This is a genomic window from Micromonospora sp. WMMD710 (assembly GCF_029626045.1).
Classification (GTDB): domain Bacteria; phylum Actinomycetota; class Actinomycetes; order Mycobacteriales; family Micromonosporaceae; genus Micromonospora.
Genome location: NZ_JARUBD010000001.1, coordinates 2,433,916 through 2,491,586 on the forward strand (window position 1 = coordinate 2,433,916; position 57,671 = coordinate 2,491,586).

Annotated in this window: 45 protein-coding genes, 1 pseudogene and 1 riboswitch (1 of these 47 running past the window's edge); of the genes and pseudogenes, 21 read left to right on the top strand and 25 right to left on the bottom strand. The window is 70.9% G+C overall.

Annotated features, from left to right (window positions below):
* Positions 1-677 precede the first annotated feature (677 nt).
* A riboswitch (cobalamin riboswitch) is annotated at positions 678-832 on the top strand.
* Between the two features lie 34 nt (positions 833-866).
* The 7 genes from O7620_RS11255 (at position 867) to O7620_RS11285 (ending at position 7,184) form a co-directional block, all read left to right on the top strand.
* A complete protein-coding gene (locus O7620_RS11255; protein ID WP_151487855.1) occupies positions 867-1,070 on the top strand; it encodes a CbtB domain-containing protein in 204 nt (67 codons plus the stop codon).
* Positions 1,061-1,825 (top strand): CbtA family protein, encoded by a 765-nt coding sequence (locus O7620_RS11260; RefSeq protein ID WP_151487854.1) that lies wholly within the window; start codon positions 1,061-1,063, stop codon positions 1,823-1,825. Before O7620_RS11255 ends, O7620_RS11260 begins: the two co-directional genes overlap by 10 nt.
* Positions 1,822-2,430, top strand: coding sequence for a histidine phosphatase family protein (locus O7620_RS11265; RefSeq protein ID WP_151487853.1), 609 nt, complete (start codon positions 1,822-1,824; stop codon positions 2,428-2,430). Before O7620_RS11260 ends, O7620_RS11265 begins: the two co-directional genes overlap by 4 nt.
* A 605-nt stretch (positions 2,431-3,035) precedes the next feature.
* Positions 3,036-3,632 carry a hypothetical protein gene (locus O7620_RS11270; RefSeq protein ID WP_278122998.1) on the top strand — a complete coding sequence of 199 codons (597 nt, stop codon included), beginning with the start codon at positions 3,036-3,038 and terminating at the stop codon, positions 3,630-3,632.
* A gap of 380 nt (positions 3,633-4,012) precedes the next feature.
* Positions 4,013-5,032 (top strand): polysaccharide deacetylase family protein, encoded by a 1,020-nt coding sequence (locus tag O7620_RS11275; protein WP_278122999.1) that lies wholly within the window; start codon positions 4,013-4,015, stop codon positions 5,030-5,032.
* A gap of 181 nt (positions 5,033-5,213) precedes the next feature.
* Positions 5,214-6,674, top strand: coding sequence for an SDR family oxidoreductase (locus tag O7620_RS11280; protein WP_151487850.1), 1,461 nt, complete (start codon positions 5,214-5,216; stop codon positions 6,672-6,674).
* A gap of 33 nt (positions 6,675-6,707) precedes the next feature.
* Positions 6,708-7,184: a heme-degrading domain-containing protein gene (locus O7620_RS11285; RefSeq protein WP_278123000.1), complete on the top strand. Its 477-nt coding sequence runs from the start codon at positions 6,708-6,710 to the stop codon at positions 7,182-7,184.
* Between the two features lie 122 nt (positions 7,185-7,306).
* Here the strand turns inward: O7620_RS11285 and O7620_RS11290 are convergent, their stop codons facing one another.
* Positions 7,307-8,680, bottom strand: coding sequence for an FAD-dependent oxidoreductase (locus tag O7620_RS11290; RefSeq protein ID WP_278123001.1), 1,374 nt, complete (start codon positions 8,678-8,680; stop codon positions 7,307-7,309).
* 525 nt (positions 8,681-9,205) lie between these two features.
* On the opposite strand from O7620_RS11290, the gene O7620_RS11295 reads away from it, so the two are divergent.
* On the top strand, positions 9,206-9,400 hold the full coding sequence (locus O7620_RS11295; protein ID WP_278123002.1) for an SHOCT domain-containing protein: 195 nt from the start codon (positions 9,206-9,208) through the stop codon (positions 9,398-9,400).
* Between the two features lie 22 nt (positions 9,401-9,422).
* Here the strand turns inward: O7620_RS11295 and O7620_RS11300 are convergent, their stop codons facing one another.
* On the bottom strand, positions 9,423-9,809 hold the full coding sequence (locus O7620_RS11300) for a MerR family transcriptional regulator (protein ID WP_278123003.1): 387 nt from the start codon (positions 9,807-9,809) through the stop codon (positions 9,423-9,425).
* Between the two features lie 103 nt (positions 9,810-9,912).
* On the opposite strand from O7620_RS11300, the pseudogene O7620_RS11305 reads away from it, so the two are divergent.
* Positions 9,913-10,633, top strand: a pseudogene (locus O7620_RS11305) (SDR family oxidoreductase).
* A gap of 430 nt (positions 10,634-11,063) precedes the next feature.
* On the opposite strand, the gene O7620_RS11310 reads toward O7620_RS11305, so the two are convergent.
* The 3 genes from O7620_RS11310 to glsA form a co-directional block, all read right to left on the bottom strand.
* Positions 11,064-12,383 carry an ammonium transporter gene (locus tag O7620_RS11310; RefSeq protein WP_278123004.1) on the bottom strand — a complete coding sequence of 440 codons (1,320 nt, stop codon included), beginning with the start codon at positions 12,381-12,383 and terminating at the stop codon, positions 11,064-11,066.
* Between the two features lie 81 nt (positions 12,384-12,464).
* Positions 12,465-13,484 (bottom strand): glutamine synthetase, encoded by a 1,020-nt coding sequence (gene glnII / locus O7620_RS11315; RefSeq protein ID WP_278123005.1) that lies wholly within the window; start codon positions 13,482-13,484, stop codon positions 12,465-12,467.
* A 63-nt stretch (positions 13,485-13,547) separates the two neighbouring features.
* On the bottom strand, positions 13,548-15,206 hold the full coding sequence (glsA, locus tag O7620_RS11320) for a glutaminase A (RefSeq protein ID WP_225854105.1): 1,659 nt from the start codon (positions 15,204-15,206) through the stop codon (positions 13,548-13,550).
* Positions 15,207-15,516: 310 nt separating this feature from the next.
* Here glsA and O7620_RS11325 point away from each other — a divergent pair, with 310 nt between their 5' ends.
* On the top strand, positions 15,517-16,197 hold the full coding sequence (locus O7620_RS11325) for an SDR family oxidoreductase (RefSeq protein ID WP_255473632.1): 681 nt from the start codon (positions 15,517-15,519) through the stop codon (positions 16,195-16,197).
* Positions 16,198-16,243: 46 nt separating this feature from the next.
* Here the strand turns inward: O7620_RS11325 and O7620_RS11330 are convergent, their stop codons facing one another.
* Positions 16,244-16,684, bottom strand: coding sequence for a DUF4395 domain-containing protein (locus O7620_RS11330; protein WP_278123006.1), 441 nt, complete (start codon positions 16,682-16,684; stop codon positions 16,244-16,246).
* A 143-nt stretch (positions 16,685-16,827) separates the two neighbouring features.
* Complete coding sequence (locus O7620_RS11335; RefSeq protein WP_278123007.1) at positions 16,828-17,289, bottom strand: thioredoxin family protein; 462 nt, start codon at positions 17,287-17,289, stop codon at positions 16,828-16,830.
* Between the two features lie 322 nt (positions 17,290-17,611).
* Between O7620_RS11335 and O7620_RS11340 the strand changes: the two genes are divergently transcribed.
* Positions 17,612-18,694, top strand: a complete 1,083-nt coding sequence (locus O7620_RS11340) for a DUF1996 domain-containing protein (RefSeq protein ID WP_278123008.1) — start codon at positions 17,612-17,614, stop codon at positions 18,692-18,694.
* Between the two features lie 145 nt (positions 18,695-18,839).
* Here O7620_RS11340 and O7620_RS11345 read toward each other — a convergent pair whose 3' ends face one another.
* From O7620_RS11345 to O7620_RS11375, 7 genes are all read right to left on the bottom strand, one after another.
* Positions 18,840-19,817: a hypothetical protein gene (locus tag O7620_RS11345; protein ID WP_278123009.1), complete on the bottom strand. Its 978-nt coding sequence runs from the start codon at positions 19,815-19,817 to the stop codon at positions 18,840-18,842.
* A 32-nt stretch (positions 19,818-19,849) separates the two neighbouring features.
* Positions 19,850-21,379: a plastocyanin/azurin family copper-binding protein gene (locus O7620_RS11350; RefSeq protein ID WP_278123010.1), complete on the bottom strand. Its 1,530-nt coding sequence runs from the start codon at positions 21,377-21,379 to the stop codon at positions 19,850-19,852.
* A gap of 8 nt (positions 21,380-21,387) precedes the next feature.
* Positions 21,388-25,320, bottom strand: coding sequence for a ThuA domain-containing protein (locus O7620_RS11355; RefSeq protein WP_278123011.1), 3,933 nt, complete (start codon positions 25,318-25,320; stop codon positions 21,388-21,390).
* Between the two features lie 18 nt (positions 25,321-25,338).
* Complete coding sequence (locus O7620_RS11360; RefSeq protein ID WP_278123012.1) at positions 25,339-26,343, bottom strand: multicopper oxidase domain-containing protein; 1,005 nt, start codon at positions 26,341-26,343, stop codon at positions 25,339-25,341.
* Positions 26,344-26,666: 323 nt separating this feature from the next.
* The gene (locus O7620_RS11365; protein ID WP_278123013.1) at positions 26,667-27,506 is read right to left on the bottom strand and encodes an amino acid ABC transporter ATP-binding protein; all 840 of its coding nucleotides are present in this window, start codon (positions 27,504-27,506) and stop codon (positions 26,667-26,669) included.
* A gap of 5 nt (positions 27,507-27,511) precedes the next feature.
* Complete coding sequence (locus O7620_RS11370; RefSeq protein ID WP_151487836.1) at positions 27,512-28,306, bottom strand: amino acid ABC transporter permease; 795 nt, start codon at positions 28,304-28,306, stop codon at positions 27,512-27,514.
* Between the two features lie 76 nt (positions 28,307-28,382).
* On the bottom strand, positions 28,383-29,201 hold the full coding sequence (locus tag O7620_RS11375; protein ID WP_278123014.1) for a basic amino acid ABC transporter substrate-binding protein: 819 nt from the start codon (positions 29,199-29,201) through the stop codon (positions 28,383-28,385).
* 243 nt (positions 29,202-29,444) lie between these two features.
* Between O7620_RS11375 and O7620_RS11380 the strand changes: the two genes are divergently transcribed.
* Positions 29,445-29,795 carry an MmcQ/YjbR family DNA-binding protein gene (locus O7620_RS11380; RefSeq protein WP_192580103.1) on the top strand — a complete coding sequence of 117 codons (351 nt, stop codon included), beginning with the start codon at positions 29,445-29,447 and terminating at the stop codon, positions 29,793-29,795.
* 197 nt (positions 29,796-29,992) lie between these two features.
* Positions 29,993-35,449 carry a carboxyl transferase domain-containing protein gene (locus O7620_RS11385; protein ID WP_278123015.1) on the top strand — a complete coding sequence of 1,819 codons (5,457 nt, stop codon included), beginning with the start codon at positions 29,993-29,995 and terminating at the stop codon, positions 35,447-35,449.
* Positions 35,450-35,507: 58 nt separating this feature from the next.
* Here the strand turns inward: O7620_RS11385 and O7620_RS11390 are convergent, their stop codons facing one another.
* The 3 genes from O7620_RS11390 to O7620_RS11400 form a co-directional block, all read right to left on the bottom strand.
* Complete coding sequence (locus O7620_RS11390; RefSeq protein WP_278123016.1) at positions 35,508-35,978, bottom strand: hypothetical protein; 471 nt, start codon at positions 35,976-35,978, stop codon at positions 35,508-35,510.
* Positions 35,979-36,027: 49 nt separating this feature from the next.
* A complete protein-coding gene (locus O7620_RS11395) occupies positions 36,028-36,603 on the bottom strand; it encodes a sigma-70 family RNA polymerase sigma factor (protein ID WP_278126956.1) in 576 nt (191 codons plus the stop codon).
* A gap of 192 nt (positions 36,604-36,795) precedes the next feature.
* Positions 36,796-37,107 carry a hypothetical protein gene (locus tag O7620_RS11400; RefSeq protein WP_151487831.1) on the bottom strand — a complete coding sequence of 104 codons (312 nt, stop codon included), beginning with the start codon at positions 37,105-37,107 and terminating at the stop codon, positions 36,796-36,798.
* A gap of 280 nt (positions 37,108-37,387) precedes the next feature.
* On the opposite strand from O7620_RS11400, the gene O7620_RS11405 reads away from it, so the two are divergent.
* Positions 37,388-37,978 carry a hypothetical protein gene (locus tag O7620_RS11405; RefSeq protein ID WP_278123017.1) on the top strand — a complete coding sequence of 197 codons (591 nt, stop codon included), beginning with the start codon at positions 37,388-37,390 and terminating at the stop codon, positions 37,976-37,978.
* Positions 37,979-38,018: 40 nt separating this feature from the next.
* Positions 38,019-38,558, top strand: coding sequence for a copper resistance CopC family protein (locus O7620_RS11410; protein WP_278123018.1), 540 nt, complete (start codon positions 38,019-38,021; stop codon positions 38,556-38,558).
* A 248-nt stretch (positions 38,559-38,806) separates the two neighbouring features.
* On the opposite strand, the gene O7620_RS11415 is transcribed toward O7620_RS11410, so the two are convergent.
* Entirely contained in the window at positions 38,807-40,978 is a 2,172-nt protein-coding gene (locus tag O7620_RS11415) for a peroxidase family protein (RefSeq protein WP_278123019.1), read from the bottom strand.
* Positions 40,979-41,152: 174 nt separating this feature from the next.
* On the bottom strand, positions 41,153-42,007 hold the full coding sequence (locus O7620_RS11420) for an AfsR/SARP family transcriptional regulator (protein WP_278123020.1): 855 nt from the start codon (positions 42,005-42,007) through the stop codon (positions 41,153-41,155).
* 272 nt (positions 42,008-42,279) lie between these two features.
* On the opposite strand from O7620_RS11420, the gene O7620_RS11425 reads away from it, so the two are divergent.
* A complete protein-coding gene (locus O7620_RS11425; protein ID WP_151487828.1) occupies positions 42,280-43,203 on the top strand; it encodes an NAD-dependent epimerase/dehydratase family protein in 924 nt (307 codons plus the stop codon).
* 3 nt (positions 43,204-43,206) lie between these two features.
* Here the strand turns inward: O7620_RS11425 and rfbH are convergent, their stop codons facing one another.
* The 4 genes from rfbH to O7620_RS11445 form a co-directional block, all read right to left on the bottom strand.
* Positions 43,207-44,508 carry a lipopolysaccharide biosynthesis protein RfbH gene (gene rfbH / locus O7620_RS11430; RefSeq protein ID WP_151487827.1) on the bottom strand — a complete coding sequence of 434 codons (1,302 nt, stop codon included), beginning with the start codon at positions 44,506-44,508 and terminating at the stop codon, positions 43,207-43,209.
* A 119-nt stretch (positions 44,509-44,627) separates the two neighbouring features.
* The gene (locus O7620_RS11435) at positions 44,628-45,245 is read right to left on the bottom strand and encodes a TIGR03086 family metal-binding protein (RefSeq protein ID WP_151487826.1); all 618 of its coding nucleotides are present in this window, start codon (positions 45,243-45,245) and stop codon (positions 44,628-44,630) included.
* 185 nt (positions 45,246-45,430) lie between these two features.
* Positions 45,431-46,453, bottom strand: coding sequence for an alcohol dehydrogenase catalytic domain-containing protein (locus tag O7620_RS11440; protein ID WP_278123021.1), 1,023 nt, complete (start codon positions 46,451-46,453; stop codon positions 45,431-45,433).
* A 181-nt stretch (positions 46,454-46,634) separates the two neighbouring features.
* Positions 46,635-48,047: a nucleotide disphospho-sugar-binding domain-containing protein gene (locus tag O7620_RS11445; RefSeq protein WP_278123022.1), complete on the bottom strand. Its 1,413-nt coding sequence runs from the start codon at positions 48,045-48,047 to the stop codon at positions 46,635-46,637.
* A 261-nt stretch (positions 48,048-48,308) separates the two neighbouring features.
* Here O7620_RS11445 and O7620_RS11450 point away from each other — a divergent pair, with 261 nt between their 5' ends.
* The 3 genes from O7620_RS11450 (at position 48,309) to O7620_RS11460 (ending at position 53,012) form a co-directional block, all read left to right on the top strand.
* Complete coding sequence (locus tag O7620_RS11450) at positions 48,309-49,526, top strand: cytochrome P450 (RefSeq protein ID WP_278123023.1); 1,218 nt, start codon at positions 48,309-48,311, stop codon at positions 49,524-49,526.
* Positions 49,527-49,559: 33 nt separating this feature from the next.
* Positions 49,560-50,675: an abortive infection protein gene (locus O7620_RS11455; RefSeq protein ID WP_278123024.1), complete on the top strand. Its 1,116-nt coding sequence runs from the start codon at positions 49,560-49,562 to the stop codon at positions 50,673-50,675.
* Positions 50,676-50,828: 153 nt separating this feature from the next.
* A complete protein-coding gene (locus O7620_RS11460; RefSeq protein WP_278123025.1) occupies positions 50,829-53,012 on the top strand; it encodes a molybdopterin-dependent oxidoreductase in 2,184 nt (727 codons plus the stop codon).
* A gap of 125 nt (positions 53,013-53,137) precedes the next feature.
* Here the strand turns inward: O7620_RS11460 and O7620_RS11465 are convergent, their stop codons facing one another.
* Positions 53,138-54,322: an acyltransferase gene (locus tag O7620_RS11465; RefSeq protein WP_278123026.1), complete on the bottom strand. Its 1,185-nt coding sequence runs from the start codon at positions 54,320-54,322 to the stop codon at positions 53,138-53,140.
* 280 nt (positions 54,323-54,602) lie between these two features.
* Here O7620_RS11465 and O7620_RS11470 point away from each other — a divergent pair, with 280 nt between their 5' ends.
* Positions 54,603-55,850, top strand: coding sequence for a cytochrome P450 (locus O7620_RS11470; protein WP_278123027.1), 1,248 nt, complete (start codon positions 54,603-54,605; stop codon positions 55,848-55,850).
* 73 nt (positions 55,851-55,923) lie between these two features.
* A complete protein-coding gene (locus O7620_RS11475; RefSeq protein WP_278123028.1) occupies positions 55,924-57,144 on the top strand; it encodes a cytochrome P450 in 1,221 nt (406 codons plus the stop codon).
* Between the two features lie 46 nt (positions 57,145-57,190).
* Here the strand turns inward: O7620_RS11475 and O7620_RS11480 are convergent, their stop codons facing one another.
* Positions 57,191-57,671 carry the 3' portion of a TIGR03086 family metal-binding protein gene (locus O7620_RS11480; protein WP_278123029.1) on the bottom strand. Its footprint extends 86 nt past the window's final position, so 481 of the gene's 567 nt are visible here — the last part of the coding sequence; its start codon lies beyond the right edge, outside the window — the gene reads right to left on this strand; it ends in the stop codon at positions 57,191-57,193.

The window sequence follows — 57,671 nt, forward strand, 5'->3', positions numbered from 1 at the left end:
AAGCCCGCATCACCGTCGAGATAGGTCGGATGTTTCGCTCGATCAGGCGTTACCATGCCATGCATTCAGGTATGTTGCCAAGGTCTTACGACCATGTTTTGCCATCGTTATCCGAGCCGCCGGCCGCATACGTCCGATCAAACTGCCACCACCACGACGGCCCCGGACGTGGCCACCGCCGGACGTCGGCGAGGCGGCCCACTCGGGCGTCCACACCGGAATGTCGGCAGGATGCGGCGAGGTGGCGAGCCACGCACACGGCATCGTGGATCGACCATCGCCGGCCCGTGCATGTTATCGATAACACACGATGTGTCGATACCAGATCGCGAAGGCGTCCGCGCCGCGGCTGGACCCAAAGGTGGTGGTAAGCGTCGACGATGCCCGACGCGAGCGGGTCGCTTGTCGTCATCGGCCACGCCCTGGTGCGCTCAGGCACCCGCCCGGTCGGTGGATCGGTCGGCAGCATTGACGTGTTAGCGGTAACATGCACCTACCATCGGCCGCAGCCGGATCGGACCCGCGCACCGACAGCGGCGGTGGCCACCATTGGCATCGAGCTTTGGTATGACGAATCAGCCGACACCGATCCGGCTCGAACAGCCACCGACCAGCCGCACCCGCACCACGATCGCAGGCACCGACGGCTTCGGGTCCGGGCCCGTGCGGCCGGGTTGACCGCCCGAGGCGGCACCGATACCGTCGACCCACTATCTGCGGCGACACGAGGGAAGCCGGTGTGAATCCGGCGCGGTCGCGCCACTGTGAGCGGTCCACCGTTTCGACGGAGGCCCGCGAGCCAGGACGCTCGGTCGTCCGCAGCCTTGCGATGGGGACGCGTCATCCCCGGGGAGGTTCGTGTACGCATGTCCAGTTCCACGTCCAGCCAGCCGTTGGTGCACCCCGCTGGCACCGCACGTCTTCTGTGGACGGTCCTGACGACCGTCGCCGTGCTCACCCTGCTGGCCTACCTTGTCGCCTTCGACCAGGGCGCGGTCTCGCGCAGCGGCATGTACCTGCACGAACTCATGCACGACGGGCGGCACCTGCTGGGCGTCCCGTGCCACTGAACACCACCACCGCTCCCCCGTTCGTCACCGTCCTCGTCCGTGGCCTGCTCGCCGGACTGGTAGCCGGCCTGCTCGCGGGGGCGTTCGCCTACGTCGCCGGTGAACCGCGGATCGAGGCGGCCATCGCGATCGAGGAGGCGGCCACGCACGCCGAGCCGGCCGCCGGCGGGCACCAGCACGAGGACGCCCTGGTCAGCAGGAGTGGTCAGCGGGGTGGGCTGTTCCTGGCCACCGGCCTGTTCGGTGCCGCGATGGGTGGCCTGCTGGCCACCGCGTACGTCCTGCTGTCGCGCCGGCGACGCGCCTACGACGACGGACGGTCGGGGCTGCTGCTAGCCGGCGCGGCGCTGCTCGGCGCGGTGATCGTGCCGTTCCTCAAGTATCCGGCGAATCCGCCGGCGGTCGGCGACCCGGCGACCATCAACCAGCGCACCGTCACCTACCTGCTGATGGTGGTGCTCGGCCTGGTGGCGGTCTGGGCGGGCTCGTTGGGCTACCGGGCGGTCGGCGTCGGGGCACCGACGTGGCTGCGCGTGGCCGCAGCCGTCGGCGGCTTCCTGCTGGTCACCGTGGTGTCGTACGTGGTGATGCCGTCCTTCCAGGAGGTCCCGGCCGACTTCCCGGCGACCCTGCTGTGGGACTTCCGGCTGGCCTCGCTCGGCACCCAGGTCGTGCTCTGGACCGGGATCGGTCTGCTGTTCGCGGCCCTGATGCACGACCGGCGCCGGGCCACGAGCGCGGCGCCGGTGACGTGACCGCCACCAGCCTGCGGCTGGTCGCACACGGGCACACCGCCGCCCTGCGGAGGGCACGCTTCGGCGGAACGGACGACGGTCTGGACGAGGGTGGCCTGCGGGCCGTCCTCGCCCTGGCCTGCGCCCCAGAGGGCCGGTGGGGACACCTGGGCGCCGCCGATGTCGGGCTGTCCAGTCCCGCGGCGGCGGCCGTCCAGACCGCCGACGCCCTCGGCCTCACGCCGACCGTCGAGGCGGCGCTGACCGACTGCGACTACGGCCACTGGACCGGACGGTCACTCGACGACGTCGCGGCCGACCAACCGCAGGCGCTGCACGAGTGGCTGTCCACACCGGACGCGGCACCCCATGGCGGCGAGTCCGTGACCGCGGTGCGGGACCGCGTCGGCCACTGGTTGGACGGGCAGCGCGGACGCGGGCGGCGGGTCGTGGCCGTCACCCATCCGCTCGTCATCCGGGTCGCGGTCGTGCACGCCCTCGGGCTCCCGACGGCGACGTACCGCCAGGTGGACGTCGAACCGTTGGCGGTCGTCCGACTCACCGACCACGGCGCACGATGGCAGCTACGACTGGCCGCACCCGCGACACCGCGGATGTCCGCCTGAGCGTCGGCCCGGCCGGCAGGCCGTGGCCATCCTTCTGGACGGCCACGGCCTGAGCCCGGCTCCGGGCACCTGTCAACGGCGGCCGAGGATGGGCGTCAGGACCGAGGCGGCCAACAGGTACGCCGTGGGCACCCAGCTGATGTCGCTGGTCAAGACGCTCAGGGCCCTTCCGATGGTCGACTGCGCTCTCCTTCGGAGTCGGCCTGACATCGTTGTCATCGAGCTCGTGACGATGAAGGCGGGAGTTAGGGGGACTGCCGCTGATAGTTCCGGGCAGGGCACAGCGATGTCAACGGGTTGATCACACCGAAACGTCACGGTGGCGGTCGTCAGGCGAACACCGGCCGAACCGACGACGGGTGGTGCGGCGGGAGGCTGACCGCCGGGACCGCCGTGTCGCCGCCCGTCCGTCGCCTGGCGATCCGGCCCGTGTCCGCCGTGGACAGACTCCCGCATCCGCCGACGCACGCGGCAGAGGAATACGACCCGGGTCTGACAGAGGGGGCCGAAGGTCCCCCCAGGAGCGGTACGGCGGCACTGATCGGCAGCCCTCGCGGCGAGTGGAATAGGGGCGACACCGACAGACGAGAAAGGACGTGGACACCATGACCGCCACTCAGCTCCCCACGACCCCCCGGCACGACACCCCCGCCGGACGCAACGGCACCACGGTGACCGCTCCCGCGACCGTCATCGCCACCACCGAGACCAGGACGCAGAAGGCCACCCGGTTCACCCTCGCCGGCCTGCGCATCGCCCTCGGCTGGATCTTCCTCTGGGCCTTCATCGACAAGGTCTTCGGGCTCGGCTTCGCCACCAAGGCCCAGGGCGCCTGGATCGACGGCGGCAGCCCCACCAAGGGCTTCCTCGGCAACGCCGTCACCGGCCCGTTCGCCGACGTGTACAAGGGCTTCGCCGGCGCCGCCTGGGCCGACTGGCTCTTCATGATCGGCCTGGCCGCCATCGGCACCGCGCTGATCCTCGGCATCGGCCTGCGCGTCGCCGCGGTCGCCGGTGGCCTGCTCCTGGTCCTCATGTTCACCGCGGTGCTGCCCCCGGAAAACAACCCCGTCATGGACGACCACCTGATCTACGCCGGTGTCCTCGCCGTCCTCGCCCTGACCGCCGCCGGCGACACCCTCGGCCTCGGCAAGCCGTGGGCCAGGCTCCCCCTCGTCCAGCGCCTGCCCTGGCTCCGGTAACCACCACGGATCGTCCACGGTCGGCACCCACCGGTGCCGGCCGTGGACGTCGTCGTGCCGGTGCGCCGGACACCGCCGCGACCCTGAGGGTGCCGTCGAAACTTTCGGGTGCTTTCCGGATCGAACTGAGTCGATCTTTATTCGGTGCTGGATGGGCTCTTCATCGCCTGGCACCCGACCCGCGCGTCCGCGCCGCTGCGGTTCCGGAGCCCTTCCGGAACTTGTTGACGTGCCGGAATTCTCGCTGTAATACTTCGATTCATTGAGGTCGATGCGATCAGTTCGTCGGGTACCAGTCGGCCTTCCCACCCATACCCACCTGTCCGTGGCGCGCCGCCGCATGTCCGGCGCGCGTTCGGGCCTGGTTGAAGGGGCACCAGATGAGCACTGTCTCCGCTGGCGTGGTCGCCGGTCCCAAGCGGCTTCGTGCGGCGCTCGCCGTCCTCGCCACCGCCGTCGCGACCTCCGGCGTCGTCATCGCCGCCACCGCCACCGCGTCCAGCGCGGCCGCCTGCAACGGCTACGTCGGGCTGACCTTCGACGACGGACCGACCGGCAGCACCGGCGCACTGCTGAACGCGCTGCGCGCCAACGGCGCACGGGCCACCATGTTCAACGTCGGGCAGAACGTGCAGAACAACCGGTCGGCGGCGCAGGCGCAGGTGGCCGCCGGCATGTGGGTCGGCAACCACAGCTGGAACCACGCGCACATGACCTCGATGAGCCAGGCGCAGATGCAGTCCGACCTGTCCCAGACCAGCTCGGCCATCCAGTCGGCCACCGGCAGCCGGCCGCAGCTGTTCCGCCCGCCGTACGGGGAGACCAACGGCACCCTCCAGTCGGTCGCCTCGTCGCTGGGCATGCGCCAGGTGATCTGGGACGTGGACTCCCAGGACTGGAACGGCGCCAGCGTCAGCCAGATCGTGGCCAACGCCAGCCGCCTGCAGAGCGGCCAGGTCATCCTCATGCACGACGGCATCCAGAACACCCGGGACGCGATCCCGCAGATCATGGCAAACCTCACCAGCCGCAACCTGTGCCCCGGCATGATCTCGCCGTCCACCGGCCGGGCGGTCGCGCCCGACGGCACGACCCCGCCGCCCGGCACGACCCCGCCGCCCGCCGGCAGTTGCTCCGCGACCGCGACCACCACCAACGTCTGGGGTGACCGGTACAACACCTCGGTGACGGTCAGCGGCGCCACCACCTGGGCCGTGGTCGTGGCCCTCACCGCACCGCAGACGGTCTCCACCACCTGGAACGGCACCCCCAGCTGGGACGGCAGCAGCACCGTCATGACCATGCGATCCAACGGCAGCGGCAACACCTTCGGCTTCACCACGATGTTCAACGGCAACAGCGGCGCCCGCCCGCAGATCCGTTCCTGTACCGCCGGCTGACACGCCGTCGGCTCCACCGGTCGTGCGTGGCGACGCGGCGGTCGCCACGCACGACCACTCCCCTGCCCGCCGATCTGCCGACGCGCGGGATGCAGCCGCGGCCGTGAAGTGCGTACAGTTCCGGGTCGGACGTGGGCGGGCCGGGGAAACCGGCGTGGGGAACGGGACGAGACAAAGGCGCATGACGGCAGACAGCATTACCGAAAACGGTCAGCATGGGATCGACCGCAGCCGGCTGGAGACCTGTCTCAGCGTCTTCGAGGCGTTGGAGTCCCTGCCGCCCGACCACCCCGACGTGGTGCGTGTGCAGCGGGCCACCGCGAAGCTCTACAAGATCATCAAGCAGCGGCGACGTGAGGAACGGCGCGACGCCATCCTCGCGGCCGACCGTGCGGTGACGGAGGCCACCGCGACCGGCGCTCCGGGCCGCATCGACGACGAAACCCAGGGCATCCCCCTCGCCTCGCCCACCGAGGGCACCACGGCCGGCTTCCTGCACAACCCGCGCGGCTGCTACGTCTGCAAGCAGCGCTACCGCGAGGTCGACGCCTTCTACCACCAGCTCTGCCCGTCCTGTGCCGCGCTCAACCGGGAGCGCCGCGACGCCCGCACCGATCTGACCGGTCGGCGCGCGCTGCTCACCGGCGGCCGGGCGAAGATCGGCATGTACATCGCGTTGCGGCTGCTGCGCGACGGCGCGCACACGACGGTGACCACGCGGTTCCCCCACGACGCGGTGCGCCGGTTCGCCGCGATGCCGGACAGCGCGGACTGGCTGCACCGCCTGCGGATCGTCGGGATCGACCTGCGCGACCCCGCCCAGGTGATCGCCCTCGCCGACTCGGTCAGCAGCCAGGGGCCACTCGACATCCTGATCAACAACGCGGCGCAGACGGTTCGCCGCTCCCCCGGGGCGTACGCGCAGCTCATCGCCGCGGAGGCCGCGGCCCTGCCGGACGGGCCGCTGCCGGAGCTGATCACGTTCGCCAAGCCGGACGGCCACGGTGCCCCGGCGGGCAGCCTGACCGTCGGCCCGCAGTCGACCGCGCTGACCCCGCACGCGCTCACCGCCCTGGCGTTGACCAGCGGCTCCGCTTCACCGGAACGGATCGCCGCGTCCACCGCCATCGACGCCGGCGGCCTGGTGCCGGACCTCGACTCGGTCAACAGCTGGGTCCAGCGGGTGCACGAGGTCGACCCGGTCGAGCTGCTCGAGGTGCAGCTCTGCAACGTGACCGCGCCGTTCGTGCTGGTCAGCCGACTGCGACCGGCGATGGCCGCGGCGCAGGCCCGCCGCAAGTACATCGTGAACGTCTCGGCCATGGAGGGTCAGTTCGGTCGCGGCTACAAGGGGCCGGGGCATCCGCACACCAACATGGCCAAGGCCGCGTTGAACATGCTGACCCGCACCAGCGCCCAGGAGATGCTGACCGACGGCATCCTGATGACCAGCGTCGACACCGGCTGGATCACCGACGAGCGGCCCCACCCGACGAAGATGCGGCTGGCCGACGAGGGCTTCCACGCCCCACTCGACCTGGTCGACGGCGCGGCCCGGGTGTACGACCCGATCGTCCGTGGTGAGCTGGGCGAGGACCTGCACGGGGTCTTCCTGAAGGACTACGCCCCCTGCGCCTGGTGATCGACGTTCCCACCGCTCGACGAGGAGAAGTACATGTCATCCGACCATGACCAGTGGCCGACGCTGGACGAGCTGCTGCGCGAGGAGAGCGAGCTGGAGCTCGCGAGCCTGACCGAGACGGACGCGTTCGAGTTGGGCGTGCTCGCCGTCACCGCCGCCGCGCAGCAGCGACTCCCGATCTCGGTGGGCGTGTGGCGGACCGGACGCCAGCTGTTCCACAGCGGTCTGCCGGGCTCCACGGCGGACAACGACGGGTGGCTGCGCCGCAAGGGGCGGGTGGTGCTGCGGTTCGAGCACTCGTCGCTGTACATGGCCCGGCTCTGCCAGGACAAGCAGACGACGCTCACCGAGAAGTTCGGTCTGCCGGCCTCGCGGTACGCGGCGGCCGGTGGCGCGGTGCCCCTGCGCGTTCGCGGCGCGGGCGTCGTGGGCTGGTTCGGGGTGTCCGGCCTTCCGCAACTGGACGACCACCGCTTCGTCGTCGACGTCCTCCGCAAGCTTCCGCGCTAGCCGCACGGTCGGCCCCGGCGGCCGCACCGCGAGGCCGCCGGGGCCGTGCCGCCGGACCGATCGTCATCGCGCCAGCACCGGGGCCGCACGAGCGTCGTGCCCAGCTCGAAGGTCTGCGCGGGTCAGTGGCGGGCGCGCCGGTTGGCCCGCAGGGCACTCAGGATCACGCCGGGCGAGGCCAGCGAACTCGGATGCTCCCGCATGGAGACGACCTCGTTGAACCGCCGGGCTACCCCGACGTCGGTGACCGTCGCCGCGACGATCTGCCTGCTCGCCCAACTGGAGAGCCGGTAGCCGCGCGGGTAGGGCCCGTCGACGTGGGGCCGCGCCAGGTCCGCCGAGGTCGAGATCGACCAGGCGGCGTCCACCACGACCTTCTGCATGTCCAGGTACGCGCGGGCGGGCACGCTGAGGTCCGGCTTGGACCGCAGGTACGTCGACAGGCACGCCGCGTGCAGAGCAGCTGCCGTCATCCCCTGCCCGTACACCGGATTGAACGACGCGACGGCGTCACCGACGCTGACGAGGCCGGCGGGGAACCGCTTGATCGCGTGGAAGTCCCGTCGCCGGCTGTCGGCGTGCGCGTAGGTCCGCACGTCGCCGATCATCTCGTTGTCGGCCACTGCGGCGAACTCGGGCGGGAACTGCTCGCGCAGCCGGCGGACGAAGTCCTCGGCGGTGCGACCCGGTCGGTCGTCGCCGTACCCGGCCATCATGGCCATCCACTGACCGTCCTCGATGGCGAAGTACGCGGCGCCGGCCACGTCGGCTTCCATCTGCGGGCTGTGCAGCGCCAGGACGACCGTCGACGCCGGGTTCGCCTCGGTGCGCCGGAACAGCGCGGTCGCGTAGTTCAGGTGCACGGTTATCCGCCGGGTGACCGGCCGCTCCCAGCCGGCCTGCTCCAGCCAGTCCGACAGTCTGCTCGAACGCCCCATGGCGTCCACCACGAGGTCGGCGCTCTCGGCGCCCGGTGCCCCGTCGCAGCGGACCCCGGTGACGGCGGCCCCGTCGAACACGAGGCCGGTGGCGCGGGCGACGACGGTCTTGACGTTGGGCAGCCGCAGCACCTGCTGGCGGATCAGCCCCTCCAGCAGCGGCCGGCTGCCAGCCAGGCTGTCGGCGTCGTCGGGCACGACAACCTTCAGCCGACCGTCGAAGTAGTTGCGCCTGGCCTCCGGCGGCGCCTCGACCGCCCCGCGAGCCACGGCCGCTTCGCGGAAGCCGGGAAACAGGCGTTCGAGGTGGAGGAAACCGCCGGGCAGCAGCGCGTGCAGCTGGGTTCCCTGCGGTACGCCGGGCCGATCGCCGGTCACCTGCAGGTCGTCCCGCTCGATGATGAGCACGCTGTCGGCGTAGTCGGACAGCACCCGGGCGGCCAGCAGACCGGCGACGCTGCCGCCGATCACGACCGCCCTGCCCAGGATCGGGGACGCCTGGTCGGGAGGTCGCACGGCGTTCAGCACGGCGAAGACCTGAGCCGGAGAGAGGGACATCGTGCTCTCCAAGAGATGCGAGGCGTGGTGACCTTCCGTGCCCGTCGGCGGGTGCTGCGCGGACGGGGGCGGTGGACGGCCGTTGCGAATGCCCGACGATCGTTGCACACGGCCGGATGCTGCCCGAACAGCTCCACGCCGTTGTCGGATACCGGCCAGGATGCTGGACGAGGCCGACGTTCGGATGAGTCGTGCTGGCATCGACCCGCGTCTGCTGTCACGGTCTCCGGCCTGCCCGTCGCACGTCGTACCCTGCCCGGAGCCGGCCCGGCCGCCGCGACCTCCGCCCTCACCTCCTCGCGGCGGGCCAACGCGTCGCGATGCGACCCGACTCCATCGTGGGCCTCGCGTCGTCGACCGGGTGGACGTGACCTACGGCCCTGGTCGGGCGGTCTCCTGGCACTGACGGCCGCACCTGCGCGGCTCCTACCGTCGGAGTAGGACCACCAGGTGGCGGTCGGCAACACCGCCTGACGCCGCCGGTCCGGCAGAGAGGGGGCGACCACGATGATGGGATACGGAACGATGGCGGCATGGATGTGGCTCTGGCCACTGCTCGTCGTGGCCGGCGCGCTGGCCCTCAGTTGGCTCGCGCTGTGGCTGTCCCTGGCCGCACGGAAACCGCGTAGCCTGCTGGGGCGTACGGTTCTGGACGAACGCTTCGCGCGTGGCGAGATCGACGAGGACGAATATCGTCGGCGGCGGCACGTTCTGAGCTGACCGCGCGGCCGGTGGCGTCGCGTTACGCCGCCGCGGTGGTGGCGGCGTCCGCCGTGGTGCAGCCACTGGCCGGGCTCTCACTGTACGCGATGACCGCGTCGAGCCGGTCCCTGGCCTGCACGAGTCGGGTGATCTGCTCGTCGATACGGTCGCGTTCGGCGTTCAGCATGGCCCGGGACTGCGGCGTGTTGACCTTCGCCTCCACGCAGGGCAGGAGGTCCAGGATCGTCCTGCTGGACAGGCCGGCCGCGTACAACATCTGGATCAGGTGCACCCGATCGGCCGCGGCATCGCCGTAGTGGCGCTGACCGCCGCCGCTGCGGGTGGACGCGAGCAGCCCCTGCTCCTCGTAGTAGCGCAGCGCTCGCACCGACACCCCGGTGCTGCTGGCGAGTTCACCGATCCGCACGACCACTCCCCCTCACCTGGTGACGCCGGCCACAACACTTGCCTCTCACGTCAGCGTCAGGTTCTAACGTAGCCCACGCAACGGAACATCCCTGACGGAGCCTGTGGAGGCACCCAGGCGTATCTCCGGTTCGATCGCGCTGGTCACCGGCGCCAACCGTGGAATCGGCAAGCACTTCACCCGACAGCTGCTGGAGCGCGACGCGGCCACGGTGTACGCCACGGCCCGCAACCCCGAGCTGATCGACATCGCCGGCGTCGAGAAGCTGCGACTGGACATCACCGACCCGCAGTCCGTCGCCGACGCGGCGGCCGCCGCCCCCGACGTCACCCTGCTGATCAACAACGCCGGGATCTCCACCGGGGGCCAACCTCGTCGACGGCGACCTGGCCAAGATCCGGTCGGATATGGACACGCACTTCTACGGCACCCTCGCCATGGTGCGGGCGTTCGCACCGGTGCTCGCGGGCAACGGCGGCGGAGGGATCCCCAACGTCCTGTCCGCGTTGTCGTGGTTCTCCCACGACGGCGCCAACGCCTACGGCGCGGCGAAGGCGGCCGAGTGGAGCCTGACCAACGGCATCCGCCTCGAACTCGCCCGGCAGGGCACCCTCGTGACCGGCCTGCACCTCGGCGCCGCCGACACCGACATGGTCGCCGACTACGACGACGACAAGATCGACCCCGCCGATGTCGCCCGCGCCGCCCTCGACGGCATCGAGGCCGGCAGGCTCGAAGTCGTCGCCGACGAGTGGAGTGCCCACGTCAAGGCGTCCCTGGCCGCCGACCCGAGCGCGTTCTACACCGCGGCGGTGGCCGGCTGACGAAACGACGACGATCACGCCGACGTGGGTGCCCACCTCGGGCGCAGGAGGTCCGGCGCCGAGCCGGGTGCGGTGGCCGAATCGCCGGCCGCCGACCTCCCGTCCCTGCGACCATCGCTGCGACTGTCGCTGCGACTGTCGCTCACACGGGAGCGCGGTGGGTCGGTTGCTTGATCGGTGACGGCTGAGCGACTCGACACGCCGAGCATCGCGCTGCTGATCCGCCAACGATCGCCGTCGCGCTCCTGACATGCCACCGATCGGCATCGCGCTCCTGAAACGCCACCGATCGGCATCGCTCCTGAGCTGCCACCGATCGCCGGGTCGATCGGAGCACGGTCGAGGTCAGCGCTGACCGCGTACGCCGACGGACCGGGAGGGTTGGCGCACCCCTCCCGGTCCGGACATCGGCGACGTGCGTCGCAGTCGGTCAGCGGGTGTACGGACCGTTGACGACACCGCTGATCTGGTGCTGAGCGGTCTTGTCCTGCGCCCAGTCGGCGGTCGAGCCGGCGGGGGCGGTGTGCACCTTGCTCGTGTCGAAGTCGTAGGCGCTCTCCGCGTGCAGGATCTGGTCGATGCCGCTGACCTCGTCCTCCCGCCGCACCCGGAAGCCGATCGTCATGTCAATGATCTTGACGAGCAGCCACGTCAGTGCGACCGAGTACGCGGCGACGGCGAAGGCACCGACCGCCTGCTTGAGCAACTGCTCGGCACCGGCACCGGCGACGAGGCCGTCCGTGGTGTCGAACACTCCGATGAGGAGCGTGCCGACGAAACCGCCGACCGCGTGCACCGCCACGACGTCCAGCGAGTCGTCGTAGCCGAACCGGTCCTTCAGGCTGACGGCCCAGGCGCAGACGACGCCGGCGATGACACCGATGGCGATCGCACCCCAGGTGTTCACGACCGCGCAGGCCGGGGTGATGGCCACCAGACCGGCGACCGCACCCGACGCGGCGCCCAGGGAGGTGAAGCCACCCTTGCGTACGCGCTCCCAGACGAGCCAACCGATCATGCCGGCACCGGCCGCGACCTGGGTGTTCATGAAGGCGACGCTGGCGGTGCCGTTCGCGGCGAGGGCCGATCCGGCGTTGAAGCCGAACCACCCGAACCACAGCAGGCCCGAGCCGAGCATCACGAGCGGCAGGCTGTGCGCCCGCATCGACTCCCGCCGGAAGCCGACCCGGTTGCCGAGGACCAGAAGCGCGCCGAGGGCAGCCATGCCGGCGTTGATGTGGACCGCCGTGCCTCCGGCGAAGTCCTTCACGCCGAGCTTGAAGATCCAGCCGTCGGCCTGCCACACCCAGTGGGCCACCGGGAAGTACACCACGGTCACCCAGAGCGCGACGAACAGCATCCACGCACCGAACTTGGCACGGTCGGCGATCGCCCCGCTGATCAGCGCCGGCGTGATGACGGCGAACATCATCTGGAAGACCGCGAAGGCGAGCACCGGAACGCTGCCCGTCAACGTGGTGTCCGAGATCCCGCTCATGCCCACGTTGGACAGGTCACCGATGAGTCCGCGTCCACCCACGTCCTCGCCGAAGGCGAGCGAGTATCCGTAGGTCACCCAGAGCACGCTGACGATGCCCAGGCTGATGAAGCTCATCAGCAGCATGTTGAGCACGCTCTTCACGCGAACCATGCCGCCGTAGAAGAACGCCAGGCCCGGGGTCATCAGCATGACCAACGCGGCGCTGATCAGCACGAATGCGGTATCACCCGCGTCGAAGCCGTCTGGCATCGAGATGTACTCCATGTCTTGATAACTGCCGCGTCAGTGCGGCGTGGTTGGAATGTCGTCCGTGAGCGCGGACCGCAGACCTCACACAAGGTCGGCGGCCTCCAGGGCGCTGCAGCAGGTGTCGACGATGAGGCGGGTGACGGTGTACGGGTCGACGTTGGCGTTGGGCCGGCGGTCCTCGATGTAGCCCTTCTTGTCGATCTCCACCTGCCACGGGATGCGCACCGAGGCGCCGCGGTCGGAGACGCCGTAGCTGTACTCGTTCCAGGGAGCCGTCTCGTGCGCGCCGGTCAGGCGTGCCTCGACGCCGGCGCCGTAGTTGCGGATGTGCTCCGCAGGCTTGTCGCCCCGGCCGAGAGCCTCACAGGCCTCGATGATCGCCGTGTAGTTCTCCCGCATGGCGCGCGTCGAGAAGTTGGTGTGAGCGCCCGCGCCGTTCCAGTCACCCCGCGCCGGCTTCGGCTCCAGGGTCGCGGAGATGCCGAAGTCCTCGGCCGTACGGTGCAGGAGCCAGCGGGCGATCCACAGCTGGTCGGCGACCTCCAGCGGGGACAGCGGGCCGACCTGGAACTCCCACTGGCCGGGCATGACCTCGGCGTTGATGCCGGAGAGGGACAGGCCCGCGGCGAGGCAGTTGTCCAGGTGCTTCTCGACCACGGCGCGGCCGTAGATCTCGTCCGCGCCCACACCGCAGTAGTAGCCACCCTGCGGGGCCGGGTAGCCGCCGTCCGGGAAGCCCAGCGGGCGGGAGCCCTTGAAGAACGTGTACTCCTGCTCGATGCCGAACAGCGACTCCTGGGCCGCGAACTGCTCGGCCACCGGGCGCAGCAGCGCCCGCGTGTTGGACTCGTGCGGGGTGCCGTCGGTGTTGAACACCTCGCACAGCACCAGCAGGTGCGCCCCACCACGGATGGGGTCGGCGTAGGTGGCGACCGGCTCGAGGACCCGGTCGGAGCTGCTGCCCTCGGCCTGGTTGGTGCTGGAGCCGTCGAAGCCCCACGTGCCCGGCGTGACGCCGTCCTCGATGATCTTCGTCTTCGACCGCAGCTTCGCGGTCGGCGCGGTGCCGTCGATCCAGATGTATTCAGCCTTGTACGCCATGAGTCTCTTCTCCTGTGTTCGGGCCGGATGGCCCACGAAATCGTGTTCGGTCGAACCGGCGTCTCAGACCGCCGCGAGCGGCTCGTCGGTTCGTAGGAGGTGGGTGGCTGACGCCCGGCTTTCGCCCAGCGTCGAGGTGAGCACGGTGACAACGTTGTCATGTGCTCCTCGCTCGGCGTCGGAGAGCGCGGTGCCTCCCCAACGGTCCCGCAGCGTCGGATCGGCCCCGCGGTCCAGGAGGTACTGGACCACGTCGAGGTTTCCGTCGGAGGCCGCGAGGTGCAGCGCGGTCCGCCGGTCGTAGTCGGCGGAGTTCGGATCCTTCCCCGCCGCGAGCGCGAGCCGGACGTACTCCAGATCGCCGTGACTGGCGGCCCAGAGCAACCGCGTGGTCGACCCCACCTCGTCCTCGTTCCTCCCGCGCCGCGGATCGCGCTTGCCGGAGTCCTCGCCGGCAGCCAACGAGTCGTAGACGTGGAAGTTGAACCGGTTGATCAGTTCCTTGCAGAACGCGACCCCCCGGACGGAGTTGCCGAGCGCGTCGAGGCGCGGCGACCAGACGCAGATGCCCATCACGCCGGGAACCACGATCATGAGTCCGCCGGAGACGCCGCTCTTCGCCGGCAGGCCGATGGTGAAGGCGAACTCACCGGAATAGTCGTACATCCCGCACGAGGACATCAGCGACAGACACTTGCGCGCGGTGTCGGCGGAGAAGATCCGCTCCCGGGTGAGGGGATTGACACCACCGTTGGCGAGCGAGGCGGCCACGACCGACAACGACCGGGCGTCGACCTCGATGGAACAGCACTGGAAGTAGAACTCCAGCGTCTCGGTGAGGTCGGTCCCGTCCGGAAAGGCCTGGTGCTCGCGCATGAAGTACCCGAGAGCGAAGTTCCGATCCGCCGAACGCCGTTCCGAGAGATAGACGGCATTGTTGAAACCGACCGTCCCGCCCCCGGCCAACCGGCGCCACGTCTCGGCCACGTGGTCGAAACGGTCGGCCATCTCCCAACTGGGGCGCAGCAGCGAACAACACATGATCGCCCCAGAATTGATCATCGGGTTGTGCGGAAGCCCCTCGTTGTTCAACGTCAACTCGTTGAACCCGCGACCGCTGGGCTCCCGCCCGACGTGCCGGTGCACCTGTTCGGCACCGTGCTGCTCCAGCGCGAGACAGTAGTTGATCGGCTTGCAGACCGACTGGACGCAGAACGGGGTCTCCGCGTCCCCCACCGCGGCGCGCTGGCCGTCGGTGGTGCACAACGCGATGCCGAACTTCTCCGGATCCACCCGGCCCAACTGCGGGATGTAGTCGGCGACCCGCCCATCCTCGACATCCCGGAGGCCCTCGAAGATCGCGAATATCTCCGTCTGCAACGCGGCGAAGTCCGGAATGACGAGGTCCCCGCGAAGTGACCTCTCGATGACACCGCCACCCGTCCTGCACAGCGCGATGAAGCCGGCCAGATCGATCCGCGCCCGACCATCGGCGCTGGTGGCGGCCCGCACCTCGACCAGGCGCGGGTCCGTCTCGGAGATGCCCGCAACGCGCAGCCGGTCCACGAGTTCGGTCACCGCGACCGTGCCGTCGGTGTCCACAGCAAAGGACGCGAACAGCTTCCCGTACTCGGCGGCGGCGAAATCGTCGATACCGGACGGCTCAACGCCGCGGGTCCACGCCTGATCGAGGCGGCGCGGCGCGGTTCTGGTCTTCTTCATCGCGGGCATGGCGCGGGTTCAACTACTCCGTAAATGTTGGCAACGGCGTGGTGGCGACGCCATGTCCCGGCAGTCGCGTTCTGGTGACAGTCGACCTGTCAACCTTCCACGCTTGCAAAGACTAGGGAGGGCCGGTGTACGACCGCTTTATTCCGACTGACCGGCGACTGACGTCCGCGACCGCACCAACGCGGATGTCGAGACACGTGACTACATTGGGGCAGCGGTGAACCACCGCTGCTCGGGTTTCGTGACAGGTACGGTGAATTTCCAGACCGTAGAGAGTGAGCAGGTTGTGAGAATCCTTGTGGTGGGCGCCACTCAGGGCATCGGTCGCGAATTGGCCGCCGAGTACGCCAGGCGGGGTGACGAGGTGACCATTACCGGACGGGCAGCGGAACGGGCCGAGGCCGAGGCGAAGCGACTTCACGCCGAGACCGGGGGTCACGTGTCCGGACTGGCGCTCGACCTGTCCCAGCCGGAGTCGGTGGCGGAGGCGCTGAGCACGGTGGAGCGGGTGGACCGGGTCGCTGTCGCCGGCATGATCCGAGACCGCAACACCGTCGGGTCCTTCTCGGTGGAGGACGCGGTGACGCTCGCGACCACCAAGATCGTCGGCTATGCCGCGGTGGCGGCCGCCCTGCGCGACCGCCTCGCACCGGGTGCCGCCGTGCTGCTGTTCGGTGGGATGGCGAAAGACCACCCCTACCCGGGTTCCACCGTGCTGTCCACCGTCAATGCCGGGGTGATGGGCATGGTGCGCACCCTGAGCGTGGAACTCGCCCCGGCGCGGGTCAACTCGATCCACCCGGGCGCGGTCGCCGACAGTCCCGCGTGGGTGGACAAGCAGGCCATCCTCGACCCCCTGCGCAAGATCTCCCTGACCGGGGAGCTGCCCACCATGCGGCAGATCGTCGACGGGTGCGTCTTCCTGCTGGAGAACGCGGCCGCCAACGGTGTCAATCTCACCCTCGACGCCGGGCGCGCCTAGCGTCGGAGGCCCGCGATCTCGGCTGTCCTGAACCCCGGTCGGCGGTTCAGGGCAGCCGGGCGGGCACCCGTGCCGCGATCGGCCGGCCCGCGAGCCGGCGCAGGGCGAGATAGCCGAGGCAGCCGAGGCAGAGGTCGAAGGCCGCGTTGAGGAAGGCCGCCGCCAGTGCCGCGCCGGTCGCGGCGAGACTGAGCGCCGGCACCCCGGCGAGGTGACCGATCGCGGCGACCGTCACGAAGACCAGCCCGACGACCTGCGCGAAACGCACCGGCGCCGCCGGTTCGAGTTCGGTGGGTGGCGCGACCCGGGGTGCGACGACGGCGCGGTAGAGCAGGCCGTACGGGCCGAGGCGAGGATTCGCCGCCGTTCCGGCGAAGATCACCGCCTGGATGAGCAGCAACAGGGTCGAGCCGGTGATGAGGGCGACGGCGAGGACGACGGTGGTGACGGCCGCGGCGAAGCGCGGCGCGCGGGGATCGAGCAGCATGTACCGGTTCCATTCAGCGAGGACGCCGGGCCGGCGAGGGGCCGCGCGGCGACGGTGAGGGGGGACTCAGGCGGAACGGAACGACTGACAGAGGCTCGTGGACAGCCGGCCGTGATCCACGGTCCGGCGGCGGGTCAACACGATCATCGAGCAGCCTCGGCGAGCAGTGGCCGCAGCGCGGCGATCAGCTCGTCCGAGGCCGGCACCCCGGACACGCGCTGGGTGATCCGGCCGTTGGCGTCCACCACCAGCACCGTCGGCGTACGCCAGATGGCGAGCGCGCGGACCTCGTCGAGGTGCTGCTCGGCGTCGACCTCGACGACGTGGAGCCCGTCGACGTGGCCCTCGACCTCCGCCAGCACACGGCTGGTGGCCCGGCAGGGGGCGCAGAACGCCGACGAGAACTGCACGAGGGTGACCACACCGGCGGGCACGCCGAGCGTGGCGAGCTGCGGGGGTCGAGCGCCGTCGGATGCGGTCGGACGGTCGTCGCCGGCGACCGGACGGACCCGGCCGTCGCGCCGACTCCACCACCAGCCGAGGACGGTGGTGAGGGCCAGCACGCCGAGGACCACCAGGAGGCCGGTGAGGTGGGAGTGCTGCACCGCACCAGCCTGCCACAGCCGAGGTCGGGCGGCCTCCGCCGAGTGGATGACCCGCGCCACGTCGACCGACGTCGCGCCGAGCGGAGAGCGCCCACGAATGGGGAGTGCCGGCGGAGTCGCCGATTACGGTTTTTTGACAAGAATCAGGGAATTGAGATTGATCCGACACCGCAGCCGCTCGGCGAACGATATTTAAGGCAGATTTAATCGTTTCACCTCGAATGGGAGCCGGGGCGCACTCGTATTCTTCGTCCTCGGAAGAAAGGTGCTCCCCCCGATGAATGTGCGATCCATCCAGAGACAGCGTCGTTCCGTCGCCGCCGTGCTGCTGCTGACTGTGGCGCTCGCCGGCGGATGCAAGGAGGCGCCGGCCACGCCGGGCGCGTCCGGGCCGTCCAGCGACGCCGGCATCGGCTCGTCCGGCCCCGCGGCGCCGCCTCCCGCCGCCCCGGGCACCCCCACGGGTACGCCGAGCGCCCCGGCCACCCCGGCCGGCACGCCCACTCCGGGCGCGGCGAACACCCCGGCCGGCAACCCGCCCACCGCGTCCGGCGGCTGGATCACCATCGACGCCGCCGCTCAGGCGGCCGCCACGAAGGCGTTCTTCGCCCGCAAGCCCAAGCCGGTGACCGGCAACCCGGTGAAGGTGCCCGAGTTCAACGTCGGCTGCACGACCAGCCACCACAACAGCGACGACCCGATCGTGCTGCCCAAGTTGGCGGGTGCCTCGCACAACCACACGTTCTGGGGCAACAGGTCGACCGATGCCACCTCGACCGCCGAATCGCTGCGGGCGTCGAAGGCCACCACCTGCAACTCGCCCGACGACCAGTCGGCCTACTGGGTGCCGACGATGTACCAGAACGGCAAGGTCGTCGACCCGAAGGAGGTGACCGTCTACTACGGCTCCCGGCTCAAGGATCCGAGTAAGACGCAGCCGTTCCCGTTCGGCCTGCGCATGATCACCGGTAACGCGAAGAACCAGGTCGACACGCCGGACAAGCAGGGCAACCACTTCTGGTGCGCGGGCATCGGCGGCGAGATCGGCCGCAGCGCCGACAAGACCTTCCCGGTGTGCGCCAAGACCGCGAACATCGTCCGGCAGATCACCTTCCCGGACTGCTGGGACGGCAAGCACCTGGACAGCCCCGACCACAAGGCGCACATGGCCAACGGGGACCACACCGGGGCCTGCCCGAAGAGCCACCCGGTGCCGGTCCCCTCGGTGTCGTTCGTGATCTCGTACCCGTTGAGCGCGAACACCGACGGCATCACCCTCGCGTCCGGCACGTCGTTCTCGATGCACGCCGACTTCTTCAACGCCTGGAAGGACGAGGCGCTCGCCGCACGGGTGCGCAACTGCCTCGACCAGGGCGTGAAGTGCAACTCGGCCGGTAATTTCTAGCGTGATCGTCAAACCCGGGGCCGGTGTCTCAGCCCCGGGTTGACGATCACAGGCATCGGTCGACGTCGCCGACAGCGACGCGGTACGACGGCGGCGGCCGGTCACCCCTCGATCCGGGGCGGCCGGCCGCCGCCGCGTCGATCGGCTAGAGCCGGGCAGCACCCGCCTCGGTGGCCTCCTGCACGGCCGAGGTCCGGCGAACCTCCGCCCGCTCGTCGCCGGCGCTCTCCCGATCCGGGTCGGCGACCCGGGCGGCCCGGTTGGTGGTCGCGGCCGCCTGGTCACCGGTCACGCCGCCGCGGATCCGGTTGTTCGCGGCCACCTGGGCGGCCGGGTTGTTGCCCGTCACGGTCAACCCACCATTGATGATGTTGTCGTCGACGGTGACACCGCCGGTGGTGTTGGTGACGCTGACGTCGGCACCCCAGTAGCCACCGGAGGCGCAACTGTCGAGGGTGCCGTTCGGGCCGAGTTGGACGCCGCCCAGGTTGCCGGCAAACGTGGCCCGACCGCGGACCGCGCTGCCGCACAGGACACTGCCGGTGGCGCTGTTGAGCACCGACAGGGTTCCGTCGACGAACGAGTCGTGCACGTCGGTGTAGTAGGTGCCGGTGCTGCTGACGTTGCGGTCCACCTGGGTGCCCCGGTCGAGTCGGACCTCGCCGGCGCCGACGGTGACGTTGCCGGTGATCGTCGCCGCCTCGGCGAACAGGAAGCTGTCGATGGTCGCGGTGCCCTTCGGCCGTACGGTCACGGCACCGGTGCGGGCGTCTTTGAGGAAGACGCCGTACCCTCCGGCGGCCAGCACCACCTGGCCGTCGACGGTCGTCTCGGTGGCGTCGAGGTAGCCGTCGGCCGCGACGCGGACCTCGCCGCTGACCCGCCCGCCGGTGACCACGAGGTTGGCGCCGGCGGCGACGGTGACGTTGCCGGTGATCGTGGTGCCGGTCAGCGCGCAGGACTCGCCGGCCGGCACGTACAGGTCGTTGGGCACGGTCACCGCACCGCCGGTGCCGATGCAGTGGGTGACCAGGTCGGCGTGGGCGGTGGGCGCCACGGCCAGCACCGAGGCCGCGATGACGGCGGTCACGGTGGCCAGCTTGGCGACGGTACGTCCGGGCATCGTGGTACTCCCTGTCGGTGAGATTCGAGGACTCATGCGCCGACGTCCGATCGGGCCGCGGCGCGGACGATGGCGCCCTGCTGGCGCTTGTTGAGCGTTCCGCCGGTCACCAGCGCGGTGGTGACCGCCTCGACGTGCCGGACGAAGTCGGCGTGGCCGGGGTAGTCGGCGTGTTCGTCGATCAGATCGTTGATGGTGCAGCCGTCGCCGGTATCCACGTTGGCCACACCGCTGTCGTTGCCGTCGATGACCACTGTGGCCCGGGTGTCCGAGTCGGGGCAGCGGTCGGTGCCGTCGGCCACCACTGTGAACGTCGCCGACTGCTCGGCGGAGGAGTTCCCCGCCGTGTCGGTCGCCCGGTACCGCACCGTGTGCGCTCCGGGTGCGCGGACGGCGACCGGAGCGGTGTACGCCGTCCAGCCTCCGGCGTCGAGCGCGTACTCGATCTTCGCCACGCCGGACTCGGCGTCGGTGGCCGTGACGGTGACTGTCGCGCCGCCGACGTACCCGCCGTCGTCGTCCCGGTCACCGGCCACCGTGGCGGCGACCGTGGGTGGAGTGGTGTCCTCGGCCTGCGGCTCGACGACTGTGAAGTGGGCCATCTGCTCGGCCGATGTGTTGCCGGCGGCGTCGGTCGCCCGGTAGTGCAGCATGTGCATCCCGGGCGCGTTCACCACGACCGGATTGGTGTACGCGGTGAAGGCCGCCCCGTCCAGCGCGTACTCGATGGTGGCAACACCGGATCCGCTGTCGGTGGCGGTCACCGTGGCGGTGGCCGTACCGATGTAGTTGCCGTCGTCGTCGCGGTCGCCGGCCAGTGCGGCAGTGACCACCGGCGCGGTGGTGTCCTCCTCCCCCGGCTCGACGATCCGGAACGACACCGAGCCGACGGCGCTGGCGTTGCCGGCCTGGTCGGTGGCGCGGAACTGCACCGCGTGGTCGCCGATCGCGGTCACCCGCACCGGCTCGGTGTACGGCAGGAAGCTGGTGTCGTCGACCTGGTACTCGACCGTTTCCACACCCGAGTCGGCGTCGGTCGCCGTCACGGTCACCGTGGCCGCGCCGAGGTAGTTGCCGTCCTGGTCCTGGTCGCCGGAGACCGTTCCGGTCACCGTCGGCGCGGTGGTGTCGCCGCCTCCACCGCCGTCGGTGACCACCAGCTCACCGACCATGGAGCTGTGGCCGGGGATCGAGCAGAAGTACCGGTACCGGCCCGGGGTCAGCGTGACTGTCGCCTGGTGGCGGCCGTCGTTGGCGTCGAACGGGCTGGCCAGGATGTTGACCGTGACGTCGTGGTTGTAGCCCTCGGTGCTGGTGTCGAAGGTCAGCGTGTGCGGCATCCCGGTGGTGTTGCCGGTGGCCGCGCTGTTCTCCCAGATGATCGTTGTCGCTCCGGCCACCGCCGTGGTGGGCGCGGACTTGTAGCGGGTGATGTCGTCGGCGGCGGTCCAGGTCAGCACCTGGTCGGCGGCGACGCGTGGGGCGGCGGTGGCGGGCGTCGCGGCCAACGGGGTCACCGTGAGCAGCAGCGCCGCCAGCGCGGCCGTGAGTCGTCGGGTCATCGTCTCTCCTAGAGTTCCCGTACGCGGACGTTGCGGAACTCGGCCAGGTCGTTGTCACCGTGGTTCTGCAGACCGATGAAGCCGCGCAGGAACTGCCGCAGGTCGGTCGGCGGGTCGCCGGCACGCGAGGACTGCTTGCCCGGCGTGTTGTCGAACTCGTTGATCACCACGCCGTTGCGGATCATCGTGTAGTGCTGCCCGACGACGCGGATCTCGTAGTCGTTCCACTCGTTCTTCGGCGTCACGCCGGCCTGGGCGAGTGGCACCGGGTCGAAGTTGTAGACCGAGCCGGTCTTCTGCGGTTCACCGGTGTCACCGTCGTAGATCTGGATCTCGTGTCCGCAGTAGATAGCCATCCAGGCGGTCGAGGTCCGCGCCGAACCGATGGTGCCGCAACTGCCCGGTGGTCGCTGTTCCAGGGGGGTTCGCAGGTCCGGGAACCGGATGAAGACCCCGGTGTTGGCCCGGCCGGTGCCCGGCGCGATGTCCTTGAACTGCAACTTCAGCGAGAAGTCGCCCAGTTCCTTGGTGTGCCAGAGCATCCCCAGACCACCGCTGGGCCGCAGCGACCCGTCCGGCTGGATCGAGAATGATCCCGTCGGCGCCTGCTGCCAGCCGCGCAGTGACTCGGCGGTGCCGTCGTAGAGCGGTTCGTACCCGGTGTGCCCGTCCCGGCCGATCTCGGACGCGGCGGCCAGGCGGGTCAGGGTGCCGGCCTCGCGGGTGCTGAGCAGGCCGTCGTCCTGCAACGCGCGGGCCACCGCGGTGACGTGCCGGACGAAACCGTTGTGGTCGGCCCAGGTGCTCTCGTCGTCGATCAGGTCGTTTGCCGTGCAGCCCTGCCCGACCGTGCGACTGGGCACTCCGGTGTCGGTGTCGCCGAGCCACACCGTCGATCGTTCGTCGGGCACCGCGCAGCCCACCGTCACCGCGGTCTGCACCGTGGCCGTCTCGCCGTCGGCGTACGTGACGGTGAGCTTCGCGGTGTAGGTTCCGACCCGGGCGTACGTGTGCCGGGGGTTCGCCTCGGTGGAGGTGGCGCCGTCGCCGAACTCCCACCGGTAGCTGACGCCGCCGGATCGGGAGCCGGTAAAGGCGATGGTCAACGGCTTGTTCTGGACGGCCACCGAGGTCGCGGCCGGTGCCGGCGTGGGCGCGCCGCCGGTGTACGTGATCCGGATCAGCTTCTGGTTGGGGTGCAGGCTGAAGAACCCGCCGCCGTAGTCCAGCAGGTAGAGCGCGCCGTCCGGGCCGAACTTGGCGTCCATCCAGCTCTGCAGCCGGTTGTCGCCGTTGCCGCTGGGGATGATGGCCCGCAGCGACTCGGCGTACACCGGTGGGGCGGCCTGCGGCACGCCGGCCTCGTCGACGGTGACCGCGACCCGGTTGGCGGGGTTCGACTGGTCGCCGATGAGCCACTTGCCGTCCCAGTGCTCCGGCCACGCCACGCCGCTGTCGGTGTCGACGAGGTCCCGGTGGTAGGTGGGGCCGGACATGATGGCCTGCCCGCCGCCGCGCAGGTACGGCTGGGTGTAGGTGGCGTCCGCGGCGACGTACGTCGGGAGGCCGCTGCCGTCGGTCCGCTTCGGGAACACCGGCCCGCCGCCGCCCGGCGAGTACCAGATCATGTTGTCCCGGGCCGCCGGGATGTCCTCCAGACCGGTGTTCCGCGGTGAGGTGTTCCGGAGGTTGTCGCAGTCGTACCAGCCGGTCAGCACCTTCGCGTCGGTGTTGCTGCGGTCGCGGTACGGCTGCCGGTTGCCCATGCAGTACGGCCAGCCCTGGTTGCCGGCGGACGTGATGATGGTGGCGGTCTCGTACTTGGCCGGACCCAGGGTGGGGCTGGGCGTCGACGCGTCCGGGCCGACCCAGCCGGCGGTGAGCCACTGGTGCACCGGGTCGATCTGCAGGCGGGCGATGTTGCGCACGCCCATCACGTAGATCTCCGGTCGGGTCTTCTCGGTGCCCGGTGGGAACAGGTTGCCCTCCGGGATGGTGTACGTCCCGTCCGCCTCCGGGTGGATCCGGATGATCTTGCCGGCCAGGTCGTTGGTGTTGCCCGAGGTACGCCGGGCGTCCTGGAACGAGATCCCCTGGTACTCCTCGGTCCAGTTGTTGCCGGAGTAGCCCTCCGATCCCTCGGAGGAGTTGTTGTCGCCGGAGCCGACGTAGAGGTTGCCCTTGGCGTCGAACGCCATGCCGCCGCCGGCGTGGCAGCAACTGTGGATCTGCACCGGGAACTGCAGCAGATCCTTGCGGGTGGCCTGGTCGATGGTCTGCGTCGTGCGGTCGTAGGTGAACCGGGAGATGGTGCGCTGCCCGACCCGCTTCACCCGGTCGATCGACTCGTGCGGCATCCAGTAGACGTAGAGCCAGCCGTTGTCGGCGAACGCGGGGTCGGGCACGATGCCGAGCAGGCCCTCCTCGTTCTTGACCAACTCGGAGCCGCTGCCCCGGTTGCCCATCACCTTGAGGATGGTGAGGAGCTTGACCTGCTTGCTGCGCGGATCCCAGGAGTGGATGGTGCCGCAGCCGAGGCCGACGTTCGGGTTGTTCCAGTCCGCGACCGGGCCGCTCGGGCAGGCCGCCTTGCCGACGTAGAACACCGTGCCGTCCGGGGCGATGGTGAGCCCGTGCGGCTCGCCGATCTGGTCCAGCTGCCCGGTTTGGTTGGCCGCGGTGAGCCGCTCCACCTTGTAGTTCGCGGCGATCGTCGCCTGGCAGTCGCCGCGTACCCGGCCGGTGGTCCAGTTGAGGGCGCCGGCCAGGTGGGTGCGGAACGCCTCCTCGCCGTAGCTGCCCTCGGTGTGACCCATGCCGGTGTAGAACGACCGGCCGCCGTCGTAGTCCCGGCACCAGGACACCGGGTGGAACGGGCCGTTCGCGGCCGGTCCCGGGTCGTAGTGCCGCTCCTGCACCTGCGCCAGGGTGTGCACGGTGCCGATCGGGTTCGGGTCCCAGTTCTCCCAGCGGTCCGACCGGGTGACGGTCAGGGGCAGCGACGCCGTGGCCGGGTGTTCGCGGTCCAGGATGTCGACGACCGCGCGGTTCACGGCGGGCGCCGGCGGTGCGGTGGTGCTGCCCGTGAACAGGCGCAGGTCGGCGAGCTGGGTCAGCGGCTCACCGCTGTTCGCGGTGATGGTGAGCCGGTAACGGGTGAACTCCTGTGGCGTGGCGATGTCGAACCGGCGGGTCTGGAACCGGTCCGGGAAGGTCTGCCCGGTGCGTCGGTCCAGATCGGACCAGTTCTGTCCGTCGGTGGAGCCCTGCAGGGTCCAGTCCTTCGGGTCACGCCCGGCGGAGTCGTTGGCCGACGTCAGCGCGTACCCGGTGATCCGCTTGGCGGCGGCCAGCTCGTACGCCACCCAGGCCGTCGGGGTGCGGACCAGCCACTTCGTGTTGGCGTCGCCGTCGGTCAGCTTCTCCTTGGTCTCGTTAGGCCCGTTCTCGCCGCTGGCGGTCACCCGGGCCACCGGTTCGGCGACCGGGATGGCACCCGCCGGGCGGGTGCCGATCAGGCCGGTGAACCAGGTGGAGTCGACCTGGGCGCGGGCCGCGTCGGCGATGCCGACGAACCCTCCGCCTGCCTTCATGTAGCTCTGCAGCGCCGACTCCTGGTCGCGGTTGAGCGCGGCGCCCGTCGCGGAGAGAAACACCACGCTGCGGTACGCGGACAGCCCGGCCGCGGTGAACACACCCGGGTCCGTGGTGGCCGTGACATCGATGTCATTACTGACAGCAAGCTGTCGGATGGTGTCCACGGCGCGCGAAACCGGGTCCTGCTGCTCGGCCACCGGCCCGTGGAACACCAGGACCGCGGTCGGCGTCTGCGGCGTCGACTGTGGTGTTACGGGTCGTGGCGCGGCTGCCGCCGTCGTCGCCGGGATCAGTGTCGCGATGGCCGCTACCGCGGCGAGGGCTCGTCGTACGTGTCTGGTCATCCCCGTCCCCACTTTCGGTCAGCTTCCGTGCGTGTGGGTGTGGCCCTGGAACCGGTGGATCGCCTCCTCGGCACCGGGCGGCATGCTGCCGTCGGCGTTGCGCACCAGGAAGATCCCGGCCATCCCGCCGTCGGAGTGGAACTGCACGTGGCAGTGGTACATCCACGCCCCGGGGCCGACGCCCTCCCCGGCCAGCACCTGGAAGCCGAACGAGCTGCCCGGGTTCAGGTCCTTGTTGTCGATCACCAGGCTCGGATCGCTCGGGCCCTCCAGCATCCCGGTGCGGTTGTCCGCCCAGCGGTGCGCGTGCAGGTGGAAGGTGTGGAAGGTGCCTCCGTGCCCGATGGCGATCCACTCCACGCGGTCGCCGAGGTTCGCCTCGAACATCGGGGTGTCCGGCGCCATCCGGTTGTTGATCATCATGTCGTTGAACACGACCGTGAACTGCTTCGCGGGCAGCATGTCGCCGCGTCGCCGGACGATCAGCGCCCCGTACAGGCCCTTCGCGACACCGGCGGTGCCGTGGTCGGTGCCCATCGCGTGATCGTGGTAGTGCCAGTAGCCGGCGCTGCCCGGCATGTACCGCCGGCCCGCCGCGGCCACCATCTCGTGCGAGCGCCAGACGTACGTCCGGGTCTCGCCGGGGTTGTTGAACGAGGCGTTGAACGGACTGCCGTCGGACTCGGTGCTGTAGTCCACCCCGTGCGGATGGATGGACAGTCGCTGGTTGGTGGTGTTGACCAGGGTGATCTCCAGCGTGTCACCCTCGTACATCTCCAGGATCGGCCCGGGCACGGTGGCCTGACCGGGTGCGAGGCCGTACCCGAACAACCCGTCGGGCAACTGCTCCGCGTAGATGGTGACCTTCTTCGTGACGCCGGCGGCGGCCCGGGCTGGGCTGCCTCCGAACGCGGTGCCGAGCGTAGGGGCGGACGCGCCCAGCGCTCCGGCGGCGAGCGCCCCGGTGGCGATCAGTGATCGGCGGGACAGGTGGCGGTGGGAGCCAACGGCATGATCGTCCATGGGTCTCCGTTCCCGACCGGGCGAAGACGCGACGAAGGGCAGGGTGCATCGACCGCCGAGCACGGGGCGGAAGCACGACTGAGGGTGAGGCTCGTCGCGGGCTTTGCTCGGAAGACTCAGAACTTTCGGTGGATGACAGCAACTTATGTAATCCATCGACGAAAGTACAGGTCTGATTGCAAAAAGATTACCTTGACATCACGACGTGTTTCGATCGATCATCGACCTGCCCCCACGGGGATCAGCAGGTCGTCGCCGTCGTCACCGCACGCGGCGTCCGACCGCCGACGCAGGCCGGCGGACGGACGTACGAGACGTGGCGGTCAGATGGTGTGGCGGTCGTCGGCCGGCAGGCCGGGGGCCTCGGGCGGCTCGGGCGACTGGTCGGGCAGACCGAGCTGCGCGACATGCGTCGGGTCGAGGACCCGGGAGAGGAACGCACGGGTTCGTTCGTGCTTCGGTGCGCCGAGCACCTCCTGCGGCGGCCCCTGCTCGACCACCACCCCACCGTCCATGAACACGACCCGGTCGGCGACGTCGCGGGCGAACGCCATCTCGTGGGTCACCACCATCATCGTCATGCCGTCCTCGGCCAGCTTGCGCATGACGGTGAGCACGTCGCCGACCAGTTCCGGGTCGAGCGCGGAGGTCGGCTCGTCGAAGAGCATCAGCTTCGGCTCCATCGACAGCGACCGGGCGATCGCCGCCCGCTGCTGCTGCCCGCCGGAGAGCTGCGCGGGGAACGCGTCGGCCTTGTCGGTCAGCCCGACGCGTTCCAGATTGGCCCGCGCGATCCGCTCGGCCTCGGCACGGCCACGCCGCAGCACCCGGCGCTGCGCGATGGTGAGGTTGTTCAGCACGGTCAGGTGCGGGAACAGGTTGAACGACTGGAAGACCATGCCGATGCCACGGCGTACGGCGTCGACCTCGACGTCCGGGTCGGTCATCTCGACGCCGTTCACCCAGATCCGGCCGGCGGTCGGCTCCTCCAGGAGGTCGACGCAGCGCAGCAGGGTGGACTTGCCGGAGCCGGACGGTCCGATGACGCAGACCACCTCGCCCTGGCCGACCTCGAAGTCGATGCCCTTGAGCACCTCGAGCGGCCCGAAGGACTTGTGCAGGTCGCGGATCTCGACGGCGGGGCGGGATGGCGTGGTCGTCATGCGGGTCACCGGGCCTTGGCGTAGCGGAGTTCGAGGCGTCGTACCACCTGGGACAGCGGCAGGGTGATCACCAGGTAGGCGAGGCCGGCCACCAGCAGCGGGGTGGCGTTCACCCGGTCGTTGAGCATGTCCCGACCGAACTTGGTGATCTCGATGGTCTGCGCGGTCACGCCCAGCACGTAGGCCAGCGACGAGTCCTTGGTGAGCAGGATCAGTTCGTTGGTCAGCGGCGGGATCACGATCCGGAACGCCTGCGGGATGACGATCGTGCGCATGGCGGTGAAGTGCGACATGCCGAGGGTGCGCGCCGCCTCCATCTGCCCCTTGGGGACGGCCTGGATGCCGGCCCGGATGGTCTCCGCCATGTACGCGGCGGCGGTCAACCCGAGGCCGATCGCGATCGAACCGAACACACCGCCCGGGATCTCGCGCTCCGGGAAGGCGATCGGGATGCCGTAGCCGACGAGGAACAGCACCAGCAGAGCGGGCAGACCCCGGAACAGCTCGATGTACGCCGTCGCCACCCAGCGGTACGGCGCCACCCGGGACAGCCGCATCAGCGCGAGGACGGTACCGAACACGAGACCGAAGGCGAACGCGCCCAGCGTGTAGAGGACGGTGTTGCGCAGCGCGACGGTGATGATCGTCGGGAACATCGACCTGATGATGTCGACGCGGAAGAACGCGTCGCTCAGCCGGCCCCAGTCCGCGGCGAAGAGCACCACGGCGATGACGGCGATGAAGACCAGGTACTGGATGCCGAGGGAGAGTCGTTCCCGCTGGCGGCGTCGCAGCTTCACGTTCGCTCGTTGCCTTCCCGGAGGTTGCTGACGGGAAGGGCGCGCGAGACGCGCGCCCTTCCCCACGGAGCCTGGATCAGGCGTTCGGCCGCTTGCCGATCCACTTCTCGTAGATCGTGTTGTACGTGCCGTCCTGCTTGGCCTTGGCCAGCGCCTCGTTGATCTTCTTGAGCAGCTCCGGGTTGCCGTCCTTCTTCACCGAGAAGCCGTACTGCTCGCCGGTGTCGAACTCGGCGGCGACCTCGAACCCGCCCGGGTTGTTCTTGAGGTACTCGGTCCAGACGGGCAGGTCGTTGATGGCGGCCTCGACCTGGCCGTTGGCGACGGCCTGCTGCAGGGCGGCGAGGTCCTCGAACTCGACGATCTGCAGGCCCTTCTCCTTCTCGAACTTCTTGGCGTAGTCACGGCCGGTGGTGGCCGCCTGGACGCCGAGCTTCTTGCCCCGAAGGTCGTCGAGCGCCTTGTACGGCTTGCCGGTCTTTACCAGCATCGCCTGGGTCGCGTCGAAGTACGGGTCGGAGAAGTTCATCACCTTCTGGCGTTCCGCGGTGATCGTCATGCCGGCGGCGGCGGCGTCGCACTTGCCGGTGTTGAGGTCCTGGCCGGACTTGATCCCCTCGAACGGGGTGTCGATGATCGTCTGCTCGACGCCCAGGTCCTTGGCGACCAGGTCCATCACGTCGACGTCGAAGCCGGTCACCTTGCCGCTGGCGTCCTTGGACTGGAACGGCGGGTACGGCAGGTGGGTGCAGACGGTCAGCTTGCCCGCCTGGACCAGCTTGACGCCGTTCGCCTGGACCTCACTGTCATCCTTCTTGGCGCATCCCGCGGTGACCGCCAGGGCGGCGATCGTCGCGACGAGTCCGGCCTGGCGGACTGCGCTTGAGAACCTCACGGCTGTGTCCCTCCGGTGCGGCTCCCCTTGTCGCGGGCAGCCAGGTTGGTGCGAAGACTGTGTGACAGGCGACGGTACCTGATTCGGCGGGCCGCACCCAGATCACGCCAGGTCGGTGGGACCGGCACAACAGTCGCAGAGCAGGTGAATCCGACACCCGGCCAGCAACCGGGCGGCTTCTCCGGTCTGGACGCGGTGGATAACCTGTTCGCATGGGAGAGCCGGTGTCCGGGAGTGATCCCGATGGCTGACGCCGACGACGTCCGACATCTGGCCCGGTCGCTGCCCGACGTCGTCGAGATCGACAGCGAGGGCTTCGACTTCCGGGTCACCAACAAGGGTTTCGTGTGGTCCTACCCCGAGCGCCGGCCCGGGGAGCGCCGCCGCATCCGGACCGACGTCGCGGTGCTCTACGTGGGCGACGAGGCGGAGAAGCAGGCGCTCCTGCTCGGCGAGCCCGAATTGTTCTTCACCACCCCCGGGTACGACGGGCTGCCCCTGGTGATGCTGTGGCTGGATCGGGTGGACGTGGAGCGTCTGACGGAGCTGGTCACCGACGCGTGGCGGATGCGAACCTCCGCTCACTCCGAGTAGCAATCTCGGCACGAGACGTGCCACCCTCGTCTTATGTCGGACGGGGACCAAAACATTTGTGGGATTCCTACAACTGAGGGCCGGTTGGTTCGGTGATTGCGCCATGGCGCCGCCCGCCGACAGCCGGAAAAGTGATCACTGCCGGGAGTCGTCCACTCGCGGCGCGCAGGTCATGGTCTACCAAAGGGGTCAGTCGGGTGTTCAACCGTATCGCCATCGTCAACCGAGGTGAGGCCGCCATGCGGCTCATCCACGCGGTCCGCGAGCTGGCTGCGGAGACCGGCGTTCCGCTCGAAACCGTCGCCCTCTACACCGACGTCGACCGCACCGCCACCTTCGTACGCGAGGCGGACATCGCCTACGACCTCGGGCCGGCGTCCGCCCGCCCGTACCTCAATCTCGCGACGCTGGAGCGCGCCCTGGTCGAGACCGGGGCCGACGCCGCGTGGGTCGGCTGGGGTTTCGTCGCCGAGGACCCGGCGTTCGCCGAGCTGTGCGAGAAGATCGGCGTCACCTTCGTCGGCCCGAGCCCGGAGGCCATGCGCCAGCTCGGTGACAAGATCGGCTCGAAGCTGATCGCCGAGAAGGTCGGCGTGCCGGTCGCCCCGTGGAGCCGCGGCGCCGTCGAGACCCTGGACGCCGCGCGCGCCGCGGCGGCCGAGATCGGCTACCCGCTCATGCTGAAGGCCACCGCGGGCGGTGGCGGACGCGGCATCCGCGTCATCACCAGCGAGGCCGACCTCGCCGACGCGTACGAGCGCACCAGCCAGGAGGCGGCACGGGCCTTCGGCAGCGGCATCGTCTTCCTGGAGCGCCTGGTCACCGGTGCGCGGCACGTCGAGGTCCAGGTGATCGCCGACGGGCAGGGCACCGCGTGGGCACTCGGTGTCCGGGACTGCTCAGTGCAGCGCCGCAACCAGAAGGTCATCGAGGAGTCGGCGTCGCCGGTGCTGGACCGGGCGCAGGCGGCCGAGCTGAAGGCGTCGGCCGAGCGGCTCGCCGTGGCGGTCGGCTACCGGGGCGCGGCCACCGTCGAGTTCCTGTACCACCCGGGCGACCGGCTCTTCGCGTTCCTCGAGGTCAACACCCGCCTCCAGGTCGAGCACCCGATCACCGAGCTGACCACCGGGTTCGACCTGGTCAAGGCCCAGCTGCACGTCGCCTCCGGCGGGCGGCTCGACGGCGCTCCCCCGGCGGAGCGCGGGCACGCCATCGAGGCCCGGCTGAACGCCGAGGACCCCGACCGCGACTTCGCGCCGTCCCCCGGCCGCATCGCGCGGCTCGACCTGCCCAGCGGCCCCGGCATCCGGGTGGACACCGGCGTCAGCGAGGGCGACACCATCCCGGCCGACTTCGACTCCATGATCGCGAAGATCATCGCGAACGGCCGCGACCGCGACGAGGCGCTGGGCAGGCTGCGCCGGGCCATGGCGAACACCACCGTGATCATCGAGGGTGGCGCGACGAACAAGAGCTTCGTGCTCGACCTGCTCGACCAGCCCGAGGTGATCGACGCCAGCGCGGACACCGGCTGGATCGACCGCGTCCGTGGCGAGGGCCGACTCGTCGCCCATCGGCACAGCGCGGTCGCCCTCGCCGCCGCCGCCATCGAGGCGTACGAGGAGGAGGAGCGCGTCGAGCGCCAGCGGCTGCTGTCGACGGCGTCCGGTGGGCGCCCGCAGGTGCAGCACGCCAGCGGTCGACCGCTGGACCTCAAGCTGCGCGGCGCCGACTACCGCACCCGCGTGGCACGGGTCGGCGCGCACCGGTTCCGCGTCGGCATCGAATCCGCTGGACTGGTCCGCACCGCCGACGTCGAACTGGACCGCTTCGACCGGCACACCGGCCAGATCGTCGTCAACGGCATCCGGTACCGCCTGCTCACCGGCACGTACGGGCCGACGCACCTGGTCGAGGTGGACGGTGTCACGCACCGGGTCAGCCGCGACGAGGGCGGCGTTCTGCGCTCTCCCATGCCCGCGCTGGTCGTCGCCACGCCACTGGAGATCGGTGACGAGGTCGAGGCGGGCGCACCGGTGCTGGTGCTGGAGGCCATGAAGATGGAGACGGTGCTGCGGGCGCCGTTCAAGGCGCGGCTCAAGGAGTGCGCCGTCTCGGTGGGCAGCCAGGTGGAGGCGGGCGCGCCGTTGCTGCGCCTGGAACCCCTCGCCGACGACGCCGCCGAGGCCGTGGCCGACACCGCCACCGCCGTCGAACTGGACCTGCCGACCTCCGCCGCGCAGCTGCCGGCGTACCAGCGCAGCCGGCGCGGTCAGGAGGACCTGCGCGGCCTGCTGCTCGGCTTCGACGTCGACCCGCACGACGAGCGCCGGGTGCTCGACGACTACCTCACCGCGCGGCGGGCGGCCGCCGAGGACGGCCATCGTCCGCTGGCCGCCGAACTCGACCTCGTCAACGTGTTCGCCGACCTCGCCGAGTTGAGCCGTAACCGGCCGACCGGCGAGGACGGCGGCGCGCACGTGCACAGCGCCCGCGAGTTCTTCCACACCTACCTGCAGAGCCTCGACGTCGAGCGGGCCGGCCTGCCGGACGCGTTCCAGGCCAAGCTCGCCAAGGCCCTCGGCCACTACGGCGTCACCGACCTCGAACGCTCCCCCGACCTCGAAGCCGCCGTGTTCCGGATCTTCCTGGCCCAGCAGCGCGCGTCCGCCGACGCGGCCGTCGTCGCGACGCTGCTGCGGGCCTGGCTGCGGGAGACCCCGCCGGACGAGTCGCTGCGCGAGCCCGCCGGCCTCGCACTGGAACGGCTGATCGCCGCGACGCAGGTGCGCTTCCCCGCCGTCGCCGACCTCGCCCGCGGTGTGGTGTTCGCCTGGTTCGCCCAGCCGCTGCTGCGCCGCAACCGCGCCCGCGTCTACGCCGAGGTCCGTGGGCACCTGCGACACCTGGACGCGCACCCTGCCTCGCCCGACCGCGCCGAGCGCGTCGCCGAGATGGTCCGCAGCACCGAGCCGCTGGTCCGGCTGCTCGGCCAGCGCCTCGTCCGTGACCACCTCGACAACACGGTCATGCTGGAGGTGCTCACCCGGCGGTACTACGGCAACAAGGCACTCACCAGCGTGCGCACCCACACGGTCGCGGACTGCTCGTTCGTGGTCGCCGAACGCGCCGACTCCAGTGTGGTCTCCACCGCGGTGAGCTTCGACGCGTTGGACGGCGCCCTGCGCGGGCTCGCCGACCTGGCCGCCGGCGAGGACTCCGTCGACGCCGACATCTACCTCGGCTGGGAGAACCAGCCGGAGGACTTCGACGCGATGGCCGCCGCGCTGCTCGACGTCATCACCGCGCACCCGCTGCCGCCGCAGGTCCGCCGGCTCACCGCCACCGTCGCGGGTCGCGGCGGTGCGGTGATGCACCACCACTTCACGTTCCGCCCATCCGGCGCCACGATGACCGAGGACCGGCTGATCCGCGGCCTGCACCCGTACATCGCGCAGCGGATGCAGCTGGAGCGGCTGCACAAGTTCGACCTGACCCGGCTGCCGTCGTCGGACGAGGAGGTCTACCTCTTCCAGTGCGTGGCCCGGGAGAACCCGGCCGACGAGCGCCTCGTCGCGTTCGCCCAGGTCCGCGACCTGACCGAACTGCGCGAGCAGGACGGCCGGCTGGTGGCGCTGCCGACCACCGAGGACGCCATCGCGGCCTGCCTCGACTCGATCCGCCGCGCCCAGTCCCGCCGACCGTCGAAGACCCGGTTCAACACCAACCGGATCGTGGTCTACGTCTGGCCGCCGAGCGAGCTCACCCGCGAGGAGATGGAGATGATCGCCGGGCGCGTGCGCCCGACGACCGTGGGCGCCGGGCTGGAGGAGATCCTGTTCATCGCCCGCCAGCGCGACCGCCGCACCGGCGAGCTGACCAAGATCGCCGTACGGATCTCCTTCGACGCCGCCGGTGGCGCGGAACTGGCCGTCGGTGAACCGCCGGTGGAACCGGTCGAGCCCCTCGACGAGTACCGGCTGAAGGTCCTGCGGGCGAGCAGCCGCAACACGGTCTACCCGTACGAGCTGACCGGTCGGCTCGGCGACTTCGTCGAGCACGACCTCGACGACGAGCACGTGTTGGTGCCGGTGGACCGGCCCAAGGGACGCAACCGCGCCGCGATCGTCGCCGGCGTGGTCACCGCGCCGACCGCACGGCACCCGCAGGGCGTCACCCGGGTGGTGCTGCTCGGCGACCCGACGAAGTCGCTGGGCGCGCTGTCGGAGCCGGAGTGCCGGCGGGTGATCGCCGCACTGGACCTGGCCGAGCAGCTGCGGGTGCCGCTGGAATGGTGGGCGCTGTCGGCCGGTGCCCGGATCTCCATGACCTCCGGCACGGAGAACATGGACTGGGTGGCCGCGGCCCTCAAGCGGATCGTCGAGTTCACCCAGGCCGGCGGTGAGATCAACATCGTGGTCGCGGGCATCAACGTCGGCGCCCAGCCGTACTGGAACGCCGAGGCGACGATGCTCATGCACACCAAGGGCGTCCTGGTGATGACACCGGACTCGGCGATGGTGCTCACCGGCAAGCAGTCGCTCGACTTCTCCGGTGGCGTGTCCGCCGAGGACAACTTCGGCATCGGCGGCTACGACCGGGTGATGGGGCCGAACGGCCAGGCGCAGTACTGGGCGCCGAACCTGACCGCCGCGCGGGACGTGCTGATGGCGCACTACGACCACACGTACGTCGCGCCGGGCGAGGACGCGCCACGGCGGGCCACGACCACCGACCCGCTGGACCGCGACATCTCCACCTTCCCGCACGACGTGGCGGGCAGCGCCTTCGCCACCGTCGGCGAGATCTTCTCCGCCGAGGCCAACCCGGACCGCAAGAAGCCGTTCGACATCCGTACGGTGATGCGGGCCCTCTCCGACCAGGACCACCCGGTGCTGGAACGCTGGGCGGGCATGGCCGACGCGGACACGGCGGTCGTGCAGGACATCCACCTCGGCGGCATTCCGGTCTGCCTGCTCGGCATCGAGTCCCGCTCGGTGCCCCGGCACGGCTTCCCGCCCACCGACGGCCCGGACACCTACACGGCGGGCACGCTGTTCCCCCGCTCGTCGAAGAAGGCCGCGCGGGCGATCAACGCGGCCAGCGGCAACCGGCCCCTGGTCGTGCTGGCGAACCTGTCCGGCTTCGACGGTTCGCCGGAGTCGATGCGCAAGCTCCAGTTGGAGTACGGCGCCGAGATCGGCCGGGCGATCGTGAACTTCCGCGGACCCATCGTCTTCTGCGTGATCTCGCGCTACCACGGTGGAGCGTTCGTGGTGTTCTCCAAGGCGCTGAACCCGAACATGACGGTCCTCGCCCTGGAGGGCTCGTTCGCGTCGGTGCTCGGTGGCGCCCCCGCCGCCGCGGTGGTGTTCTCCGCCGACGTCAACGCCCGTACGGCGGCCGACCCCCGGGTGCGCGACCTGGAGGGCCGCGTGGCCGCCGCGTCCGGCACCGAACGCGCCGCGTTGACCGCGGAACTCGACGAGCTGCGGTCGTCGGTGCGTGCGGAGAAGCTCGGCGAGGTGGCCACCGAGTTCGACCGGGTGCACAACATCCAGCGTGCCGTCGAGGTCGGCTCGGTGGACGCGGTGATCCGCGCCGCCGAGATGCGCCCGCGCATCATCGACGCCATCGAGGCCCGACTGGGTTAGCGCGTACTGCCCCTCCGGCGGCCAGCCGCATCAGCCGGCCGCCGGAGGGGCGGCATCGTCAACTCCCGCTGACCGCCGCGCCGATCGCGAGGGCCACGGCGAGCCAGACGACGGACGCGACGACCGTGACGCCGAGCATGGCCGCCGCCTTGGCGGCGGACGGGATCGGGAGACGGGCCACGGCCAGGTTCGCCCCGACGCCCAGCGCGCCGATCAGCCCACCGAGGGCGCCTCCGACGGCGACCAGCAGGATCGGCAGCAGGACCAGGGCGCGCAGGATCACCGGAATGGCGGGACCGGTCCGATGGGGCACGCCGTTGACCTCCACCGTCGGGTAGGGGTCGGCGAACGCGTTGCGGACCGTGGCGTCGATGGCGCCACCGGAGGCTGCTGGCAACGCGTACCGGCGCCTGCCGGTCCTGGGGGCCGGCACGCCGCCGACGGTGACGGCCGGATGGCCCCAGAAGGCGTTGGTGGTGACGACGATGGGGCCGGCCACGCCAGCCACGCTGATCGGTTCTGATTTCACCGGCGTGATCCTAGGGCCAGGTCAACGATCCCACGGCCCGGGCCGGCTCTCAGCCGATCCGCTGCTCCCGGCTCGGCGGGCCCTCGGCCCGCCAGGCGGCGGCGAGATCCTCGCGAGCACGGGCGACGCGGGACCGGATCGTGCCGACCGGGCACTGGCACACGTCCGCGGCCTCGGCGTAGGACAGCCCGAGCACCTGCGTGGCGACGAACGCCTCCCGACGTTCGCGGGTCAGGCCGGCGATCAACTGGTCCAGGGTGACGGCGTCGTCGGCGCCGGCGACGACCGCGCCGGCGGCCTCGGCCGCCGCCTGCCAGTCCGGCACCGACGCCACCCTCGGGCGGGCCACCGCGGCCCGGACGTGGTCCACGGCGACGCGCCGGGCGATGGTGAACACCCAGGTCCGCGCCGAGGAGCGGCCGGCGAAGCCGGGCAGGCTGCGCAGCGCCCGCAGGAACGTCTCCTGGGTGAGGTCGTCGGCCTCCCCCGGCCCGGCGAGGTGCGACAGGAACCGCCGGACCTGACCCTGGAGTGCCCGGACGAACGCCGCCGCGGCCTGCGGGTCGCCCTGCCCCGCCTCCCGCGCCCACCGGGTCACCTGCGCGTCGTCGGCAGCGCCGTTCAGCACCGACCACCGTCCTGCGGCGCAGGGGAGGTGGTCGGGCGAGATGAGCGGGAACGCGTCATCGGCTCAGGTCCTCCGCGTGGGTGTGCCGTCGTCGGGGCACGACCGGTCAGCCGCGCACCATGGTTGTCGTCGGCCGGTCCGGAAAAGTTCCCGACGCCTCCGGTACGCGGCGCGTCCACCTCGGTCGGATCAGACGTCGGGCGGGGCGGGATGGGTCCGGCGCGAGACGGCCGCCAGCGTCGCGGTCACCGCGCCCCGGTTACGCAGCGCCCGCAGGGGCAGCGCGGCCAACCACAGCACGTCGCCGCACCCGACGGTCTGCCGCGTGCCGCCGACCGCCTCCAACTCGATCTGGCCCTGCTCGACCACCACGATCGCGTCGCGCCAGTCGGCCTCGTCGTAGTCGAGCACACCGCCCGGGGGCAGGGTCACCACCCGCAGCTGCAGGTCCGGTCTGAGCCGGGAACGCAGGAAGGACAGTGGCCCCTCACCATCGCCCATCAGCGGGCGACACGTGGGTCGGGCAGCACCTGCGCTCCAGCGTGCGGGGCCCGCCCCGCCTGAACGACAGTCAAGGCCAGTCCCCGTTCCGCCTGGCGGCGTCTCGCCGCGACCGACGTGCTTGCTGATATGACGGCCGGGGACCGGAAAACTCATCGCCACCGGCCGGTCCGCGACCACGCCGTGCCGGGCGCCGAAGGGTGCGCAACAACGAAGAAGAACCGCACCGCCGAGACACCTAGTGTCGTGCTGAGTATCCAGCTCTGTGGATGGAGTGCAGATGAGTGTGGTCAAGGGGAACACCTCGCGTCGCGGTGTGCTCGGCGCGATCAACGGAGCGCACCACCGCGCGATCCTCGGGTTGTACATGGTGATCGTGCTCGCCCACTGGGCCGAACACCTGGTCCAGGCCTACCAGATCTGGGCGCTCGGGTGGGCCCGCCCGCAGGCACGCGGCGTCCTGGGCATGCCGTTCCCCTGGCTGGTCAGCTCGGAGTGGCTGCACTACGGGTACGCGATCGTCATGCTCATCGGCCTGTTCGCCCTGCGTCCCGGCTTCGTCGGTCGGGCCCGTACCTGGTGGACGGTCGCGCTGGTGATCCAGTTCTGGCATCACATCGAGCACCTGCTGTTGCTGTTGCAGGTTCAGTTGGGCTTCCTGCTGCCCGGCGCGACCGCGCCGACCAGCCTGGTCCAACTCGTCGTGCCCCGCGTCGAGCTGCACCTCTTCTACAACTCGATCGTCTTCATCCCGATGCTCGTCGCGATGTACCTGCACCTGCGCCCGAACGACAGTGAACTGCGGCAGATGCAGTGCAGTTGCGCCCCCACGGCCCAGCGGCGGATGACGCTCGCGCCGACCGCCGGCTGAGCGGGCCGCGTTGTCCGCCACGCGCCGTACCCTGGCGGTCGTGACCGCCCTGGCCTCGGTCGGCATCGCCGTCGTCGTCGGGGCGGTCGTCCGTCAGTCGGACGACCGACCGGCCCGGGTGCTGGCGGTGGCCCCGGCCGGCGACACCGCCCTGGCGACCACGCCCGGCGAGGTCACCCTGCGGCTGTCGACCGGCGCCGACCCGGCGCTGTCGCACATCACCGTGCGCGACAGCGCCGGAGAGACGGTCAACGACGGCCGGCTCCGGACCACCGGGGAGACCGGGTTACGCCAGCCGGTCCGCGCCGACCGCTCCGGCGACTACACCGTCGCGTACCACGTCACCTTCACCAACGGCCAGGATGCCAGCGGCGCGCTGCGGTTCAGCGTGGGCACCGGCACGGCGCCGGGCGACACCGGCGAGATCCCCGACGCCATACCGGACAGCGCCGGCCACGGACACGGCGTCGATCCGGTGGGCGCCACCCTGCTGGTCGTGGACGGGCTGGTGCTCCTCGTCGTCCTCGTCCTGCTGCTGCGTCGACGACCGTCCACCGGGTCCGAGCCCCTGGTTCACTGACCGGCGAAACCCTGCGCCGGGCCGGCTGATGCCGGCCCGGCGCGTCGCGTTCGTGCTGCGTACAGGCCGATCGGGAGTGGACGACCAGGGTGCGGCAACTACCTGGCGGCTCGGCCGCGCCGGCCGGGCTGATCGACGGCGTCCACATCGAGCTGGTGGACAGTCGGTGCCGCGGGCCGGGTCTCGTGCGAGCACACGGATCGGGCCGGGTGCGCGCGGCACCCGGCCCGATCGAGATCGGTCGGCGGTTACGGACGGCTGTGGCGGCGCGATCCTCGCCGGGGCGCCCGGGACGCCGAGCCGCTCGGCGCCAGGCCCGGCGGGAGCAGCCCGGCCTCCGCCGCCGGCTTCACCGGGCCGGCCTTGCCGATGCCCAGGTTGCGTGTCCCGGTGCCGGGCAGCAGCTTCTCGCCGCCGGGTACGCGGACGGTCCGGTGCTGGCCCTGCGGCGTACGGAACACGTCGGCCGCCAGGTGGGAGCGGGGGATGTCGGTGTTCAGGGCGATGATGTCTCCGAGCGACGTGCGGTAGTCGATCTTGAAGGCGGCCCGGATCAGGGGCAGCAGCGGGTCATTGGCGTAGTAGAACCGGTCCCCGTCGCGCATCGCGGTGAACTGCTTTTTCCAGATGGCCAGCTGCAACTCACCGAACTCCCGACCCGGCAGGTTGGGCTCGGCCATCATGCCCACGAACGCATCGAGCCGGTCCACACTGCCGTACACGGCCTTGAGCCGGGCCGCGAGCGGCGTACGACGGTCGGCGCGGACGGCGTCGTCGGCCGCCGCCGTGGTGCGCTGCCCGGCGGCGTTGTACAGGGCGGTGAAGTCCAGGCTGTCCAGATCGTCGATCTCCGCACCGGGGGTGAGCTCCGGGTCGGCCGGGAAGGACTCCGACGACTCCCGGGTGATCGCCGCGAACGACGACTTCGTCGGCAGCCCGTAGGCGGTCCGCATGTCGTTGTAACTCGGCATGCCGTGGTCGCGGCTGCGGGCGATGTCGATCGCGCCCAGATCGTTGCGGCCCGGCAGGCAGGGCGGCAGAGCCGGATCGTCCGCGCAGGTGGGGTTGCCCGGCACGGGGACGAAGAACGGGAAGCTGCGCAGCATGTTGCTGATCATCTCGTCGTTACGGGTTTGCGGGCGCAGGCCGACGCCGTGCAGCATCGGTCCGAGTTCGAGCAGCTCCAACAGGTCCGGGTTGAAGAAGGCGTCCTCACCGAGCGGAATCATCAGCCGGACGGTGTCGCCCTCGGTGGTTACCTCGACGTCCAGCTCCCGCAGCCGGTCGAGGGTCTGCTGGTCGTACCGGCCAGCCTCCACCTCGAGCCGGAAGTCACCGCGGATCTGGCTGTGCGCGCGGTACCCGACGGTCGCGAACTCGTTGCTCACCGACACGTCCACTGTGCGCTTGTAGCCGGTGTAGCGGGGCAGGTCGACGCCGAGCGCCGGCAGGAACTGGGTGTAGGTGATGTGCTGCTGCTCGGCGATCACCACCGCTCGGGCGATCTCGAACCGGTCCTGCTCGGAGAGCCACGTCGGCAGCTGCGCGACGATCCGGTTGTGCTCCCGGGCGAAGAGGGTCTGGATGGCCAGCAACGCCGGGTTCTCGTTGGCCCGCTGGTCGCCGGCGACCGCGGCCTTCTCCGGGGTGTTGAACAGCTGCCCGCCGGCGACCATGTTCGGGGCGGTGGCGGCGTCCCCCCGGGTGTCGCGCCGGGGCAGGTAGCCACCGGGCATCAGCAGCGTGGCCTTGTTGTTGCGCACGTCGCCGTCGACGGCGCCCTCGCGCATCCAGTCCAGCCGTTCGTTGCTGTTGCTGTAGACGGTGGCCGCGTCGAGGTAGGAGCTGACGGTGTTGATCTGCTCCCGGGGCGTGGTGACGCCGGTGTCGTCGGCCGGCCGGGACCGGTCGAACGGGACGATGCCGATGTCGTTGCGGAACGACTCCATCGGATCGTTGTTGTCGAACGGGATGTTGCGGGTCTCACCCGGAGGGCTGACCAGCCGCCGGCCGAGCCGCTGAGCGATGGTGTGGTCGACGAACTGACCCCACACGAACCCCCACTGGCTCACCGCGTTCGGCGAGTAGAGGTTCACGTCGGCGTCGTTGAAGATCCGGTTGCTGACGTACCGCTCGGGCGGCAGGTCGACGATCTCGCTGATGCCGTCGGCGTACCAGGCCGGTCCGACCCGGGGATAGATGGTGTCGATCTTCCCCCAGCTGGGGTTGGCCCGGTTGTTGCCGGACCCGTCGATGCTCTGCACCTCCCACAGGCCGAGGATCCGGTCCGAACGGGTGGCGCCGGCCTGGGCAGGACCGCTCAGCCCCACCCCGGCGGCCACCACGAGAGCGACGACCGCGGCCTGGGCCGCCCTGGTTGATCGGGCCCGACCACGCCGGCCGGATGCGACTACGCGCATGCCCATCTCCTCCCCTTTGACTTGACGAACACGATGGGACGGAGGCTGGCGACCTCGGCGATCCCATCGCCGGCACCGAACGCCTCATACAGCTGTCGATCTCCCCGGTAGTGTCGTCGCCACCCGCGCGGGTGCGCTTCTTCCGCCGTGCGGAGCGGGACGGTCACCGGTTGATCAGGGCCGGCCGGCCGGGGACGGAAGCGGCCCGACGAGGGGGCGCCGCTCCGACGACCAGATGTCGAAGTCGCTGTCGGCGTTGAGGATCGCCTGGTGCAGGCGCTGGACCGGAGCGCCGGGTTCGAGGCCCAGCTCGCTGACGAGGTTGCCCCGCACCCGGTGGAAGACCTCCAGCGCCTGGGCTCGTCGGCCACTGAGGTGCAGCGCCCACATGTACTGCGCGTGCAGCCCCTCGTGCAGCGGGTTCTCCACGATCAGGGCGGCCAGCTCGGTCAACACCTCGCGGTGCATGCCCAGCCGCAGCTCGGCGTCCACCAGGTACTCCAGAGTGACCAGCCGGGACTCCTCCAGTTGCCGGCGGCGCGCCTCCAGCAGCCGTCCCACCGGCACGTCCACCAGAGCCCGGCCCTGCCACACCCGCAACGCCTCGGACAGCTGCCGGACGGCCCCGTCGTCGTCCCCGCCGGCCAGCGCCTGCCGCCCCCGCAGGGCCAGCAGCTCGTACCGGCGCAGGTCCAGGTCGGTCAGGCGGGTGCGCAGCAGGTATCCGCCGGTCCGGGTCTCCAGCAGATCGTTGCTGACCGCCGCGACCGACCAACCGGTCGCCGCCGCGAGATGCTTGCGCAGACTGAGGATGTACGTCTGCACGGTGGTCGACGCGCTGGCCGGCGGGTCCTCACCCCAGAGTTCGGTGCTCAGCGAGGACGCGGGCACCAACTGGTCGGCGTGCGCGATCAGCACGGCGAGAACGTTGCGCACCTTCGGTGCCGTCGGGGTCCAGTCGACGCCACGCACCCGGACGGACAGCGGCCCCAGCACGGCCATGTCGATGGGTTGACCCGTAGCTTCCACGCGCGCCACCTGCTCGTATCGACTGTGAGCGGACACTCATGGTCATTGGCGGCGCGTCGGGTACGCATCCTCTACCGTGCCGGCCGTCGCGGTGCCGTGGTCACGGGCCCTTGAGCGAGCTTCAACCAGCCGTCGAGCGGTGCGCCCTACGCTTGCCGGCACCGGTCGGCCCCGCCGACCCGATCATGGCCCCCCGCTTCGTACGGCCCGGCCGCGGAGCCGGGGCGCGTCCCGGCCCGCCGCCCGTCGCGGGCCGGTGAGGAGGTGTGGGGATGATCGATCCGACGACCACCGCCGGCGCGACGCGAGTCGCGGTCCTCGGGGCGACCGGCTGCGTCGGGCGTGCCGTCTGTGTCGCGTACGCCCGCGGCGGCGCCCGGGTCGTCGGCATCGCTCGGACACCGCCACCCCGCGCCGAGTATCCCTTCCGGTCCCTCGACCTCGCCGCCACCGCGCCCGCCGACCTGGCCCGGATCCTCGCCGAGGAGGGGGTGGACACGGTGGTGAACGCCGCCGGCGGGTGGGGACGCGCCGAGGAACTGCGGCGGGGACATGTGCGACTCGTCCGCCGGCTCGTGGCGGCCCTCGGCGCGATGGAGACCCGGCCCCGGCTGGTGCACATCGGCTCGGTCCACGAGTACGGCCCGATCGCCGAGGGCACCAGCGTCAGCGAGAACACTGTGCCGCGGCCGGACAGCGCGTACGGCCGGGTGAAGCTGGCCGGCAGCCGGATCGTGCTCCGGGCGGCGCAGGCCGGCACAGTGGACGCCGTGGTGCTGCGGGCGGTCAACGTGTACGGCCCGTACACCACGCCCACGAGTTTCCTGGGGGCGCTGCGCGAGCGGCTGCGGCGGGCCGGGCCGGAGGGGTTGACGGTGCGCGTCGCCCCGGCCCGCCGGGACTTCGTCGACGCCCGCGACCTGGCCGACGCGGTGGTCCTCGCGGGCCGCGCTCCGGTCAACGGCAAGGTGATCAACATTGGGCGCGGCGTCGCCGAGGAGGTTCGGGAGCTGGTGCAGGTCCTGTTGGAGACGGCCGGGCTCCGACCGGGGGCGGTGCCCCTGGTCGATGCCCCGGTGTCCAGTAACGGTGGCGCGTGGACCCGGGCCGACATCCGTCAGGCCCGGTGTCTGCTGGGGTGGTGCCCGCGGGCCGGGGTACGGGAGTCGATCGAGGCCCTGTGGGAGCAGGGCTGAACGTCAGCGCCGAGTGGTCACGAAGCCGCGGATGGTGTCGATGACGAAGTCGGCCATCTCCAGCGTGATGCCCGGATACACGCCGATCCAGAAGGTGTGCTCGGTGACGAAGTCCGAGTTGGCCAGGTCCCCCACGATGCGGCACGGCACGTCCTGGTACGCCGGGTGGCGGGTCAGGTTGCCGGCGAAGAGCCGCCGGGTGCCGATCTTCCGGTCCTCCAGGCACGCCACCAGCTCCTGGCGGGTGAACGGCGCCTCGGGCCGGACGCTGATCGGGAAGCCGAACCAGCTCGGGTCGCTGTCCGGGGTAGCCTGCGGCAGCAGGAGGCCGGGCAGGTCCGCCAGCCCCTCGTAGAGGCGACGGAAGTTGCGCCGCCGGGCCTCGATGAACTCCGGCAGTCGGCGCAGCTGACTGAGCACCAGCGCGGCCTGCGGATCGGTGGCCTTCAGGTTGTAACCGACGTGCGAGTAGACGTACTTGTGGTCGTAGCCGGCGGGCAGGGTGCCCAACTGGTAGTCGAACCGCTTGAGGCAGGTGTTGTCGGTGCCGGGCTCGCACCAGCAGTCCCGGCCCCAGTCGCGCAGCGACTCGACGATCCGGGCCAGTTCGAGGCTGCCGGTCAGCACGCAGCCGCCCTCGCCGGCGGTGAGATGGTGCGCCGGGTAGAAGCTCACCGTGGTCAGGTCGCCGAACGTGCCGGTCAGCCGACCGCGGTACGTCGAGCCGACCGCGTCGCAGTTGTCCTCGACGAGGTACAGGTCGTGTTCGGTGGCGAGGTCGGCGATCTCCGCGACGGGGAACGGGTTGCCGAGGGTGTGCGCGATCATGATGGCCCGGGTACGCGGCGAGATCGCCTCGGCGACCCGCTCGGCGGTGGTGTTGTAGGTGCCCAGCTCCACGTCGACGAAGACCGGCACCAGACCGTTCTGCAGGATCGGGTTGACCGTGGTCGGGAAGCCCGCGGCGACCGTGATCACCTCGTCGCCGGGCTCCAGCCGCGCCTCACCCAGCTTCGGTGAGGTCAACGCGGTCAGCGCGAGAAGGTTGGCCGACGAGCCCGAGTTGACCAGGTGCGCCTTGCGCAGCTTGTAGTAGGCGGCGAACGCGCTCTCGAAGCGCCGGGCGCTGATGCCGGCGGCGATCCGCATGTCCAGTGCGGCCTCCACGAAGGCCGCGCGGTCGTCCTCGTCGAGCACCGCCCCCGACGACAGGATCGGCGTCACCCCGGGCACGAAGTCTCCCGGCTCCTGCTCCCGGTGGTACTTCCGGGTCTGCTCGAGCACCAGCTCCTTCAGCGATGTCATCTCCGCGCCCTCTCCGCTCCACGATGGGTACGCCCATGGTCAACGGCGCCGGTCGAGGATGCGTCGAGGAACGGTGGAGGCACCGCCGGCCGGGTCGTCCCGGCCGGCGGTGCGGCCCGTCAGGCGCGGCGCCCCAGGTATGCGAGGAGCTTGGTCTGTTCGTCCGCGTCGGGCGGCACCTCGAGGGCGGGCCCGCTGACCATGCGACTGCGCACCACCTCCTCGCCGACCATCCGAAGCGCCTCCCACGCCTTGTCGATGTCGGCCTGCTCGATCCGCTCGTCCTGGTCGGTGGCCCGGGCCAGGTCCCAGCCGTGCACAACCAGCTCGGTGGAGACCGCGCTGTCGATCGCCTGGGAGAAGGTGCGCAGCCCGAACCGCCCGTCGAACTCCGCGCGGGCCTGCTCGGGGTCGTTCAGGCTGGTCTCGATCTGGTCGCGCACCCGCACGAACGCCTTGTACGGGTCGACGTCCACCCCGGGGCCCTCCGGCACCGGCAGGTCGACCATGTTCAGGTGGATCTCGTTCATCTCGACGACGTGCGCGACGAGGTCACGCACGGTCCACTCGGTGCAGGGCGTCGGCCCCGACCACGCGTCCGCTCCGACCGCAGCGATCCGGTCGGCGAACTGCGCTCCGAGTCGGGCGTACCGGTCAGCGACGGCTTGTTCCTCCGCCGTGAGACCCGCACCGCTCACCGACGGACCAGCCGTCCGTCCGGGCTTCACCGTTGACATACCGCTCTCCTGCCACTCGACGTCAGGTGGCCCCGGCAGACGCCTGTCCTGGCGCCACCGGGGCCCTACCTGTACGACGGTCGGCAGGCGGGAAAGTCATCGCCGCGCGGCCCGGCTCGGCGTGTCGTACACGATTTGGCCTGCGGCGACACGGCGCGGGAGGGGCGGACGGGGCCGCCCGTGGCTCAGTACTCGACGACGGCGCGGAACCGCACCTCGCCCTTGGCGACCCGGTCGACGGCCTCGGCGACCCGGTGTGCCTCGAAGGTCTCCACCCACGGTGTGACCTTCCCCGCCGCGACGAGGTCCAGTGCCTCCCGCAGGAGGTGCGGGCCACCGTGGGTGGCGCCGGTGATCCGCTGCCCCTGGGAGAAGAACGGGTAGGCCATGGCCGGCGGGATGGTGAACGGTTCGATGCCGTCGATGCCGGCCAGCACCATCCGCCCCTGCACGCGCAGCCCGGCCAGGCAGGCCGCGGCCGCCCGGTGGGACGGGGCGGTGAGGACGACCACGTCGGCGCCACCGGCGGCGCGCAGTTGCTCCCCGTCGGCGACCACCAGATCGGCGCCGAGCCGGCGTGCCGCGTCGTGCTTGTCCGCCGAGCTGGTCACCGCGATCGTCTCGTGCCCGCACGCCTTCGCGTACTGTAGGGCCAGGTGGCCGAGCCCGCCGATGCCGATCACGGCGATCCGGTCCTGCGGGCGGGGCTCCGCCGCGCGCAGAGCCGACCAGGCGGTGTAGCCGGCGCACATCACCGGGGCGGCCAGCTCCCAGGCGAGCCCGTCGGGCAGGAGCACGGTCGACTCGGCGGCGGCCACCAGGTATTCGGCGTGCCCGCCCGGCGCGGTGAACCCGGTGGTCGTCGGCGCGGGGCAGTTCAGCGCGGTCTGGCCGGTCACCGGGAGGCCGAGGCGGCAATAGTCGCAGCGACCGCAGCCGGACCGTACCCAGGTCACCCCGACCCGGTCACCGGGCCGTCGGCTCGTCACCCCCACGCCCACCTCGACCACCTCGCCGACCGGCTCGTGCCCGGTGACGGCCGGGTCGACCGCCGGGAACGGCAGCATCCCCCGGGTGGCCAGTACGTCGTTCACGCACACCCCGCACGCCCGCACCCGAACGAGCACCTCGCCGGGGCCGGGTGAGGGATCCGCCACCTCACGCAACTCCCAGGCCACGTCGACTCCCGGCACAACCGCCGCTCTCATCACGAACCACCACCCGTCCTGTGCACGACTCGAAGGAGGAACTGTCCGGACGCCACGGCGTCAGACCGTCGGCGCGGACGGGATGCTGGCCCGCCCGTACCGCCCCTGCATGCTCGCCCCGCACCAACCGCCGGTACATCCTCGCGATTGCCGCACCACCGGGGCCGTCACGGCGGTCCGGTCAGGACCGCCGGTCGGCGAGCGCCACCAGCGTCGCGACGATCTCGTTGGGTCCGGGCGTCGCCTGCCACGCCTCGCGTAGCGCGGTGGCCCCCTCCCGGAAGGCCGGCTCGGTGAGCACCCGCTGGATCTCCGCCCGGATCTCCTCGACGGTCTGCTTCTGGTGGTCGATCCGGAGTCCGGCACCCTGCTCGGTGACAAAGCTGGCGCAGGGAGTGGCCAGCAGGTTCTTCTCCGGGTGCAGCCACCCGGCCGCCTCCTCGACCGCCTCCTCCGTCGCGGTGGCGCCGAACTCTCGGCCGGCCCGGTAGGTGCCGCTGTCGGCCTCGGCCGGCGCGGCCGTCGCGGGCCGGAACAACAGCGAGTCGTCGGTGTCGCAGACCAGTTGCGGGATGCCCGCGGCGACGGCGGAGCTGAGCGTCCCCATGCCGCCGTGGTGCACGAGCGCGTCGCAGGTGGGCAGCAGTTGGGTCAGCGGCACCCACTCGATCGCCCGCACGTTGTCCGGCAACGTGTCCACGGCCGCCAGTTGCAGCGGACTGAGGGTGGCGACCACCTCGACGTCGAGGCCGGCCAGGGCGGCGAGCAGTTTGGGGGTACGGCCCCAGTCGCCGGCGACGTACCGGCGGGTCGATTCGCCCAGCGACACGGCGATCCGGGGCCGGCCCTGCGGGCGGGAGTACAACCAGCGCGGGAAGACCGCCGCGCCGGTGTAGGGAACCTTGCGCACCGGGACCTTCACCGTCGCGGTGGGCAGGCTGAGGCCCTTGGGCAGCGGGTCGACGGTGAACTGTCCGAGCAGGAGTTCGTCGTCGACGCTCACCCCGTACCTCTCGGCGAGCGGACGGACCAGGTCGGCCAGCGGGTCGTCGGCGAGCCCGGCGGCGCGTACCGCGGTGCGGTGCGCGGCCAGCCGCTCCTGGCTGTACGCGAAGTAGTCCAGGTTGCTGCCGAGCAGCCGCCCGTGCGCGGCTCCCGCGGCCCGTGCCGCCACCGCTCCGGCCGGGAAGACCAGATCCCACAGGACCAGGTCCGGCCGCCACGCGCGGGCGAACTCCACCAGGTCCGGCGCGTCGGACAGGTCGGCGCGGACGTAGTCCGAGGCGGGGTTGAGGTTCCACTGGTAGAAGGCGATCCAGTGCTCGCGTTCCTCCGGGCTCAGCCCCATGGCCCGCGCGTACGCGTTGACCTCCTCCGGGGTCGGCGGCTGCCGGGCGTCCTCGCGCAGCCGCGGCTCGGGCGCCCCGGCGTCACCCAGCGCGACCGGGACCAGGCCGGTGCTGGCGATGGTGTCGGCGAAGCCCGCGTGGGACGCGACGCGGACCTCGTGCCCGGCGGTCTGCAACGCCCAGGCGTACGGCACCACCGGGTAGAGATGCGCCACGGCGGGATAGACAGTGATCAGCACACGCACAGGGTCCTCCTTGGGCACACGGGATGGCTCCGGTCGGTCTGGTGATCAGGATGCCGACACCGCGCCGGCCCGGCTTCTCCTGCAGTGCGCAGGCCGGCAGCCGTCCGGCCGACGGGCGGCACCATCGGTTGGCGGTGGGCAATCGGGAAGTTGCCGCCGTCTCCCGGCCGGTTGGACGATGAGCGCCGGACGACATCGGATCCTGCGGGCGATGTGTGTGTCAGCACGCGCAGACGACCCGTGGTCAGTGAGGGGTGACCCATGGCGATGCCCGAAGCCGTCGACGTGCCGGCTTTCCCGATCCCCCGGGAATGCCCGTACCGGCCGTCGGCCCGTCACGTCGGCCTGCGGGCGGACAGCCCGATGACCAAGGTGAAGCTCTACAACGGACGGACGGCCTGGCTGGTCACCGGGGCAGCACAAGCCAGGGCGGTGCTCTCCGACTACCGTCGGGTGTCGATCCGCCCGTACCACGGCAACTACCCGCTGCTGAACGAGGAGTTCGAGAAGGTCGTCGACAGCGGCTACGCGGACGTGCTGTTCGGGGTGGACCCGCCCGAGCACACCAAGCAGCGCTCGATGATCATGCCGAGTTTCACGCTGCGACGTACCGCGCTGCTGCGCGACGACATTCAACGCATCGTCGACGAGAAGCTGGACGAGATGCTGCGCCACGGCGCACCGGCGGACCTGGTCTCCATGTTCGCCCAGCCGGTGCCCTCTATGGTGATGAGCACCGTGCTCGGCGTGCCGTACGACGAGCACGAGGACTTCGAGACGCCCGCGCACAAGCTCTTCGTGCCGGAACTGGCCGAGGAGGCCACGGCCGAACTGGGCGAGTACCTCGACCGGCTGATCCAGAAGAAGGAGAACGACCCGAGCGCCGGGGCCGTCGGCCTGCTCGACGACCTGATCGCCAACCACCTGCACACCGGGGAGCTGACCCGCTCGGAGCTGGTGCACATCGCCATGGCGATGCTGGTGGCCGGCACCGACACCACCACCAACGTGATCTCGCTGGGCACGATGGCGTTGCTGGACAACCCCGAGCAGTGGGAGGCGCTGCGGGCCGACCCGGAGATCGTGCCCGCCGCCGTCGAGGAGATCCTGCGCTACGTCTCCCTGGTCGAGGCGTTCGCGCGGGTGGCGGTGGAGGACATCGACCTGGGCGACGGCAACGTGATCCGCAGCGGTGAGGGCATCCTGATCAGCTGCGCCGGGGTCAACTTCGACCCGACGCACGTCGGGGAGCCGGACACGTTCGACATCCGCAGGTCGGCCAAGCCGAGCTTCTCGTTCAGCCACGGCATCCACCGCTGCCCCGGCGACAACCTCGCCCGGCTGGAGTTGGAGATCGCCTTCAAGACGCTGGTCGAGCGGATGCCGAACCTGCGCGCGGCGGCCCCCCTCGACGCTCTGCCCAGCAACAACAACGACGGCACCCTGCAGCGGCTGTACGAACTGCCCGTGCTGTGGTGACCGGCCCCGACGGCCACGAGGCGAAGGAGCAGCATGGCACAGCCCCGCACCGACCAGGCCGGTGACGTGACCGGCAAGGCCCTGGAGTACCGCGGCGTCGCCTACGACGCCGGTACGAACTTCGCCACCGGTCAGGGCGACCTGTCCCGGATGGCGTGGAGCAGGCGACAGATGCTGGAGGAGCTGAGCCTGATCAGCGACCAGCTCAACTGCAACTCGATCACCATCTACGGCAGTGACCTCGGGCGGCTGCGGGAGACCGCGGAGGCCGCCGTCGAGCGGGACCTGCACGTACGGTTGCAGCCCCGGCTCGTGGACCGGCCGCAGGGCGAGGTGCTGGATCATCTCGCCGAGGCGGCCCGGCTCGCCGAAGCGCTACGCCAGCAGGACGCCCGGATCGACCTGACGGTCGGCGCGGTGCACCTGCTGTTCACCCCCGGCATCGCCGACGGCGAGCAGTACCACGAGCGGATGGCGAACGCGTACGCCGACGCGGACCATCACCTGCTCAAGCCGACCGGCCGGATCGACTTCGCCGAGGCGGCGCCCCGGCTCAACGAGTTCCTGGCCAGGGCCAGCGGGGTGGCCCAGCAGGTGTTCGCCGGGCCGATCAGCTACTCGGCGGCGCCCTTCGAGCAGGTCGACTGGTCGCTGTTCGACCGGATCGGGTTGATGTGGCAGTACCTGCCGACGTACCACACCCCCGAGCAGCACCGGGCGGTGCTGGACAGCTACCGCCGCTGGGGTCTCCCCATCCAGGTCGCCGAGTTCGGCACCGCCACCTACCAGGGCGCGGAGGAGAAGGCGTTCTTCTTCTGGGACGTCGTCGACCGCTCGGGTGACACGCCACTGGTGTTCGACGGCGTGGTCCGTGACGAGGGCCGGCAGGCCGCGTACCACCTGCGGATGTTCGAGCTGTTCGAGCAGGCCGGGGTGAACGGCGTGTGGATCTCGGAGTTCATCCACCCGACCCACCCCCACTCCCCCGACCCCCGCCTCGACCTGGACACCGCCAGCATGGCGATCGTCAAGACCATCCGGGACGACTTCGCCGACACGAGTTCGACCTACCGGGTCGAACCGAAGGAGTCCTTCCACGCGGTCGCCGACCACTACGCGCACCTCGGCTTCCAGGCGGCCCGCCGCTGACCCTCCCGGCCGACCGGGACACCGTCCGGCCCGACAACCCACCGTCACCGCAGCCCGCGCGTCCGCGTCGGCACCCGGCCGGGGGACCTCGATGGTCCCCCGGCCGACCGGCGTCCCACCGTCGGCGCCGGGCCCGACCCCTCAGGGAGCACCATGCGAACCGCGCACCGGACCTGCCCGATCTGCGACGCCGTCTGCGGCCTGCGGCTTACCCTCGACGACCACGACCACGTCACCGCCGTCCGGGGTGACCCCGACGACCCGTTCAGCGGCGGGTACGTCTGCCCGAAGGGTGCCAGCCTCGGCCGGCTCGACGAGGACCCGGACCGGCTGCGCACGCCGATGGTGCGCGACGGGGACCAGTGGCGGGAGGTGACCTGGGAGGAGGCGTTCCGCCGGGTCGACGAGGGCCTGAGCGGGGTGATCGCCGAGCACGGCCGCGAGGCGCTCGCCGTGTACTTCGGCAACCCGACCTACCACACCATGGCGGGCTTCATGTACCGCGAGCCGCTGACCCAGGCGTTGGGCAGCCGCAACATCTTCTCCGCCAGCACCATCGACCAGATTCCGAAGCACGTCTCGACCGGCTACATGTTCGGCGACCCCTTCGCCATCGCCGTGCCCGACGTGGACCGGACCGACCACCTGCTGATCATCGGGGCGAATCCGTTGGAGTCGCACGGTTCGCTCTGCGCCGCACCGGACTTCGCCGGCCGGTTGCGGGCGCTGCGGGCACGGGGTGGCCGGGTCGTCGTGGTCGACCCGCGCCGGACCCGGACCGCGGCGTTCGCCGACGAGCACCTGCCGGTCCGACCCGGCACCGACGCGTTCCTGCTCCTCGGGATCGTCCACACGCTGTTCGCCGAAGGGCTGACCCGGGTCGACATCGAGGTGGAGGGGCTCGACGAGATGCGCGCGCTGGCCGCCGAGTTCAGCCCGGAGGCGGTCTCCCCGGTCTGCGGGGTCGGCGCCGCCGACGTCCGGCGGCTCGCCCGGGACCTGGCCGCGGCCCCCACCGCCGCCGTCTACACCAGGGTGGGTACGTCCACCGTGGAGTTCGGCACGGTGGCCCAGTGGTTGGTCGACGTGGTGAACATCCTGACCGGCAACTTCGACCGCCCCGGCGGGGTGATGTTCACCCGGACGGCGGCGCTGGAGATCTTCCGCACCGGGCAGCCGTTCGCCACGGGCCGCTGGCACAGCCGGGTCCGCAAGCTGCCGGAGGTGCTCGGGGAGATCCCGGTGGCGACCCTCGCCGACGAGATCGACACCCCGGGCGAGGGGCGGATCCGCGGGTTCGTCTGCATCGCCGGCAACCTGGTGCTCTCGGCGCCGAACGGGCCACGGCTCGACCGGTCGCTGCCCGACCTGGACTTCATGGTCGCGATCGACCCTTACCTCAACGAGACCACCCGGCACGCGGACGTCATCCTGCCGCCGCCGCGGATCCTCCAGATGCCGCACTACGACTTCCTGCTGCTGATCGTGACGGTCCGCAACTACACCCGGTTCTCGCCGCAGATCCTGCCGCTGGCACCGGGCCAGCCGTCCGAGGCCGAGATCATGGCCCGGCTGCTGCTGATCATCTCCGGTCAGGGCGCCGACGCCGACCCGGCGCTGGCCGACGAGGCGATCCTCGACGCGGTGCTGCGCGGCGGCACCTCCGTACCGGGCTCACCGTTGGCCGGCGCGGACGTGGCGCAGCTGCGCGCCGAGCTGACCGGTGACAGCGGCCCGGAGTTGATGCTCGACGCGATGCTGCGGCTCGGCCCGTACGACCTGTCGCTGGAGAAGCTGCGGGCCAACCCGCACGGCATCGACCTGGGTCCGCTGGAGCCGCGCCTGCCGGAGCTGCTGCGCACCGCCTCGGGGCGGGTCGAGCTGGCCCCGCCGCAGCTGACGGCGGACGTGGCGCGCCTGCGGGCCCGCTTCGCCGGGCCGCAGCCGGAGTTCCTGCTCGTGGGCCGCCGTCAACTGCGCTCGAACAACAGCTGGCTGCACAACACCTCCACCCTGGTGGGCGGCAGCAACCGCTGCACCCTGCACGTCAACCCGGCCGACGTGGCCCGGCTCGGGCTCGACGGGCATGCCGTCGTCCGGTCCGCCGCCGGCGAGGTGGTCGTCGCGGTCGAGGCGAACGACACGGTCATGGCCGGCGTGGTGAGCCTGCCGCACGGCTGGGGGCACCGCCGGACCGGCCAACGGCTGGCGGCCCTGGACCCCGGGGTGAACGCCAACGCGCTCACCGACGAGACGGTCGTGGACGTGCTGTCCGGCAACGCCGTGTTCAGCGGGGTGCCGGTGACCGTCGCGCCGGCGCCGGCGCCGGCCGACTGACCCGCACAGCGCGGCGCCCCCGCCCGATCCGGGCGGGGGCGCGTCGACGGGCGGATCCCCGGCGGGTTGGCGACGCTGCCACCCACCGGGGATCGTCCACCGGCCGGCCGGGGCCGGCGGCGGGGTCAACGGGGTACGGCCGGAGCACGCTCGCCGCGTCGGGGGTACGCCCAGAGCCGCATCGCGGGCCGTTCGACGAGGGTGTAGAGCACCCAGGAGACGAGGACGCAGACCAGGTAGACGCCCACCAGGAACGCGATGCCGGTGACCGTGTCGAACTGGTACGGCTGATACGCCGCCCGCACGCCGAGCTGACCGTTCACCGCGGCGTGCAGCAGGAAGAGGACGTGCACGTGGACCAGGAAGAAGGCGTAGGAGATCTCGCCGAGCCACACCATCGGCCGGTTGTTCAGCAGTGATCCGCGCCCGGCCACGTCGCCCGCCGCGGCGGCGGTGATCAGCAGGGCCATCGGCACGAGCAGCACCGACTGGTAGCCGTCCATCAGGCTCAGCGGCACGGTCGCCGCGTAGACCACCACCAGCAGCAGCGCCGGCAGCAGGGGACGCAACCCGATCCAGCGACCCGAGATCAGGATCCGGGCCATCACCATGCCGACCAGGAACTCGAACAGTCGCGCCGGCGGGAAGAAGTAGACGAACCACTGTTCGGTCCAGCTCAGCGTGGTCGACATCGGGCTCAGCGGTGAGTCCGGCAGCGCCGCTCGGGCGATCACCGGCAGCAGCATCGCGCCGGCGGTGAACAGCCCGGCGGTGAGCCAGAGCCGCTGCGGCCGGATCCGGTTCACCAGCGGCAGCAGTGCCGGGAAGAGCGCGTAGAACAGCAGCTCGACCGAGAGCGACCAGGTGACGCCGTTGACGGCGAACAGGTGGTAGTTCGGGTCCGGGAGGAAGCCCTGGATGAGCGGGAGGCTGGCCAGGGTCGGCCCGAGCATGACCGGCAGACCGGCGACCAGCATCAGCGCCAGCACGCCGAGATAGACCACCACGTGATTGGGAAAGATCTTGAAGAAACGTCGGCGGTAGAACGATCCGGTGGTGTCGGTCGACCGGGCCGACCAGGTGAGGACGAAACCACTGAGGACGAAGAAGAAGGCGACGCCGACCGAGCCGGTGTTGTGGGCGAGGATGCCGTACACCTCGTTGACGTCGTCGTTGCGGAACATCGGGTGGATCAGCCCGTGCCCGATGAACACCAGACTCGCGGCGATGATGCGCAGTGCGGTGAGGGATGGGAGTCTCGTCGGAACGGACTCCTTTGCCTGCGTCGCCGCCTCGTCTATCGCTGTCATATTCGCGGCCGTCCTTTCCAGGCGCCAGGCTTGTCTACACGGCTAACGCGACTGGCATTTGCGTTGCCGGCAATCTAGCAACGTGGATCCCTCGCCAGTTCTCTCGAATTGCGGAATTGCGGGTGGGTGCGGCCGGCCGGACCGGGCACCCGCACCGCCCATCGCAATCCGGAGGATGCGCAGGCCAGCCGAGGGACGAGACGGTTGACAGCGTCGTGTCAGCAGCAGACCGCGCCGTCCGCGGGACGAGGAGTTCCGCCTTTCCTCACGAGGGGTGGCCATGGCCGTGCCAACGAAGACCACATCGGAGCCGGGCTCGGCGGAGCTGCCGAGCTACCCGATTCCCCGGGAGTGCCCGTACCGGCCGTCGCCGGAGACCGCCCGGCTCCGTGAGCCTGGACCGATCTCGAAGGTCCGGCTGTACGACGGCAAGGTCGCCTGGTTCATCACCGGGCCGACCGAGGCCCGCGCCCTGCTCGCCGACCGCCGGGTCTCCAACCGCTCGGACTTCCCCAACTACCCGGTGATGGACGAACGCCACACCCGGATGCGGGCGACCCGCGAGATGGCCAAGGAGGAGGAGGGCGGCTTCGCCGGTGCCCTGTTCGGGGTGGACCCCCCGGAGCACACCCGGCAGCGGCAGATGCTCGTGCCACGGTTCACGGTGCGGCGGGTGGCGGTGCTCCGCCCCGAGATCGAGCGCATCGTCGAGGAGTGCCTGGACGCCCTCATCGACGAGGGATCGCCCGGCGACCTGGTGTCCACCTTCTCCACCCCGGTGCCGACCCGGGTGGTCTGCGCCTACCTCGGCGTGCCGTACGCCGACCGGGCCATCTTCGAGCCGCTGACCCGCGACCTGTTCGAGCCGGAGCGGGCCGACGAGGCGATGGAGTGGCTGACCGCGTACCTGACCGGCCTGGTCGAGGCGCGGCAGGCGCAACCGGCCACCGGCCTCATCGACGACCTCATCGCCGGGCAGGTCTCCAAGGGCACCCTGACCCCGAAGGAGCTGGTCTCCTTCGCGATGGCGATCCTGGTCGCCGGCACCATCACCACCTCGAGCATCATCGGGCTGGGCACCCTGGCCCTGTTGGAGAACCCGGACCAGTACCAGCGCCTGGTGGCCGACCCCGACCTGGTGCCCGGCGCCGTCGAGGAGATGCTGCGCCACATCTCGCTGGTCGAACAGCTCGCCCGGGTGGCCGTGGAGGACATCGAGATCGGCGGACACGTGATTCGGGCCGGGGACGGCATTCTGGTCAGCTTCGCCGGCGCCAACCTCGACCCGACCGTCACCAGTCACCCGGACACCCTGGACGTCACCCGGCCGCCGTCCAACCACCTCGCCTTCAGCTACGGCATCCACCACTGCCTGGGGCACAACCTGGCCCGGCTGGAGCTGGACATCGCGTTCCGCGCCCTGGTGCGGCGGCTGCCCGACCTCCGGCTCGCGGTGCCGGCCGCGCAGATCCCCACCTTCCAGAGCGGGGACGTCCAACGCCTGGCCTGCCTGCCCGTCGTCTGGTGAGCCGCCCTCCGACCGCCACACCGGGCGCCCCGCCCGACGACCTGCCCACCCGCCGCAGTCCACGAGGAGTCCGATGCACATGCCAGACGGCGCGGTCGCGCTGAGCACCGAGGTGTTCGCCAACCCAATGGCGCTGCTCACCGAGTTGGGCGAGCGACGCCCGGTTCACCGGGTGACCCTGCCGGACGGCATGCCCTCCGTCCTGGTCACCGGCAACCGCGAGGCGCGGGAGGCGTTGTCCGACCCCAGGTTGGTCCGCAGTGTCGAGGCCGCCGATCCGGAGCTGCACAAGTACCACCCGCTGGCCAGCGACGACTACCCGCTCTCCCGGCACATGCTCTTCGCGGACCCGCCGGACCACGCGCGGCTGCGGCGGCTGGTGTCCAAGGCGTTCACCCGCCGCCGGGTCGAGCAGATGAAGCCACGGATCCAGGAGATCACCGACCGGCTGCTCGACGCCGTGCTCGCGCAGGGGCAGGCGGACCTCGTCCGGGACCTGGCGCTGCCACTGCCGATCGCGGTGATCAGCGAGATGCTCGGCGTCCCGTTCGAGGACCGCGCCGAGTTCGAGCACCATGCCGAGACCCTCACCGGGATCAACGCCTCCGCCAGCTTCGACTCCATCATCGCCGCCGGCACCTGGTTCGACCGGTACCTCGGCGACCTGGTCGAGCTACGCCGCCAGGATCCCCGCGACGACCTGATCTCCGCCATGATCGCCGCGCAGGAGAAGGACGACCGGCTCAGCGACCTGGAGCTGCGCTCCAACGCGCTGCTGCTGCTCAGCGCCGGCTTCGAGACAACCGTCAACCTGGTGGCCAACGGGCTGCTGGCGCTGCTGCGTCACCCCGACGCCGCCGAGCTGCTGCGGTCCACCCCGACGCTGATGCCGAACGCGGTCGACGAGCTGCTGCGCTACGACAGCCCGGTCTCCTGCGTGACCTACCACTTCGCCCGGGAGCCGCTGGAGATCGGCGGCTTCGAGATCCGTGCCGGCGAGCACGTGGTGATCGCCGCCGCGGTGGCGAACCACGACCCGTCGGTCTTCACCGACCCGGGCCGGCTCGACGTGCGCCGCGAGAACAAGGGGCAGATCCTCAGCTTCAGCCACGGCATCCACTTCTGCCTCGGGGCGCCGCTGGCCAAGCTGGAGGGCGAGGTGGCGTTCGAGACGGTCCTGCGCCGGTTGGAGGGCCTCGCGCTCGCCGTACCGGCCGACGACCTGACGTGGAAGGCGAGCTTCGTCCTGCACCGTCTGGAGCGGCTGCCGGTGACGTTCACGCCGCGCCCCTGAGCGGGGCTCCTCGACGGCCGTCCGGCCGCTGACCCGGTGACCCGGGTCAGCGGCCGTCGTCGTGTCGGCCCAGGTACGCCAGGAGGCGGGCCTGCGCGTCGGCGTCGTCCGGGGGCGGGACCGCCGGCCCGAAACCGAACCGGACCTCCTCCTCGCCGACCAGCTCGATGGTGTGCCAGAGGTGGTCCACGTCGGCCGGGTCGATGCGGGCCCGCCAGCCGAGGGCGCGAGCCAGGTCCCAGTGGTGCACCACCAGTTCCATGCCGATCGCCCGGTCGACGACCTGCGCGTACGTCCAGTCGCCGAGCCGTCCGCCGACCCGTGCGCCGGCGACGTCGACGTCGACGTCGACGTCGGCGAGCGCGGCCTGGACCTGCTCCCGGATCGCGTGCCACGCCCCGGACGGGTCCTCGGCCAGCGACGGCACCGGCCGTGGTGTCACCCCGACCCGGCCGAAGTGGATGAGGTTCATCTCGGCGACGTGGGCCACCAGGTCCCGTACCGTCCAGTCCCCGCAGGGCGTCGGA

What these genes read in the sequence shown, in the direction of transcription:
- O7620_RS11255 (WP_151487855.1), top strand. Translation starts at nt 867, where the DNA reads ATGTCCAGTTCCACGTCCAGCCAGCCGTTGGTGCACCCCGCTGGCACC.
- O7620_RS11270 (WP_278122998.1), top strand. Translation starts at nt 3,036, where the DNA reads ATGACCGCCACTCAGCTCCCCACGACCCCCCGGCACGACACCCCCGCC.
- O7620_RS11275 (WP_278122999.1), top strand. Translation starts at nt 4,013, where the DNA reads ATGAGCACTGTCTCCGCTGGCGTGGTCGCCGGTCCCAAGCGGCTTCGT.
- O7620_RS11280 (WP_151487850.1), top strand. Translation starts at nt 5,214, where the DNA reads ATGACGGCAGACAGCATTACCGAAAACGGTCAGCATGGGATCGACCGC.
- O7620_RS11285 (WP_278123000.1), top strand. Translation starts at nt 6,708, where the DNA reads ATGTCATCCGACCATGACCAGTGGCCGACGCTGGACGAGCTGCTGCGC.
- O7620_RS11290 (WP_278123001.1), bottom strand. Translation starts at nt 8,680, where the DNA reads ATGTCCCTCTCTCCGGCTCAGGTCTTCGCCGTGCTGAACGCCGTGCGA.
- O7620_RS11295 (WP_278123002.1), top strand. Translation starts at nt 9,206, where the DNA reads ATGGCGGCATGGATGTGGCTCTGGCCACTGCTCGTCGTGGCCGGCGCG.
- O7620_RS11310 (WP_278123004.1), bottom strand. Translation starts at nt 12,383, where the DNA reads ATGCCAGACGGCTTCGACGCGGGTGATACCGCATTCGTGCTGATCAGC.
- glnII (WP_278123005.1), bottom strand. Translation starts at nt 13,484, where the DNA reads ATGGCGTACAAGGCTGAATACATCTGGATCGACGGCACCGCGCCGACC.
- glsA (WP_225854105.1), bottom strand. Translation starts at nt 15,206, where the DNA reads ATGAAGAAGACCAGAACCGCGCCGCGCCGCCTCGATCAGGCGTGGACC.
- O7620_RS11330 (WP_278123006.1), bottom strand. Translation starts at nt 16,684, where the DNA reads ATGCTGCTCGATCCCCGCGCGCCGCGCTTCGCCGCGGCCGTCACCACC.
- O7620_RS11345 (WP_278123009.1), bottom strand. Translation starts at nt 19,817, where the DNA reads ATGCCCGGACGTACCGTCGCCAAGCTGGCCACCGTGACCGCCGTCATC.
- O7620_RS11350 (WP_278123010.1), bottom strand. Translation starts at nt 21,379, where the DNA reads ATGACCCGACGACTCACGGCCGCGCTGGCGGCGCTGCTGCTCACGGTG.
- O7620_RS11355 (WP_278123011.1), bottom strand. Translation starts at nt 25,320, where the DNA reads ATGACCAGACACGTACGACGAGCCCTCGCCGCGGTAGCGGCCATCGCG.
- O7620_RS11360 (WP_278123012.1), bottom strand. Translation starts at nt 26,343, where the DNA reads ATGGACGATCATGCCGTTGGCTCCCACCGCCACCTGTCCCGCCGATCA.
- O7620_RS11365 (WP_278123013.1), bottom strand. Translation starts at nt 27,506, where the DNA reads ATGACGACCACGCCATCCCGCCCCGCCGTCGAGATCCGCGACCTGCAC.
- O7620_RS11380 (WP_192580103.1), top strand. Translation starts at nt 29,445, where the DNA reads ATGGCTGACGCCGACGACGTCCGACATCTGGCCCGGTCGCTGCCCGAC.
- O7620_RS11400 (WP_151487831.1), bottom strand. Translation starts at nt 37,107, where the DNA reads ATGGGCGATGGTGAGGGGCCACTGTCCTTCCTGCGTTCCCGGCTCAGA.
- O7620_RS11405 (WP_278123017.1), top strand. Translation starts at nt 37,388, where the DNA reads ATGAGTGTGGTCAAGGGGAACACCTCGCGTCGCGGTGTGCTCGGCGCG.
- O7620_RS11415 (WP_278123019.1), bottom strand. Translation starts at nt 40,978, where the DNA reads ATGCGCGTAGTCGCATCCGGCCGGCGTGGTCGGGCCCGATCAACCAGG.
- O7620_RS11425 (WP_151487828.1), top strand. Translation starts at nt 42,280, where the DNA reads ATGATCGATCCGACGACCACCGCCGGCGCGACGCGAGTCGCGGTCCTC.
- rfbH (WP_151487827.1), bottom strand. Translation starts at nt 44,508, where the DNA reads ATGACATCGCTGAAGGAGCTGGTGCTCGAGCAGACCCGGAAGTACCAC.
- O7620_RS11435 (WP_151487826.1), bottom strand. Translation starts at nt 45,245, where the DNA reads ATGTCAACGGTGAAGCCCGGACGGACGGCTGGTCCGTCGGTGAGCGGT.
- O7620_RS11440 (WP_278123021.1), bottom strand. Translation starts at nt 46,453, where the DNA reads ATGAGAGCGGCGGTTGTGCCGGGAGTCGACGTGGCCTGGGAGTTGCGT.
- O7620_RS11450 (WP_278123023.1), top strand. Translation starts at nt 48,309, where the DNA reads ATGGCGATGCCCGAAGCCGTCGACGTGCCGGCTTTCCCGATCCCCCGG.
- O7620_RS11455 (WP_278123024.1), top strand. Translation starts at nt 49,560, where the DNA reads ATGGCACAGCCCCGCACCGACCAGGCCGGTGACGTGACCGGCAAGGCC.
- O7620_RS11460 (WP_278123025.1), top strand. Translation starts at nt 50,829, where the DNA reads ATGCGAACCGCGCACCGGACCTGCCCGATCTGCGACGCCGTCTGCGGC.
- O7620_RS11465 (WP_278123026.1), bottom strand. Translation starts at nt 54,322, where the DNA reads ATGACAGCGATAGACGAGGCGGCGACGCAGGCAAAGGAGTCCGTTCCG.
- O7620_RS11470 (WP_278123027.1), top strand. Translation starts at nt 54,603, where the DNA reads ATGGCCGTGCCAACGAAGACCACATCGGAGCCGGGCTCGGCGGAGCTG.
- O7620_RS11475 (WP_278123028.1), top strand. Translation starts at nt 55,924, where the DNA reads ATGCACATGCCAGACGGCGCGGTCGCGCTGAGCACCGAGGTGTTCGCC.